This window comes from Ruminococcus sp. D54t1_190329_F1, from assembly GCF_015551645.1.
GTDB classification, from domain to species: Bacteria; Bacillota; Clostridia; order Lachnospirales; family Lachnospiraceae; genus Blautia_A; species Blautia_A faecis.
Window position 1 is genome coordinate 1 of record NZ_JADNDC010000028.1, and the last position, 57,671, is coordinate 57,671.

General features: G+C 43.7%; 54 protein-coding genes and 1 pseudogene (1 of these 55 running past the window's edge). 13 read left to right on the forward strand and 42 right to left on the reverse strand.

What is annotated here, in order from left to right:
- Positions 1-455: 455 nt before the first annotated feature.
- From I2D69_RS13345 to I2D69_RS13445, 20 genes are all read right to left on the reverse strand, one after another.
- On the reverse strand, positions 456-2,588 hold the full coding sequence (locus I2D69_RS13345) for a glycoside hydrolase family 13 protein (RefSeq protein ID WP_173770837.1): 2,133 nt from the start codon (positions 2,586-2,588) through the stop codon (positions 456-458).
- A 342-nt stretch (positions 2,589-2,930) separates the two neighbouring features.
- Positions 2,931-4,781: an ATP-dependent zinc metalloprotease FtsH gene (ftsH, locus tag I2D69_RS13350; protein WP_118581573.1), complete on the reverse strand. Its 1,851-nt coding sequence runs from the start codon at positions 4,779-4,781 to the stop codon at positions 2,931-2,933.
- Between the two features lie 16 nt (positions 4,782-4,797).
- Positions 4,798-5,325: a hypoxanthine phosphoribosyltransferase gene (gene hpt, locus I2D69_RS13355; protein ID WP_118581570.1), complete on the reverse strand. Its 528-nt coding sequence runs from the start codon at positions 5,323-5,325 to the stop codon at positions 4,798-4,800.
- Positions 5,318-6,853, reverse strand: a complete 1,536-nt coding sequence (tilS, locus tag I2D69_RS13360) for a tRNA lysidine(34) synthetase TilS (protein WP_118581567.1) — start codon at positions 6,851-6,853, stop codon at positions 5,318-5,320. The genes hpt and tilS overlap by 8 nt, the downstream gene beginning before the upstream one ends.
- A gap of 120 nt (positions 6,854-6,973) precedes the next feature.
- Entirely contained in the window at positions 6,974-8,461 is a 1,488-nt protein-coding gene (locus tag I2D69_RS13365; protein WP_118581564.1) for a SpoIIE family protein phosphatase, read from the reverse strand.
- 256 nt (positions 8,462-8,717) lie between these two features.
- Positions 8,718-9,032: a septum formation initiator family protein gene (locus I2D69_RS13370; RefSeq protein WP_226815895.1), complete on the reverse strand. Its 315-nt coding sequence runs from the start codon at positions 9,030-9,032 to the stop codon at positions 8,718-8,720.
- 460 nt (positions 9,033-9,492) lie between these two features.
- Positions 9,493-9,774, reverse strand: a complete 282-nt coding sequence (gene yabP / locus I2D69_RS13380) for a sporulation protein YabP (RefSeq protein ID WP_195380033.1) — start codon at positions 9,772-9,774, stop codon at positions 9,493-9,495.
- A gap of 101 nt (positions 9,775-9,875) precedes the next feature.
- The gene (locus I2D69_RS13385) at positions 9,876-10,115 is read right to left on the reverse strand and encodes an RNA-binding S4 domain-containing protein (protein WP_173773275.1); all 240 of its coding nucleotides are present in this window, start codon (positions 10,113-10,115) and stop codon (positions 9,876-9,878) included.
- A 72-nt stretch (positions 10,116-10,187) separates the two neighbouring features.
- Positions 10,188-10,463, reverse strand: coding sequence for an HU family DNA-binding protein (locus I2D69_RS13390; protein WP_117851504.1), 276 nt, complete (start codon positions 10,461-10,463; stop codon positions 10,188-10,190).
- Between the two features lie 71 nt (positions 10,464-10,534).
- Positions 10,535-11,518: a CotS family spore coat protein gene (locus I2D69_RS13395; protein WP_195380034.1), complete on the reverse strand. Its 984-nt coding sequence runs from the start codon at positions 11,516-11,518 to the stop codon at positions 10,535-10,537.
- Between the two features lie 78 nt (positions 11,519-11,596).
- The gene (locus I2D69_RS13400) at positions 11,597-12,937 is read right to left on the reverse strand and encodes a CCA tRNA nucleotidyltransferase (RefSeq protein WP_148463165.1); all 1,341 of its coding nucleotides are present in this window, start codon (positions 12,935-12,937) and stop codon (positions 11,597-11,599) included.
- 134 nt (positions 12,938-13,071) lie between these two features.
- The gene (gene proS, locus I2D69_RS13405) at positions 13,072-14,511 is read right to left on the reverse strand and encodes a proline--tRNA ligase (protein ID WP_118581543.1); all 1,440 of its coding nucleotides are present in this window, start codon (positions 14,509-14,511) and stop codon (positions 13,072-13,074) included.
- Positions 14,512-15,017: 506 nt separating this feature from the next.
- On the reverse strand, positions 15,018-17,171 hold the full coding sequence (locus I2D69_RS20220; protein WP_173735891.1) for an LTA synthase family protein: 2,154 nt from the start codon (positions 17,169-17,171) through the stop codon (positions 15,018-15,020).
- Positions 17,172-17,187: 16 nt separating this feature from the next.
- Positions 17,188-17,673, reverse strand: coding sequence for a dCMP deaminase family protein (locus I2D69_RS13415; RefSeq protein WP_274603089.1), 486 nt, complete (start codon positions 17,671-17,673; stop codon positions 17,188-17,190).
- An 82-nt stretch (positions 17,674-17,755) separates the two neighbouring features.
- Positions 17,756-18,190, reverse strand: a complete 435-nt coding sequence (gene rpiB / locus I2D69_RS13420) for a ribose 5-phosphate isomerase B (RefSeq protein WP_173735893.1) — start codon at positions 18,188-18,190, stop codon at positions 17,756-17,758.
- Entirely contained in the window at positions 18,187-19,230 is a 1,044-nt protein-coding gene (locus I2D69_RS13425) for an L-threonylcarbamoyladenylate synthase (protein WP_347088245.1), read from the reverse strand. The genes rpiB and I2D69_RS13425 overlap by 4 nt, the downstream gene beginning before the upstream one ends.
- An 84-nt stretch (positions 19,231-19,314) precedes the next feature.
- Entirely contained in the window at positions 19,315-21,588 is a 2,274-nt protein-coding gene (locus I2D69_RS13430) for a DUF2298 domain-containing protein (protein ID WP_195380035.1), read from the reverse strand.
- Positions 21,572-23,554 carry a hypothetical protein gene (locus tag I2D69_RS13435; RefSeq protein WP_195380036.1) on the reverse strand — a complete coding sequence of 661 codons (1,983 nt, stop codon included), beginning with the start codon at positions 23,552-23,554 and terminating at the stop codon, positions 21,572-21,574. The genes I2D69_RS13430 and I2D69_RS13435 overlap by 17 nt, the downstream gene beginning before the upstream one ends.
- Before the next feature lie 109 nt (positions 23,555-23,663).
- The gene (locus I2D69_RS13440; protein ID WP_227198942.1) at positions 23,664-24,350 is read right to left on the reverse strand and encodes an N-acetylmuramoyl-L-alanine amidase; all 687 of its coding nucleotides are present in this window, start codon (positions 24,348-24,350) and stop codon (positions 23,664-23,666) included.
- Positions 24,351-24,541: 191 nt separating this feature from the next.
- Complete coding sequence (locus I2D69_RS13445; RefSeq protein ID WP_195380037.1) at positions 24,542-26,200, reverse strand: glycosyl hydrolase family 18 protein; 1,659 nt, start codon at positions 26,198-26,200, stop codon at positions 24,542-24,544.
- 227 nt (positions 26,201-26,427) lie between these two features.
- On the opposite strand from I2D69_RS13445, the gene I2D69_RS13450 reads away from it, so the two are divergent.
- Both I2D69_RS13450 and I2D69_RS13455 read left to right on the forward strand, forming a co-directional pair.
- Positions 26,428-26,565: a hypothetical protein gene (locus I2D69_RS13450; RefSeq protein WP_195380038.1), complete on the forward strand. Its 138-nt coding sequence runs from the start codon at positions 26,428-26,430 to the stop codon at positions 26,563-26,565.
- Between the two features lie 910 nt (positions 26,566-27,475).
- Positions 27,476-28,255 carry an adaptor protein MecA gene (locus I2D69_RS13455; protein ID WP_195380039.1) on the forward strand — a complete coding sequence of 260 codons (780 nt, stop codon included), beginning with the start codon at positions 27,476-27,478 and terminating at the stop codon, positions 28,253-28,255.
- 193 nt (positions 28,256-28,448) lie between these two features.
- Here I2D69_RS13455 and I2D69_RS13460 read toward each other — a convergent pair whose 3' ends face one another.
- A complete protein-coding gene (locus I2D69_RS13460; RefSeq protein ID WP_195380040.1) occupies positions 28,449-28,652 on the reverse strand; it encodes a DUF1858 domain-containing protein in 204 nt (67 codons plus the stop codon).
- A gap of 297 nt (positions 28,653-28,949) precedes the next feature.
- Between I2D69_RS13460 and I2D69_RS13465 the strand changes: the two genes are divergently transcribed.
- Positions 28,950-29,120 carry a 4Fe-4S binding protein gene (locus I2D69_RS13465; protein WP_118583690.1) on the forward strand — a complete coding sequence of 57 codons (171 nt, stop codon included), beginning with the start codon at positions 28,950-28,952 and terminating at the stop codon, positions 29,118-29,120.
- A 69-nt stretch (positions 29,121-29,189) separates the two neighbouring features.
- Here I2D69_RS13465 and I2D69_RS13470 read toward each other — a convergent pair whose 3' ends face one another.
- The 5 genes and pseudogenes from I2D69_RS13470 to I2D69_RS21135 all read right to left on the reverse strand — a co-directional run.
- Complete coding sequence (locus tag I2D69_RS13470; RefSeq protein ID WP_173770160.1) at positions 29,190-29,744, reverse strand: helix-turn-helix domain-containing protein; 555 nt, start codon at positions 29,742-29,744, stop codon at positions 29,190-29,192.
- Between the two features lie 188 nt (positions 29,745-29,932).
- Positions 29,933-31,261: a replicative DNA helicase gene (gene dnaB / locus I2D69_RS13475; protein ID WP_118583698.1), complete on the reverse strand. Its 1,329-nt coding sequence runs from the start codon at positions 31,259-31,261 to the stop codon at positions 29,933-29,935.
- A 64-nt stretch (positions 31,262-31,325) separates the two neighbouring features.
- Positions 31,326-31,775 (reverse strand): 50S ribosomal protein L9, encoded by a 450-nt coding sequence (gene rplI, locus I2D69_RS13480; protein WP_195380041.1) that lies wholly within the window; start codon positions 31,773-31,775, stop codon positions 31,326-31,328.
- The gene (locus I2D69_RS13485) at positions 31,772-33,826 is read right to left on the reverse strand and encodes a DHH family phosphoesterase (protein ID WP_195380042.1); all 2,055 of its coding nucleotides are present in this window, start codon (positions 33,824-33,826) and stop codon (positions 31,772-31,774) included. The genes rplI and I2D69_RS13485 overlap by 4 nt, the downstream gene beginning before the upstream one ends.
- 10 nt (positions 33,827-33,836) lie before the next feature.
- A pseudogene (locus I2D69_RS21135) lies at positions 33,837-34,028 on the reverse strand (DUF6783 domain-containing protein); the annotation flags it as partial.
- On the opposite strand from I2D69_RS21135, the gene I2D69_RS21140 reads away from it, so the two are divergent.
- The gene (locus I2D69_RS21140; RefSeq protein ID WP_320055017.1) at positions 33,966-34,103 is read left to right on the forward strand and encodes a DUF6783 domain-containing protein; all 138 of its coding nucleotides are present in this window, start codon (positions 33,966-33,968) and stop codon (positions 34,101-34,103) included. The pseudogene I2D69_RS21135 and the gene I2D69_RS21140 sit on opposite strands and share 63 nt — an antisense overlap.
- Positions 34,104-34,144: 41 nt before the next feature.
- Here the strand turns inward: I2D69_RS21140 and rpsR are convergent, their stop codons facing one another.
- The 9 genes from rpsR to I2D69_RS13530 form a co-directional block, all read right to left on the reverse strand.
- Positions 34,145-34,411, reverse strand: coding sequence for a 30S ribosomal protein S18 (rpsR, locus tag I2D69_RS13490; protein WP_118583682.1), 267 nt, complete (start codon positions 34,409-34,411; stop codon positions 34,145-34,147).
- Positions 34,412-34,453: 42 nt separating this feature from the next.
- Positions 34,454-34,906: a single-stranded DNA-binding protein gene (locus tag I2D69_RS13495; protein WP_118583680.1), complete on the reverse strand. Its 453-nt coding sequence runs from the start codon at positions 34,904-34,906 to the stop codon at positions 34,454-34,456.
- A gap of 74 nt (positions 34,907-34,980) precedes the next feature.
- On the reverse strand, positions 34,981-35,268 hold the full coding sequence (gene rpsF, locus I2D69_RS13500; protein ID WP_195380043.1) for a 30S ribosomal protein S6: 288 nt from the start codon (positions 35,266-35,268) through the stop codon (positions 34,981-34,983).
- A 109-nt stretch (positions 35,269-35,377) separates the two neighbouring features.
- The gene (locus tag I2D69_RS13505; RefSeq protein WP_173715669.1) at positions 35,378-35,572 is read right to left on the reverse strand and encodes a DUF951 domain-containing protein; all 195 of its coding nucleotides are present in this window, start codon (positions 35,570-35,572) and stop codon (positions 35,378-35,380) included.
- Between the two features lie 56 nt (positions 35,573-35,628).
- Entirely contained in the window at positions 35,629-36,357 is a 729-nt protein-coding gene (locus I2D69_RS13510) for an NAD-dependent protein deacylase (protein WP_148463153.1), read from the reverse strand.
- Positions 36,358-36,495: 138 nt separating this feature from the next.
- The gene (gene srtB / locus I2D69_RS13515) at positions 36,496-37,362 is read right to left on the reverse strand and encodes a class B sortase (RefSeq protein ID WP_195380044.1); all 867 of its coding nucleotides are present in this window, start codon (positions 37,360-37,362) and stop codon (positions 36,496-36,498) included.
- 207 nt (positions 37,363-37,569) lie between these two features.
- On the reverse strand, positions 37,570-39,090 hold the full coding sequence (locus I2D69_RS13520; RefSeq protein WP_195380045.1) for an AAA family ATPase: 1,521 nt from the start codon (positions 39,088-39,090) through the stop codon (positions 37,570-37,572).
- Positions 39,087-40,286, reverse strand: coding sequence for a VWA-like domain-containing protein (locus I2D69_RS13525; RefSeq protein WP_243243825.1), 1,200 nt, complete (start codon positions 40,284-40,286; stop codon positions 39,087-39,089). Before I2D69_RS13525 ends, I2D69_RS13520 begins: the two co-directional genes overlap by 4 nt.
- Positions 40,287-40,482: 196 nt before the next feature.
- Positions 40,483-40,926 (reverse strand): hypothetical protein, encoded by a 444-nt coding sequence (locus I2D69_RS13530; protein WP_243243826.1) that lies wholly within the window; start codon positions 40,924-40,926, stop codon positions 40,483-40,485.
- A 141-nt stretch (positions 40,927-41,067) separates the two neighbouring features.
- Between I2D69_RS13530 and I2D69_RS13535 the strand changes: the two genes are divergently transcribed.
- Complete coding sequence (locus I2D69_RS13535; RefSeq protein ID WP_195380046.1) at positions 41,068-42,297, forward strand: 6-phosphofructokinase; 1,230 nt, start codon at positions 41,068-41,070, stop codon at positions 42,295-42,297.
- A 266-nt stretch (positions 42,298-42,563) separates the two neighbouring features.
- Here I2D69_RS13535 and I2D69_RS13540 read toward each other — a convergent pair whose 3' ends face one another.
- The 7 genes from I2D69_RS13540 to I2D69_RS13570 all read right to left on the reverse strand — a co-directional run bounded on the left by I2D69_RS13540 (position 42,564) and on the right by I2D69_RS13570 (position 49,306).
- Positions 42,564-43,952: a nucleobase:cation symporter-2 family protein gene (locus I2D69_RS13540; protein ID WP_195380047.1), complete on the reverse strand. Its 1,389-nt coding sequence runs from the start codon at positions 43,950-43,952 to the stop codon at positions 42,564-42,566.
- Between the two features lie 144 nt (positions 43,953-44,096).
- Positions 44,097-44,507: an ATP-binding protein gene (locus I2D69_RS13545; protein ID WP_195380048.1), complete on the reverse strand. Its 411-nt coding sequence runs from the start codon at positions 44,505-44,507 to the stop codon at positions 44,097-44,099.
- Positions 44,508-44,704: 197 nt separating this feature from the next.
- Positions 44,705-45,007, reverse strand: coding sequence for an STAS domain-containing protein (locus I2D69_RS13550; RefSeq protein ID WP_195380049.1), 303 nt, complete (start codon positions 45,005-45,007; stop codon positions 44,705-44,707).
- 155 nt (positions 45,008-45,162) lie between these two features.
- Positions 45,163-46,875, reverse strand: coding sequence for a S8 family peptidase (locus I2D69_RS13555; protein ID WP_195380050.1), 1,713 nt, complete (start codon positions 46,873-46,875; stop codon positions 45,163-45,165).
- Positions 46,876-46,924: 49 nt separating this feature from the next.
- Positions 46,925-47,683: a prolipoprotein diacylglyceryl transferase gene (locus I2D69_RS13560; protein WP_195380051.1), complete on the reverse strand. Its 759-nt coding sequence runs from the start codon at positions 47,681-47,683 to the stop codon at positions 46,925-46,927.
- A 16-nt stretch (positions 47,684-47,699) separates the two neighbouring features.
- Entirely contained in the window at positions 47,700-48,494 is a 795-nt protein-coding gene (locus I2D69_RS13565; protein ID WP_195380052.1) for an arginase family protein, read from the reverse strand.
- Positions 48,482-49,306: a DUF308 domain-containing protein gene (locus tag I2D69_RS13570; protein WP_195380053.1), complete on the reverse strand. Its 825-nt coding sequence runs from the start codon at positions 49,304-49,306 to the stop codon at positions 48,482-48,484. Before I2D69_RS13570 ends, I2D69_RS13565 begins: the two co-directional genes overlap by 13 nt.
- Before the next feature lie 231 nt (positions 49,307-49,537).
- Between I2D69_RS13570 and I2D69_RS13575 the strand changes: the two genes are divergently transcribed.
- The 8 genes from I2D69_RS13575 to I2D69_RS13610 form a co-directional block, all read left to right on the forward strand.
- Positions 49,538-50,320, forward strand: a complete 783-nt coding sequence (locus I2D69_RS13575; RefSeq protein ID WP_195380054.1) for a GDSL-type esterase/lipase family protein — start codon at positions 49,538-49,540, stop codon at positions 50,318-50,320.
- Entirely contained in the window at positions 50,317-50,895 is a 579-nt protein-coding gene (locus I2D69_RS13580) for a DUF4358 domain-containing protein (protein WP_227198947.1), read from the forward strand. Before I2D69_RS13575 ends, I2D69_RS13580 begins: the two co-directional genes overlap by 4 nt.
- A gap of 13 nt (positions 50,896-50,908) precedes the next feature.
- The gene (locus I2D69_RS13585; RefSeq protein WP_195380055.1) at positions 50,909-52,297 is read left to right on the forward strand and encodes an MBOAT family protein; all 1,389 of its coding nucleotides are present in this window, start codon (positions 50,909-50,911) and stop codon (positions 52,295-52,297) included.
- 49 nt (positions 52,298-52,346) lie between these two features.
- Entirely contained in the window at positions 52,347-53,597 is a 1,251-nt protein-coding gene (locus I2D69_RS13590) for a DHHW family protein (protein WP_195380056.1), read from the forward strand.
- Between the two features lie 371 nt (positions 53,598-53,968).
- Positions 53,969-55,063, forward strand: coding sequence for an ABC transporter ATP-binding protein (locus I2D69_RS13595; protein WP_195380057.1), 1,095 nt, complete (start codon positions 53,969-53,971; stop codon positions 55,061-55,063).
- A 12-nt stretch (positions 55,064-55,075) separates the two neighbouring features.
- Entirely contained in the window at positions 55,076-55,969 is an 894-nt protein-coding gene (locus tag I2D69_RS13600; RefSeq protein ID WP_195380058.1) for a sugar ABC transporter permease, read from the forward strand.
- 282 nt (positions 55,970-56,251) lie between these two features.
- Positions 56,252-57,130, forward strand: a complete 879-nt coding sequence (locus I2D69_RS13605) for a carbohydrate ABC transporter permease (protein ID WP_118583645.1) — start codon at positions 56,252-56,254, stop codon at positions 57,128-57,130.
- A protein-coding gene (locus I2D69_RS13610; RefSeq protein WP_195380059.1) for an extracellular solute-binding protein crosses the window boundary here: on the forward strand, positions 57,127-57,671 show its 5' end (the start). 1,105 nt of this gene lie beyond the right edge of the window; the window shows 545 of its 1,650 coding nt (coding positions 1-545); its start codon is at positions 57,127-57,129; its stop codon lies beyond the right edge, outside the window. Before I2D69_RS13605 ends, I2D69_RS13610 begins: the two co-directional genes overlap by 4 nt.

The following is a 57,671-nucleotide window of genomic DNA, read 5'->3' on the forward strand; positions in this document are numbered from 1 at the left end:
CTACTACTCCAGAGCATATTCGCTCTGGAATTTTTCTGTCATACGCCAAAGCGGTTCGAATCCTTCTCCATCCACTACTACTCCAGAGCATATTCGCTCTGGAATTTTTCTGTCATACGCCAAAGCGGTTCGAATCCTTCTCCATCCACTATACTCTAAACTCCCAGGTATTTTCGCCTGGGAGTTTTTTATCCCTCTTCTCTGTATCAGCAGCGCAGCGCCCTGATACCAAACGTTCTTTTTTCGCCTTGAATACTCAGCCGCGAGGAGGGGCCTATGGACTGGCGGCCATTGCGAGGATTCCAGGGATTTTCCATATACGCGCAGGAGGTGGAGCACTGTCTGAGGCCACCATGTGGCCGAGTTTGCTCCACCTCCTGCAAATAAGCGTATATGGAAAATCCCGGAACCGCAGCTCTGGCCGTCAGCCCATAGGTCCCTCCTCGCGGCGTCCCTTAATCTTCCACAAATATAGTCGGATTCTCACACTTATGATACAACACCATCGCCCCAAACGCTGGCATCGGCACCCTGATCACACCTGCCTTGGCTGTATATTCATATTCCTCCGTAGTATATCCATCACGGTAAGACAGCATGATCCGCTTCAACACAGAATCCTTCAGTCTGCTGATTCCCGTCTTCCAGACCTCAATCTCAACCTCCCGATCCTCATTCCGGTTATTCAGAATCACGATCATTCTTTCATCATGGGAAAATCTTCCGAAGCAAAGTCCCTGATAATCATTCCATAGGAACACAAGGGAACCATTACTTAAGAAATCATATTCCTTATGGATCTTAATCATATCTCTGTGGAACGCAATCATCATCTGATCCTCATGTCCCCATGGATAAGTTCTTCTGTTATCCGGATCTGTAAAGCCACAGACACCTGCCTCATCACCATAATAAACAGTTGGTGCTCCCGGCCAGGTCATCTGCACCACAACACCTTCACGCATCACTGCAGGATTGATGTTCTGGGAAGCAGCTTCCGCACCGGCATAGGAAATCCTTCCCACACGGCGGTTTGTTCTGGTGAGAAATCTGGAATGATCATGATTGGACAGCTCATTCATGGACGTATAAAGTGCAGACATATGAAGTGCCCTCATATGAGTCTTCATAGCCCCAATAAAGGCATCACTGTTTCCATAAAGGTCATCCCTGCACTCATCACTGTGCTTCTCCATGCCCGTCAGGAACCAGGTCAGAGGTTCCATAAAGGCATCGTAGTTCATAACCGTATCCCACTCATCCCCTTGCAGCCAGCTCTCCGGATTTCCGTAATGCTCTGCCAGAATGATCGCATTGGGATTTGCCTCCTTTACAGCTTTCCGGAAATCCTTCCAGAACTGATGGTTAAATTCGTTGCTGTGCCCAAGATCTGCCGCCACATCCAATCTCCATCCATCTACATTATAAGGCGCAGAAACCCACTTCTTACCAATCTCCAGAATCTTATCATACAGATCCCTGGAGGCTTCATAATTCAGCTTCGGCAAAGTATCATGAGTCCACCATCCATCATAGGTAGGATTGTACGGCCAGCGGTTCTCGTCATAGAAATTAAAGTAATACCTATATGGACTGTCTGCAGAAATATACGCTCCCTTTGGATATCCCTCCTGGTTCTCATAGATCCGCTCTCTGTCCATCCATTTGTTAAAAGATCCACAATGGTTAAACACACCATCCAGGATTACTTTCATGCCTCTCTTATGGATTTCCTCCACAAGCTTTGCAAACAGTTCATTACTTGCCTCCAGATTCCGCTTATCGGTCACACGCTTAATAAATTTCCGGGCATGGGCATTCTCGCGGTCCCCCTCATTCAGAAGGCCATCATCCATATCCTCCACGATCTTGCCGTAATGGGGATCCACATACTCATAATCCTGAATATCGTACTTGTGATTACTTGGAGAAACAAAAATCGGGTTCAGATAAATAACATCCACTCCCAGATCCTGCAGATAATCCAGTTTATCCATAATTCCCTGCAGGTCACCGCCATAAAACTCCCGCACCCCCATTACTGCCGGAACTTTTCCCCAGTCTCTTACCCTGGAAGCCATATCGCCAATATAAAAATATTCACGATCCTCCACATCATTCGTCGGATCCCCATTGCAGAAGCGATCCACAAAAATCTGGTACATAACAGCACCCTTCGCCCACTGGGGTGTATCATAATCCGGATAAATCTCAAACTCCAGACGCTCCTCCGGGTTCATGGAAACACCCTGATAATTATAATAACAGGTCACCCATCCGTATGTGATCTCAAAATGGTAGCGGACAATCTCCTCTCCCATAATAATAGAAGTCTCATAATAATCAAATCCATTGGATTTGGCCACACGCTCCATCTGTTGACGCTTGCCATCGTATACTAAATAAACCATATCTACGTTGTTCCGCTTGGTGCGGAAGCGGATACGGACCTTGTCTCCTGCTTTGGGATTTGACGGACAACGGTAATAATCAGAACCATCGCTGAACAGTGCCTCTGTATTCAAAACCGGTCTCATATTCAATATATATTGCATTTTTTTCATTACATCTGCATTATTACGATCCATAACATCCCTCTTTCAAAAAAATTACACCCTATATTTTAACTGAAAACATTTCTTCCCACAACTGTTAAAATTCGGCTTATTCTCCAAATTTCCGCCCAGCTTACCGACGTTTTCACCAAAGAACTCCCACCACATTTCAAACACGCTCTAAAATACCTTATTCATTTAACGTAAAAAAGACAGCCGGTAAAAGCTGTCTTTTTTGGAGAAGGTATTTCTTCTTATGGGGTGTAGCAAAAACTATATAATGTATTGGGGGGTTTTTACGATGTATATAGTACCATGTGTCCACCAAAAAGTGTGCACAAACTTCACAAAAATCACTATTGTTTTTTGTGCATGTTATATACTTTCATTTGATTCACCCGATTTTTCCATTGTAAAAAGTGCTTCAAATTCATCCCGATGAACTTTTTCCTTCTCGAGAAGGAGCTTGGCACAGCCATGAAGAACCTCCATATGCTCAGAAATAATCTTCTTCGCATTGTCATGACACTCCTCAATGATACTGTGAATCTCACTGTCAATTGCCTTGGCAACATCCTCGCTGTAACCGCGGGTGTGCGCCAGATCTCGTCCAATAAATACCTCATCGTCATCATCTCCATAGGAGATCAGTCCAATCTTATCGGACATACCATACTTGGTCACCATAGCTCTTGCTTCGCTGGTAGCCCGCTTGATATCGTTGGATGCACCAGTTGTAATATCGCCGAAAATCAGCTCCTCTGCCACACGTCCTCCAAGAAGTGTGGTAATATCCTGGAGCATTTTACCCTTAGTATTAAATATTTCGTCATTCTCTGGAAGAGGCATGGTATAGCCGGCTGCTCCCATTCCGGTAGGGATAATGGAAATGGTGTAAACAGGCTCCATATCCGGCAGCACATGGAACAAGATTGCATGGCCTGCCTCATGATAAGCGGTGATCCTTTTCTCCTTCTCGGAGATCACCTTGCTCTTTTTCTCTGCACCGATGCCAACCTTGATAAAGGCATTCTTAATATCTTTCTGGCGAATAAATACATGACCTTTTCTGGCTGCAGCAATAGCCGCCTCATTCATCAGGTTCTCAAGATCTGCACCTGTAAATCCAGCTGTAGTCTGAGCGATCTGTTTCAGGTCTACATCCTCGCCAAGAGGTTTATCCTTGGCATGAACATGGAGGATTTCTTCCCTTCCTTTAATATCCGGACGACCTACGCCAACCTTGCGGTCAAAACGTCCCGGACGAAGAATTGCAGGATCCAGAATATCCACACGGTTGGTAGCGGCCATTACGATAATGCCTTCATTTACCCCGAATCCATCCATCTCTACAAGAAGCTGGTTCAGAGTCTGTTCCCTTTCATCATGACCGCCTCCCATGCCGGTTCCACGCTGTCTTGCAACAGCATCGATCTCATCAATAAAGATGATACAAGGTGCGTGACGCTTGCCCTCTTCGAAAAGATCTCTTACACGGGAAGCACCTACACCAACAAACATTTCCACAAAATCAGAACCGGAAATGGAGAAAAACGGAACGCCCGCTTCCCCGGCAACAGCCTTGGCCAGAAGCGTCTTACCAGTTCCTGGAGGTCCTACAAGGATAACTCCTTTCGGGATTCTGGCCCCCACCTTGGTATACTTCTGGGGATCCTTCAGGAAATCTACAACCTCCTTCAGTTCTTCTTTCTCTTCCTCCAGGCCCGCTACGTTCTGGAAAGTCACTTTCTTATCATCCGGCATGGACATTCTCGCCCTGCTTTTGCCGAAATTCATCATCTTGGCATTGGTGCCACCACCCCCACCTGACATCTGACGGTTCATCATCAGCATGAGGAAGATGATAAGACCACAGGTAAGAAGTACCGGGAAAACAGAGTTCATAAATACACTCTGCTTCGGCACATCCTCAACAGCAGGATCAAGCCCGCTCTCTCGAAGAAGCTGCTCTGCCTCATTTACATCTGCCACATAAATACGCTTCTGTCCCTCGCCGCTTATATTCACGATCACAGAACCTGTTGGAACCTCACTGTTCTGATGGATCGTGGCACTGGTCACCTTTCCGTCTGTCACTGCCTGCTCCAGCTGTCCATAAGTATAATCACTCTGGACAGCTACCTGATTGTTCAGATACAGGTAACCTGCGATCAAAGCTACGATCAGGACAAGATACAAGCCAATTCTGCCTGACTGCTTATTCACTTGTATAATTCTCCTTTCATTCGAACTCTACCACTCCGATGTATGGCAGATTTCTGTATTTCTGGGCATAGTCAAGACCATAGCCCACAACAAACTCATCTGGAATATTGAAGCAGCAATAATCCACATCAACCCCTTTTACCACTCTGCGGTCCGGTTTGTCCAACAAGGTGCAAAGTCTCACGCTGTTTGGATTACGTCTCTTCAGAACGTCCAGCAGATAGCTTAAGGTTCTTCCGGAATCAATAATATCCTCCACAACAAGAACTTCTTTATCTTCAAGAGGCTGATCCAGATCCTTGACGATCTTTACAACTCCGCTTGATTTGGTGTCATCTCCATAACTGGAAACAGACATGAAATCAAGAGTTACCGGCACTGTGATTCTCTTGGCAAGCTCACACATGAAAAATACTCCGCCCTTAAGAACGCAGATCATGTGGATTTCTTTTCCCTTGTACTCTTCGCTGATCTGGGCTGCTACTTCGCAGATACGCTTCTCCACAGTCTCCTCATCCAGTAAAACTCTGATTTTTTCACTCATGATTATCTTTTCCTCCTTGGTATTGTATTTCCAATATTCTCCTGGTTCTGGGAGCTATTTTATAATTCTCATTTATTCTGCCTCCCACCACCCACAAAACCTCAGAGCCGGTACATAGAAGCAAGATGCTGTCTCTTTCCTCTGATGGGATCTTCTCATCTATAAAATAACGGTTCAGCTTCTTGCTGCTCCCTTTGTCATCTACAATGAGAAAATCTCCCGGCTGTCTGGTCCGGATGGACAGTTCCTGTTTTATTTTATCATAATCCAGCCATTTCGTATACTTTTTTTCTTCAATCTTCTGGCCTTCATTAGAAAATATTTTCAGATAAAAAACATTATCTGTAAAAAGTACCTGTTCACAAGCAGTTTCCAGCTCCTTTTTACTCAACTGGACACTTTTTTGCAGTGCATTCCTCTCCTGATTTTTTTCAGCTTTCACTGGATCGTACTCTTTTGGACTCAGATTTCTATCTGACATTCCCAGTAATTGTCTTTCTCCCAGTAAAATTCCTCCATAAGTTCGAAGCGCCGCCAGATCATAAGGCAGATTGATCCGTCGTCCCACCTGAAGCTTCAGAAGGCTCTCCACACTTTTTACATGAGCAGCTGTAAAATCCTTACGTTTCCCAGCCAGCTCTTCAAAAACCTGAAGCACTCCGTAAGAAGCTATGGCAGGCTCATCCCGCCAGAATGCTTCTGACAGGAAAATTCCCCGCTCCCTGTTTTCCCCATACTTTTTCACAAGGCGTTCTCCCTGACGGGACAAATACTCCTCTGCCTGACTAACAAGACTGGCCGTCTCCGCCATATGGCGGACAGCAGAAGCATTCACCTGTTCTTCCAGAATAGGCAATATCTGATGTCTGATCTTATTTCTTGTATAATCATCTGTAAGATTGGTACTGTCTGTTACATAGGGAATCTGTTCTTTTATTAAATAATTGACAATTTCCTGTTTATTTAAACACAAAATGGGCCGAATAATTTCATCCCGCACCGGCAAAATAGAAGCCAGACCTTTCAGCCCCGTTCCTCTGCAAAGATTGTGGAGCAAAGTTTCCGCCACATCATTTTCATTGTGGGCCAGAGCAATACGGATCCGTAATTTTCCTTCTCTGGCGGCAGAGACTCTTCCCCCACCCTGGAGGTCAGCCGTTTCTGATTTTCCAAAATAATCAGCTTCTGCCCTGGAAAACGCATCCTGTCTGACTTTTCTTCCTGTCTCTTCCAGTCCCATTTTCCATTTCTTTGCAAGCTCCGGTACCGGGTAATGATAGGATAAAAAAGGAATCGTCCATTTTTCGCAGGTCTCTCTTACTACTCTTTCATCCCGGTCAGCTTCCTCGCCGCGGATTCCATGATGCACATGTACCGCACACAGCGAAAAAGCTGCTTCAGCCTGATATCTTTTTAACATTTCCAGCATAGCCATGGAGTCTCCTCCTCCGGAAACTCCGGCAAGGACCACATCCCCATCCACTACCATGCCATGTTCTTTCATATATGCTTTCACTTTCTGATACATACTAGCTCTGCCTCTGATACGTTACTGATTCTTTCGTGAACCGTAACAATATTACTTCTTTCAAACATATTCATATGCTCATATGATTCCATATCTGTTTTTTACTCAAAAATAATCATTCTATTTCTTCCACATTCCAGCTACAAGAACCGTCATATCATCCCTGGCGCAGTAATCGCTGTATCCCAGCACCCGCTCCAGAATCCCCCGGCTCATCTCCTTGGGAGTCTCTTCATGGATATCCATAATGATTTCTTTCATGGTCTCCTCCTCCCGCATGGCAGGCAGCGCATCCAAGACGCCATCTGTCATCATGATCAGATAATCCCCGTGATACAGCTTCCTTGAAGATGTTTCAAAATCCACCTGCTGTATCAGCCCTGCCGCCAGACTCTCTGAAGAAATGGCCTCCACCCAGTGATCCCTTTTGATAAAAGTGGCGGAAGCCCCCGCTTTCAGGAAGTTACAGATTCCCGTATATAAATCCACTGCGCAGATGTCCACTGTTGAAAAAATTCCTTCCTGTCCCTTCATCACAAGAGCAGAGTTCACCATTTTCGCCGCCGTCTCCTGGGTAAAACCGGATTCCAGAAATTGTTCCAGAAGTTCTACCACTTCCTCGCTTTCCCGGCATGCCTCCACCCCGGAGCCCATTCCATCAGAAAGACACATTACAAAACGGCCTGCCTCTTCCTGTCTGCAAATATAATTGTCTCCGGAAACCTTCTCCATTTCCTTGGTCAGCTTTGCCACTCCGTAAAGTACCTGATAACTTACATCCTCCACAAAATGAACCGTATGGTATTCTCCATTTACAATTCTTCTTCCTCCTGCTGCCGCCATTGGAGTTCCGAATTCCTGAGACAAAAGCTGTGCCACCTCATTAACAGAAATGCACTGCCCGCTTCTGGCACGCATGGTAAGAAAAATCTCACGTCTTCCTTCCACCTTATCCATCACCCAGACCTGCTTCACCACAATATGACGCTTCCTGAGAATCTTCTGCAATTCCGTCATAAGCTGAGGATCCGCAATGGAAATGTCGTACAGGTCTTCTGCCACCATATCCATGATTCTGGACATCTCCTGGAGTTGCTGTGCCACGGCAAGGCGGCTTTCGATCATCCGGTTGTCCCATATCAGCTTCTGCCGCTCCCTCATATAAGAGTTACCAAGTGTCTCATAATACTGGGAAAAACGACTGCATACACTCATCCAGTCGCTTTTTGTCTCCTGTATTTTCTCCTGATTTCCCTCCTCCATGGAACGAATCATCCGCTCGCTTCCTCTGTACATTTCCTGCGACTGGGTGCCCCAGCAGATTTCCCGCTGATAACAGTGGCTGCATATCTCATCACAGGTCTCCCTTATAATTCCATCCACCTGGCCGTTGCTTAAATAGTCTTTTCGGTAGGGTAATCCATAAAAGCTGTCTGCAAGCTTCCGAAAAGAAGCAGCATACCGCTCCACCTTCTCCTTCTGGGGATTTTTCTCTTCGGCCGGCTGCTCTGCCTTAAGGAAACTTCTTCCCCTGAAAAAAACTTTTGCCATGTCCCGCAGCACCAGCAGCACACTGATCACGAGCATGGCAATTATCCATTCCTGCATATTCTCCCCTCCCCTTTACAGCCTTACAGTGCCAGAGCCTGTTTGAAAAAGCATTCCCGCAAGCTGCACGCCCCACTGTTCATGTAGTCTTTAACTGCTGCCCTTGTTTTTGCAAAGGAATGCTGCATTTACATCACCTTCGGCAGCACCTTATGCCTATTATAGGGGACAGGTATGAAAATATATGTCAAACAAAGACGACCATATTGAAAAATATATCGTCAGAAACTTCCAAACTTCGGTTTTTCCCTGAACCTTATTTCTCCTCCTGAAAAATAATCTCATTCTCCTTCACAAGACCCAGCTTCTCTCTGGCGGCCTGCTCTGCGTACTCATCCGTGAGCATATACTGCTTCAGATCTTCAATCTCCTGAGTGCGCGCCTGCTCTTCCTCAATCTGCTGGCTTAATGCCTCTGCTCTGGTCTCATAGCCGGCAAGAGATTCCTTAAGGTCCCGGCTCTGTGCCATAAGCGTCAGAATCAGAATCAGAACGATCAGAGAAATACCGAACATCCCGAGATGATTATACCCTATTGTCTTTTTTCTTCGTTTTTTCCCTGATTTTCCCAAACTTCCTGCCTCTTCTCATCTGCAAACGATTTCTGGTACTATTTTTGTACTGATTTGCAGATTGCCTAACTAAAATTTTACAACGTTTACAAAAAAATAGCAACCAATTTATATATTTTTTTGAAGTTTTTTTTACGAATCTGACAGGAACCTCCAGGATTATATAACAAATTTTTTCAAATAAAGGTTTTATTGTCAGATATGTAAGAAATGCCCCTGATATAATTCCCAAAAACAGAAAACTACGCAGGATTCCCTGGTTGATCCGGTAAATTCCTGCAAATACCAGAAGTCCTGCGCACACCCAATAAAGAAGGTCCAAAATCCCTCCTGCTGCCGGACTGCAGAAAATGAGCCTTCTTATTTCCTGAAGCAGGCTGTAGCAAAGGATCAGCACCGCACCCCCTGCAAAAGCCCGAACGAAAAGCCAGATCTCATTGTAGATATATATGCTCATAGCTTAACGGAACAGCCTTGTAAATAATGGTTCTTCTTTTCGTGGGGAATCTTTAGACAAATAGACAAGAGAATCCACATGTCCGGCAAGAGTAGCTTCTCCTTTTTCCAGGTTTAGTCCTTTTACATGAAGCCCGCTGCCGCGAATCTGCAGCTTCCCGTCAGCAGTCTGAAGAAGGATTTCCTTTTCATCAAAAGAAATCACATCCTTCACACCTGTGACAGATGCTTCTTTCCTGTTATCCAGTATCAGCTTATGGGAAATGTTCACAACCTTTTCTTCCAAATCCCTCTCTCCCAAATATGTGGGTTCACAGATAATCTATGAATTTTTCTTTAAAATTAGAACCTGCTTAAGTAATACTGTTTCCTTCGTTCACAGAACTCTTAAACATACCTGTACAGATTCTCAACTTCTTCCTTCTTCACAGTCTCTTTCACATCCAGCACTTCCACCTTCACATTGCGGCTTCCAAACTGAATCTCAATAGTATCTCCTGTCTTCACCTGAACAGAAGCCTTGGCCGGCTTATCATTTACAAGCACTCTTCCTGCATCACATGCCTCATTTGCCACAGTTCTTCTCTTAATAAGGCGGGATACTTTCAAAAATTTATCTAATCTCATAATACTCTCCTATATCAGAGCGTGTTTAAAAAAGGAGGAACTATAAAGTTCCTCCTGTAAAAGCTTACGCGATTATGCGTTTACCATATCTTTTAAAGCTTTACCAGCTTTAAATTTCGGAGCCTTGGAAGCTTCGATCTTCATGGTCTCACCAGTCTGAGGATTTCTTCCCTCTCTGGCAGCTCTCTCGCTGACTTCAAATGTACCAAAGCCAACTAACTGAACTTTCTCACCTTTTTTCAGTTCTTCTGATACAACGTCGATGAATGATTTTAAAACAGCTTCAACGTCCTTCTTGGACAGATTGGTTTCTTTCGCCATAGCTGCTACTAATTCAGTCTTATTCATGGTGTTTCCTCCTCTAAAGATTCTTCTATCTATATATATACCTTTTGCCCTGTATTGTCAAGGTTTTTGCGCTAGAAAGGGGATTTTCCAAAGCATTTTTCAGGGAAATCCCCCCATATTTTCTTCTGGGCAATTACCTTTTCCAGCTTTTCTGTATTCTTGCCGGAAATCCATGCTTTGTTGTGAGAAAAGTAGTAATTTGCCAGTTTCCAGTATTTTTCCGGATATGTGAAACGGATTTGCAGGTTTTCCCATTCTTCAGAAGAAATAGGACGTATTTTGTCATATTGCTCCAGCATCCGCCTGGCCAGAAAAACATCCCAGTTATATTTTTCCAGAATTTTTCGCATAAAACAATACAAGTCGCTGATCTGCACATCAAAGCTGAAGTGACCAAAATTTGTTACAGCAGCCTGATTTTTACAAAGAAGAACATTGTGCTGGTTATATTCGCCATGACATAGAAGTCCCTCTTCGCCCGCCTTGTCCCTTAGTTTTTCATAGTCCGACTTTACAAGCATTTCCAGTGCTTTTTCCCCTTTTTCCAGAAACCACTGTACACTGCCCAGAAATTCCTTTTCAAATCTGGCACTGGCACCTTTCTGGCGGATAAATTTACGGATCTTGCGGATTTCCTGATTATGCCTTGCATACTCATCTGCAAGGGAACGCGCCATGTAGGCTTTCTCCACAGGCATATTCATAAATTTATGTACCCTTGCCAGAATCTGCACACTTCTTATAATATCTTCCCTGGACTTGGTGTCACACTCTCTGCCTTCATACCAGTTCTGAAGGGTATAGGGAATATTATCCTTATCTCTGGTAACCAAAGAGCCTTCCTGATTTTCAATAAAAGTATCAACCAGACAGCCTTCCTGGGAAAGTTTTTTTAACACTTCCTGCTGAAAAAGCAGTTTTTTTTCGGAGCCGTGAAACTCTCTGAGGAGCAGAATTCCCTGTTCTGTACGACATACCAATGCTCCCCGGGTCCTGGACGAAGATTTCACTTCAATTCCATACTGGGTCAGGGTGCTAAGACCATAATCATACAATAAAAATCCCCCCGTCACTCACATATGCCAAATGTCTTCAGATACCTTCTATCTTATGAGTGGGAGGGATATGTTATTCTAAAGAAGTTTTTTATCGGCTGCAAAAGCAAGGGAAAGAAGTGCTTCTTTCTTGTTCAGTTCCGGATTCTCCAGAACAGCATCCAAAAGCTCATGGAGCACACTTCCCATTTCTTTTCCAGGCTTCATTCCGGCTGCGATCAGGTCACTGCCAGTAATTGCAAGACCTTTCATGGAAACACATTCGCCTTTTTCCATAATTTCTTCCCAGGTCATTCGAACTCCGGCCTGACGGGCAGCTTTTTCTTCCCCACGGTAATCACTTTTCGCTTTGTTATCCGCATACTGGACTTCCATCCACATGGGAAACAGATCTTCCCCAACTACATTGATGGCTTTCCGCACCTCAGCAGGTGCCGGAGTCGGGCGCAGATCATGCCAGCGAATCAGCCGGCTCACTCTGGAAATGGTGTCATTGTCAAACTTCAGACGGCGCAAAATTTCCTTGGACATTTTTTCTCCCACAGAAGCATGTGTTTTGAAATGATCCCTGCCATTTTCGTCTGTTTTTCGTACAACAGGTTTGGCAATGTCGTGAAGGAGCATGGTCAGCCTTAGCACCTTATCCTCCCTCACATACAAAAGGCTGTGGAGAATATGTTCTCCCACATTATAGCAGTGGTGTGGAGTGTTCTGAGGTGTCTCCATACAGCGGTCAAATTCCGGCAGAAATTCCCTGGTAACTCCCGCTTCATAGGCAATCCGCAGATAATCTGGATGAGGGGACACCAGAAGTTTTACAAGCTCCACCTGGATCCGCTCTGCGCTTACATGTTTTAAATTTGGTGCAAGCACAGAAAGAGCTTTTCTGGTCTCTTCTTCCAGGGAAAAGCCAAGCTGCGCAGAAAAACGTACAGCACGCATAATGCGAAGAGCGTCTTCTGTAAAACGTTCCAGAGGATCACCAACACAGCGGATCACCTTGTTTTCCAGGTCTTTCTGCCCTTCAAAAAGGTCCACCAGCCCTTTCCTGGGATTGTAGGCCATGGCGTTGATGGTAAAGTCCCGACGCTTCAAATCTTCCTCCAGGCAGGCCGTAAAGGTTACTTCTTTCGGGTGACGGCCATCTTCATACTCGCCATCCACCCGGTAGGTGGTAACCTCGAATCCCTCTTTTTCAAGCAGCACTGTTACGGTTCCGTGAGCGATTCCTGTATCTACGGTTCTGTGAAACAGGGCTTTGACCTGCTCCGGCTTGGCTGAGGTTGTGATATCCCAGTCATTTGGAGTTCTTCCCAGAAGGGCATCGCGGACACAGCCGCCTACTGCATAGGCCTCATAACCAGCTTTTTCCAGAATATTTATAATTATTTCAACTTTTTGTGGAATTTCAAATACCATCTTTATCACCTGCCTCTGATTTAAAACAAAACTTCTCCTCATACACTTCTCTGCCTTGAAAAACAAAGCGGGGCAAAATAATTTTGCCCCTTTTTGACTACTGATTGCAAAATAAACAGCAATCCCTTTTGTTATTAATAAGCACGTCCCCAGTATACCATTTTCTTGGCAGGTTTTCCACAGCATACACAGACATCGCTTAAATGTTCCTGCTCAAACGGCATACATCTGGATGTTGCCTGAACGTCTTCTTTGATCTTATCTTCGCACTCACGGTTGCCGCACCACATAGCTTTTACAAAACCAGGTTTTGTGTTGATGGTCTCCTTGAATTCTTCGTAATTTGTTGCTACATAGGTGTGAGCATCTCTGTGGGCTCTTGCACGCTCCAGCATTTCCTTCTGCATGGTGTCCAGAACTTCCTGAACCTTAGCAGCAAGTTCTTCGAACTTCACAATATATTTCTCTCTGGTATCTCTTCGGCAGATAACAGCCTGTCCGCTCTCGATATCCTTCGGACCGCACTCGATTCTTACCGGAATACCACGCATTTCCTGCTCTGCGAATTTGAATCCCGGGCTCTTGTCTGTAACGTCTGCTTTTACACGGATTCCAGCTGCTTTCAAAATCTGTGTCAGCTCCTCTGCTTTCTCCAGAACGCCCTCTTTTCTCTGCTGGATCGGGATTACAACAGCCTGGACCGGAGCAATTCTTGGTGGAAGAACAAGTCCGCTGTTGTCTCCATGAACCATGATTAGAGCACCGATCATACGAGTTGTCATTCCCCAGGATGTCTGGTGTACATACTGAAGCTGGTTGTTTTTATCTGTGTACTGGATGCCGAATGCTCTTGCAAATCCATCACCAAAGTTATGGCTGGTTCCAGACTGAAGTGCTTTTCCATCATGCATCAGAGACTCGATTGTGTAAGTAGCCTCTGCACCTGCAAATTTCTCTTTCTCTGTCTTCTGACCTTTAATAACTGGGATTGCAAGTACTTCCTCGCAGAAGTCTGCATACAGGTTCAGCATCTGGATGGTACGTTCTTTTGCTTCCTCAGCTGTAGCGTGGGCAGTATGTCCTTCCTGCCATAAGAACTCACGGGAACGAAGGAACGGACGGGTTGTTTTCTCCCAGCGAACTACTGAGCACCACTGATTATATACTTTCGGAAGATCTCTGTGGGACTGGATCTCTTTCTGATAGAAATCACAGAACAGAGTCTCGGATGTAGGACGTACGCAAAGGCGCTCCTGAAGAGGATCAAGTCCGCCGTGTGTTACCCATGCAACTTCCGGTGCAAATCCCTCTACGTGATCCTTCTCTTTGTCCAGAAGGGATTCCGGAATGAACATTGGCATGTATACATTCTCTACGCCTGTCTCTTTGAATCTGCGGTCAAGCTCTTTCTGGATATTCTCCCAGATTGCATATCCTGCCGGTTTGATTGCCATACATCCCTTTACACTTGTATAGCCGCAAAGTTCCGCTTTTTTTACAACATCGGTATACCACTGTGCAAAATCCACATCCATGGATGTGATAGCTTCTACCATTTTCTTTTCTTTTGCCATGATTTTTCTCCTTTTTGATTTTCTAATATTTAAACGCCAGGGAAATCTGGTAAATTCCATGTATTATTTGAAAAACACATAAAAAAAGACCTTCCATCCCTGCAAAAGGGACCGAAAGGCTTCGGCGGTACCACCCTGATTAACACTGGAAATGACTGCTCCACTGCTCACTCAATTATCCTGATAACGTAGGACAGACGCCGCACTTCAATTGTGCGGAGCTCTGAGGCCGGTTCCATGACTTGCGCACAAAATCCTCACACCATTGCCTGTCGGCCTGGATTTCTCTCTGAGATTGCTCCTCATGTACTATTCTCTTCATTGCCACTTCATTTATTTAATTTGCTCGTTAAGTCTTGTTTATTTTATGCGAAATTTTCCCATATGTCAAGTGGCGAAACAGAAAATACCCAGACAAAAAACAGCCAGAGGTTACTGTTCACTCCGTTCACAGTAACAGCCAGAGTTACCATCCACCGCATCTGTTTTGTCCGGGTACTTTTTTATTACTTTAATGTAAACAAGCTCTCTATTACATCTTTTTTCTCAAACTGGTTGTTATATTCCAGGATATTGTAATCCGTCATCAGTTTTTTATAATCATCCGGAAGCGCATCATTTGCATACCAGTTTCCATCTTTGTCGCAAACAGCACCAACTCCGATGATTGGAAGCTGCTCTTTCAGATTCATAAGGAACTGGTTGTAGCCTGGCATTTCAAGACCAGCCAGCTGAAGCATATAGCTTCCCAGATAATTAGCACTGAAATCTTCCTCTACTGTCTCAGATGGATAATTTGTCCAGATCACATAGGGAGTTGTATAGGACTGCTGGCTTTCAACAAGTCCCAGGCTCTGCCTGTTGCCGCCTAAAAGTTTCGCCATAAATTCTTCTTCAATCTTAGGCCAGTGATCCCCAAACATAACAATCATGGTAGGCTCATCTACTTTTTCAAAGTACTCCAGCAATTCCTTAAATGCTGAATCAGACTCTCTTGCCAACGATAAATAAGTTTCAGCCAGAGGATACTCTGTATCATATCCAAGCTTTACAGTAGGTTCAAATCCAGCTCTGTCTTCTACTGTATAACCGCCATGATTCTGCATGGTTACACAGAATGTAAATAATTTTTCATCCGCATCCTTCTCTTCATAAAGGCTGATGATCTTTTCAAATGTTGCTTTGTCACTTACATAATTTCGAAGAAGCTCTCTGTGTTCCTCTCCCCAGTTCTCCAGGCTGATAAATTCATCAAATCCCATGCATGGATAAACAGAGGCCCGGTTCCAGTTATGAGCCTTGTTGGGATGCATGGCAATTGTGTAATATCCCTGGGATTTCAGGATATCTGCCAGACCATACTCCGGATCCCGCACATAAAGCTGATAAGGAACACTTCCGGATGGCAAAAAGCTCATACTGTTTCCTGTAAGAGCCTCATATTCAGAGCGTGCAGTTCCGGCTCCGAATGTAGGTACATGAAGCTGTCCATGTTTTACATTTTTGTTAAGGCTTCTTATGTATGGCAAAATTTCTACATTTGACTTTATTTTCCCTACACTTTCAAAATCTGTAAGACTTTCATTCATAATCAGGATAATATTTTTCGGTGTTACTGTTTCAGAAGTATCTGCAGCTGTATTATCAACACTTTCTTCAGACTCACTCTTGTCTGTCTCTGAAACAATATTTTCCCCATCTTCAATTTCCTGTGCCAGTTCTACGGTTTTTCCAACAGAATAGCCTTCTGGCTGCTCGATATAAAAATACCTGATTTCCTTAACAAGAGAGGAAATGTAGCCCTGTTCTTTATAAATACGGTTAATCTGCCATAAAGTAACAGCGTCAAGCTTCTGGAGGATAGGTCTTATGGTAAAACATAATGTAATCACGATCACAGCCAGTACACCAAACCGGGCAGCTGTATTCTTTCTGCTCTTTTTTCCAAGCTCCAGTTTCTGGAATTTCAGTACAAACTCATCAAATACCAGGGCATAGATCAGTGGAATTCCAAGCATCAGTTTGATTTTGAAGCTATATTCTCCAACAACTTCTGCTGCCGTTCCCATTCCTACAATGTCAAGAAGCTGGAATGGTTCTCCACGAAATTCCATTACATAATAGTTTACCATTGCAAGGATTATAAAAAGGTAACACAACGCAGAAGAAGCAATATTGATTTTCCTAAATAAGATAATAAGTATTATAAAAAATATTGCATAAATAATAAGATTCAGTCTCAAATAAGGCTGCTCCATCAGTAGCGACATCTTGACCAGGCCTTTAAATGTTGACACTGCTTTATTCTTATATCCTGACACCCAGGTGACCATCTGGACAAGCATAAATACAATTCCAGGAGTTGCCAGCAGCAATATGACATCTGCTATTCTCAAAAAAGTGGTATTTTTTATTGCACTGCAGATTTTCTCTCCCCAGAACAGAAGAACAAGAAACAAGATATTTCCTGTAACAATTAGTAATATTTTAATGATTGTTCCTTTATATATACGATTTCCTTCGTTAATAAAAGTATATACCAACAATCCATCTATAAGCAGAAGCAAAGCAATGTTCAGAATGATTCCCAGTATCTTTTTCCATCTGTCATTCTTCGCTCTGCCCATATTCAAATCTGTATTTTCTTTCGTATTTTCCACAACAAACCTCTTTAACTTACACCGTCAGCAAAATCTCGCGTCCGGTTCTCTTGTATTGATAATAGCGTACACCGGCGGAGTCCAGCATTCTCTTGGAAGCAAGGACTGACGGAGTGCTTGCATATTTGTCACAATCATAGACCAGAGTCTTGATTCCTGCCTGGATGATTGCCTTGGCACACTCATTGCAGGGAAAAAGAGTTACATACATTTTCGCTCCCTCAAGGCTTCCTCCACGGTAATTCAAAATCGCATTGAGCTCGCTATGGGTCACATACAGATATTTGGTATCCAGAGGCTCTCCCTCTCTTGCCCAGGGAAATTCATCATCGGAACAGCCTTTTGGGAAACCATTATATCCCATGGAAAGAATTTTATTATCATCGCTGACAATACACGCTCCTACCTGTGAATTGGGATCCTTGGAGCGCATGCCGGAAAGCATGGCAACTCCCATGAAATATTCGTCCCAGGTAAGGTAACCTTCTCTTTTGTGGTTCAGATCTGATGCAGCACTTACAGGCGCGATCTGTATATTCCCGGTGTTTTTCTGATTTGTGTTCTCCATAGAAGAGCTCTCCTTCCTATTCCGTCTCGATCTGAGCAATTCGGCGGATATGTCTCTCATCTCCTGAAAATGGTGTATTCAGGAAAGTATCCACAATCTTAACTGCAAGTCCAGGTCCAACTACACGTCCTCCAAGCGCAAGGATGTTTGCGTCATTGTGAAGTCTGGTTGCTTCAGCAGTAAAGCAGTCTGTACATACTGCTGCACGAATTCCCTTAATTTTGTTTGCAGTGATAGAAATACCAATACCTGTTCCGCATACAAGGATTCCAAGCTCACACTCTCCGTCCAGAATCCCATGTGCAACTTTCTTTGCATAGATCGGATAGTCTGTGGATTCTGTGCTGTAGCAGCCGTAATCCTTATACTCAATCTTCTTTTCCTCCAGATATTTGATAATCTCCTGTTTCAGTTCAAATCCGCCATGATCACTACCTAATGCTATTCTCATTGTTCTTCTCTCCTTATATTGATTATTTTGTGACCGGCTGCTTTTAGAAGCCGGTTCATAATTGCCTGTCCCATTTTTGGGGTATAAAAAGCTTCGGAATAAATTTTGCTTACCTGGCACTGATCGAATTCACGCAGCACCTCATAAAGGTTATGAGCAATGGTTTCCTCTGCCTCTCTGCTTCCAATACACTTCACAGTTCCACAGGGATATCTGGAAATAGTCTCTTCTGTGGCAATAATCCCCGCCTGAAGTCCATTTGCCTGATCTTCCTTTACAAACTGATTAATGGCATTTATTACTTCTTCTGTGGGGCCCTCCACAATTGCAAGATCTGCTTTCGGTGCATAATGCCGATATTTCATTCCCGGCGCCTTGGGATGAACTTTACTATCAGGCTTTATAAGACCTTTGTCCATTCTCACATCACCAAGAACCTCCTGGAGCATTTCCAGTGAAATATAACCGGGTCTTAAAACCACCGGCACGTCCTCGGTAAAATCTACAATCGTTGACTCCAAGCCAATTCCCACAGGACCTCCATCAATGATCATCTCAATGGCATCCCCTAAGTCCTCCTCAACATGCTGTGCTGTAGTCGGGCTTGGCCGTCCGGAAGTATTTGCACTTGGCGCTGCCACGTATCCCCCAGCCTGCAAAATAAGCTCCGCTGCAATGGGATCACTTGGAAAACGCACAGCTACACTGTTGAGACCACCAGTTGTCTCCAATGGAACCAGGTCTGATTTCTCAAAAATCATAGTCAGGGGACCAGGCCAGAATTTCTCTGCCAGTATCTTCGCCTTCTCCGGTACTTCCTTTACAATTGGAACCAGCGCATTTAAATCTGCAATATGAACGATCAACGGGTTATCCGAAGGACGTCCCTTGGCTGCATATATCTTCTTCGAAGCCATAGGATCCAGTGCATTTCCTCCAAGACCGTAAACAGTTTCTGTAGGGAATGCCACCAGTCCTCCCTGTTTCAATATCTCTCCGCCTCTGGCAAGTGCCGCATGATCGATAGCATCTGCCGTCATGGCTACAATTTCTGCTTTCATTTTAGTCCAGCTTTCTATTATTTTTTCAGCATTCTTTAATATAACACCTGTTTAAAAACCTTGTCAATCCACCTTAACAATATAAGTGCCGGAATCTTCATCCATAAATACAATTTCTCCAAGTGACTGAAGAAGTGCATTATTCAGGCTGTCCTCATATTTCTCTCTTTCTTTAGAGCCCACAAAGATATAGGAAACACCATATTCCGTAAGAAGAGCTCTTACCTGGGTCTCATCCTGTGAAGTATAAATACTCATAATATCTGCCTGTTTCCGGTTCAGATCATCTGTATCATTCCTCCAGAGCCATTCGTGTACATACCAGCCAAGAATTGTTGGAAGACCTGTAGCTGCAGAAACACGCTCATAACCGCTGTAGCTGTCACCGTTTGCCTCCAGCACTACCGGAGCCCCTTTAATATTCTCCTTTAGCCATTGGATTGCAGACACATCCTCTGAAAAATCCGTATCCAGATAGCCCAGAGCATAAAGCCCCTGATAGCCTGACGGATTCAAAACCTTTCCAAACCAGGAATCCACACTTTTTCCAAAATATCCTACCGTCCAGATCAGGAAAAACAGACAGATTCCGGAAATGATCTTAAATACTTTCTGTCTGCTAACAGCCAGAAGTCTGTAAATTCCATATCCCATAGTCAGTGCAAACATAATATATGTCTGATAAGTAAGCTTGAACATAGTGTTTGCCCTGGCATTTCCATTTTCATAAATATCACGCACGTAAACAAATTCCGGGATTACCACCAGACCAATAGCGCAAAGTCCCATAATAATGGCAAAAAGATCTGCCGTGCGGATAGCTTTCATAAGACGGTACAGGCTCTTGTGCTCCATCCCCCGCAGCTTTTCCCAGAGAATAGAAATTACAAATGTAATGGTAAGAACTGCCGGAAGTCCCCAGAGAACCAGCAGCTGGTAGAAATAGGAATGGTACTTGGCAATTCCTATTCCATCCACCATAGTGTCAAACTGTAAGGTAAATGGCAGGATCACAAGATAGGCAAGCAGATAGATTTCTGCCATTTGTGCAAAAGTTACAACAATGATTTTCTTTATTTTTCCCTGGAAACGGATAATATTGGCAAAAAGCACCGTTCCAAGAGTTACTACATAATAAATTACAAAATCCCAGAAATTTGTCCACTGAAACATTCCGAGAAGCGCACTGATTACCAGAAGATGAGGCATAAGAAGCTGCTCTTTCCAGAATTTTCCATCTTTCATGGAAGTCTCAACCGGTACTGTTTTCTTGCGCACACCCCTTAGCCATACATAAAGAAGTGCTATTACAAGAAGTACAAACATAATATTTACCACATGAGCATGAAGATCTCCCAGTACAAAAGAATAGCAGGGAAATTCATGTATCGTCCGGTCTTCCTCACGATATGGATTATATCCTATATAGCGGGTAGCATCCGGAAACCAGTAACTGCTCACTTCCTTACCTGTCAGCTTCTCAATCAGGGGAATGATCTGCGCATAAATTACGTAATGCATATTTCCTGCAATGGAAACAGCTGTACCAGCTGTAAATCCAGCTGCAAAAGGAAGTCCTTTTATTACTTTTTCGCTTTTTTGCAGTCCCTTCATACGGTCTGACATCATCTGGTAAACAAGGGAAAATGGCATTGCAAAAGCCAGTCCGGCTACAAAGGTACGCATAAGATTGTAAGTCAGTTCCACCTTTGTATGGGAAAGCTTGGTAAGAAAAACAGCAAAATACTGACCGCCATAATAATAATTAATATGTCCTTCTGAATACCACAGATCTCTTGCCGGAAGTGTGGTGCTTCTCATCATAGCTTCCATAAAACCATAATCCATGAACTTCTCGGTTCCATATGCAGCAGGGCGGAATCCTGCCAGATATGTCCACATAAGAAATGCAAGGAAAAACAATAATTCTTCCCAGTAAATCAGAGAAATCCTGTCAACTGGAAAACATTCTGTCTTTTCTTTTGATTCCTTTCGAAGAAGGAAAAAACAGATAACTGCGCATAGGATTGTTACAGCAGCACAAGTCAGGGCATTAAAAGGGATTAGTCTGATAGCTGTCAGAAACCAGGTAAGAAAACCTGTTGCAGCAATCGCCAGTACCTTAGAAAAAATCCATCCTTTGTCCTCAAAACGCCAGAACAGTCTTCCTGTAACAGGCATCGCAGCAAATCCCATCACTCCCGCCAGAAGCCACCATGTCCAGAAAGTCCACACATCACCTTTCAGTAAAAATGCAGATAGGCCAAGCAGCACCACCGCCAGCAGAAGTTTAATTATTGTTTGTGTACTGATTTTTTTCTTATTCTTTTGTTCCATAAATTCTTATTCTCCCGTCATCTGACTGATACACCAGAGGATATGTATCCGCAATCACATCTTCGCGGCATTCCTTCTCCTCAAATTTCATACCTTCCTCAAAAAGGATATATGTAATTTGTTCTTCCTCAACTGTTTCCTTTAGTACCTGTGCGCTGGCTGTTGTATAGATCTCTACCGCCCTGGCAGCCCTGTAATAAGTATCATAGCCTGCGGACCATGCATAATAAGGCCATCCCAGATACATCATAACCCCTGACATAGTGACTTCATTTATACTGTATTCCGGTGTCAAAATCAGATCGTCTTTTTTCAGATTTTCTGCAAGCCAGCTGGTCAGTCCACTGTTCAGGTTCACAGAAACCCGATGTCCTGAATCATTATCTTTTAGGATTACTGCAAAATCATAAATTCCTGTTATGGTCAGACTAAGTGCCAGAATCAAACTCAAAATTTTCCCAACAGCACCTTTCCAATGGAACAATCTGCTTACAGCTCCACCCCAGAAAACAGCAAGGAATGCATAAGATATTATAATATATTTATGATTCACGTTTATATCTGGTGTAAGAGACGCCACAAATGCAAATATTGTTGGGAAAAGTATACTCACTGCAACTGCTCTTTCCATTCTTTTCAAAAAAAACAGCAGTACTAAAACGCCAAGGAAAACAATGCCGCTTATTTCAAATAAATATACAGCTATGCCCGGAAGTGATTTCTTTTCTGCCAGAAATCCAAAATATACAGAAGGTGATACAACACTTCCCCATACAAACATTTTAGATTGAATTTCCGAGAACACAACTGTCACGATTGCCAGAATCAGATAGTCAAGTTTTCCATCAGAAAAAAAGGCAAATCCCATAAGAATCAGAAGACATGCAATTACAGCAGCTCCATTCCAAAATGAACACAGACCCAATAGCATTCCGGCAAAAAGAGCTGTATCAGGTTTCTTAAACATCCATGCTTTTTTTGTAAGAAATCTGTTCTTCAGCCACAATATTCCCTTATCTTTCTCTGCACAGCTTTCTTCCACCCAGTCCAGGAAAATCCATAATACCAGCGCAGCCATCAAAAGACCAAATCCCAAGTGCCGCTGATTCAAATATACATTAAAATTCCAAAGTCCCCAGTTCTCATTGGGGGTATATCCAATAAAAGCAGTATTCCCGGCCAGAGTCTCCCACAAATCACCAGCCTGTAAATGTTCATATGCAAATCTGAAAAAAGCAGTTCCACTTCGAAATACAACAAACAAAACAGAAAGCACTCCGGCACTCATACTGCCAAAGAACCTTTTCGCCATAGAATACAGCATGATAAAGAAGCACCAGAGTGACAGACTGCTTACGGCATTGTACGCTATATCAATTCTCATTCCAAGATATTCCAGGTTTCCTGTCAGAAACTGAAACATAAAATGGTATTTTACATCTTCACCACCAAAATGAGGATACTGCGTGGGGAAATTATTTCCCAGCGAAAATGATCTCATCATCGCTGTGTGAGGGGCATAATCTCCAAATACAGTAAATCCAGAATACAAATATCCGTCACTAACATGAAAGACAAATACCATGATCCAGGTAATTCCCGCCAGTAAAATCAATAAGAACACGATTTCTTTCGCTGGAGGAACCTCGCCGGAAAGTCTTTTAATAAATTTCCCAAAAGAACCTTTGCTTCTATAACAGCACAAGAGCAAAAATATCCCCACAGCTGCCATCACCATCAGATTTGCTCCAAAGAGGGGTTTCCCTGCTTCAGAGTACACGCTCAGCAGCCATGCTGCTATATAGACAGCCCAGGTCATAAGTAGCACACCACTTCCAAATGACGCTGCAAAAGTCACCCACAAGGGCGTGATTCCTTTTTCTCTCATTCTTTGTTCCGGCAAAAAATTACGGATAATTTCCCTTCCCAATAATGCTGCCAGAATCAGATAAACACATCCTAACATGGTATTTTCCCTCGCTTATTTTTTCCAGTCCAGTATAGCAGAATCCACAGCTTCTGAAAAGTGTATAGTTTTTGATAAACTGAAATGTTTTTTCATTAACAGAGAATTCTCATTGTTTATTATTTTTTATGTACTCTTCCACACCGTCAGCCACTGCTGCCGCTACTTTTTCCTGATAATCATCCTGTAACAGTTTCCCGGCTTCTTCCGGGTTCGTAAGGAACCCACACTCCACAATATTCAATATCCCCGGGCTTCGTTTCAAAAGATAATAAGTAGTATTTCCTTTCGCCTGCCTTGGTCGCTCCACCTCAAGATAATCATTCATCTTCTCCTGAATTATTTCCGCCAGTTCTTCTCCCTTAACAGAGTCCCGATAATAGAAAACCTGAGGGCCTTTCACCCCAGGATCTTCGTAACTATTCTGATGGATACTTACTGTAAGTACAGGCTTTACTTCCTGAATAAGAAAAATCCTTTTTTGCATATCCTGTACTTTCTTATTATTAGAGTCTTCATCATATAATCCCACGTCTGTTTCCCTGGTCATAACCACCTGAAAATCTTTCTTTTCCAGTGCACTTTTCACTTTCAGGCCAATGGCAAGATTTACATCCTTCTCCTTCAGACCTTCTAGCCCGATCATACCTGGATCCATTCCTCCATGACCACAATCCACCACAATTATCTGCTTCTGATTCATCTCTACCGACACTGCAGCCGCCTCGCGGGAAAGATAATAAAAGCATATCAGCAAAAGGCACCCCATAATCAGCTCCACTATATGCTTTTTCAATATAAAACACCCCCTGGCATATAATATATAATGTTATCGTTAAACTTTCGTCTTTTGTCGCTGTTCACGACCTTCACATTATTTATATGTCTCAGAGAGTGTTTTTATCATTCGTGTATTAGAGCGTTTTTGAAAAAGGCGTAACTGTTCAGTAACCCCACAGCGATATGCTTCTCAAAATAGTACCTGCTTTAATTAGACACAGACAGATTATCTGTGATCACCTGCCAGATACTGCTGTTCTCAAATCCCAGTTTCCATGCTGCCACACCGGCAAGATTATATTTCTGTACCAGCTGTACCTTCGCTGCAATAGACTGAGAATCTTCAATCCAGATCTGGTAAGTGCATCCATCCTTCTCAAAGCTGCCATAATTCTGACTTACATCACTGTCCCAATATACCTGGGCATTATTTGTATTTACTACTTCCTGGGCAGTATCCATACCAATTGCCTCACTGGATAAGCTGCCAGCTTCTGTTTTCCATAATCTTGTGTAAAATGGAACTGCATTGATCACACGCTGCGCCGGAACTTCAGCGATAGTATCCTGAATTCCCTTCTCTACCCATGGAAGAGACGCTACTGAGCCCGCTTCCTCTGATCCAACGTAGTGCTCGTCATATCCCATAATAATTACATAATCTACTACCTTGCCCTGTTCAGCCCTGTCATAATGACTGGTGAAATCCTCTGGAACCGGATTGTCTACGGAAAGAACAAGATTGTTCTTATGGCATTCTATAGAAAGCTCCCGGAGGAACTCCAGGAAATGAACGCCCACGTCCTCACTAAGCTGCTCGAAATCCACATTAATTCCATCAATTCCAGCTCCAACAGCTGCATTCACCAGCTGTGAAACCAGATTCTGTCTGGAACTTGTTCTGGACAATACCTCATAAGTACTGATGTCCTGCGTAAAATTGTCCACAAGTCCCCATACCTTCAGCCCTTTTTCATGGGCAAGAGATACATAATCAGCTGTAGCATTGTTGATAATATTACCATTGTTGTCAGTTACATAGAACCAGGTTGGTGAAATAACATTCACTCCGGTCATATTCTGAATAGCCTCTGAAAGTCCTGCATTGGCATCTGTGGACATTACCTGATGCCATACCAGATTCACCGGCTGGTCCATGGTAAGATAAGTATAAGATTCCCCAACTGCTTCTCTGTCCATATTCAGATTCTGAACATCACTTACACTGCTCTTCTCTATATATCCGATATAACCGTCCCATGTGGCTACCTGATCCCAGTTCTCCAATTCTTCCATAAGGATCAGATTATCTCCTTTGTTTACCCTGGACAGTACTTCTGATTTGATTCCTCCACGGTAGCGAACATATGTATCCTTAGTTGCTGTGACAACTGATACGTCTGAAAAATCCTTCTGAATCGCTATACGGTTTGGCTGCTGGTACACATAAGTATCCAGATCTGTATATCTCTTTATAAAATCAAGGTTCAGATAAGCGGTTCCGTCCTTCAGCCATACATCACCGCCTGCCTCAGCGGAAGCCGGTGTATAAATCAGCTCCGACGGAGTAGCGTACAGAATCTGCTGACCTTCTTCATCCCAGTAATATCTCTGGTTCAGATAACTATCCACCACATCTACCGGAAGATATGGCTGTTCGCCAGACATAACTGCTTTCTGCTCCAGAATCTGGGTACCTACTATAATTACGGCTTCTGAATCGTCTGTCTGTCCATAATATTCAGTCAAATCCATCTGTTTCCTGGTAGGAATGCGGCGCATGATCAGGGTTGTAACAATTCCGATCAGGGTAACTGCTGCGATCAGCATGCATACCACTACTACAGGATTAATTCTTCTCTTCATAAAATATTTATCCTCTCAGTGAACGTCTAATTGATATCTGCTGCGGACTTTTCCACAGTCGGTTATCATTATAACATATTTTTTTCAGGATTGTATTACATAATTCGACTTTTTACAATTTGTTTACATTATTGAATGTTGGTATCTAGTACATCGAAAATTAAGTATCTGCTATATTGACGTAGGATGATTTTCTCATATGCAAGGCGGAGGAAGGAGGCGTAGCGGTGGCTACGGCGACTGACGACAACGCAGCAGATGAAAAATCAGACAAGTCAATATGGCAGTTACTTAATATTCGATGTACTAGAATCATTCCTGCAATCAGCAGCACCGGAAATTTCTTCCTGCCAAAGCATGAGTAGGGGGAAACTGCTGGTCTTGAAGAAATTCCGGTATGTACTGAATATTCATGGCTTACAACTGCTGATCATCGATTACAAAATCGAAATCCACACGGGCTATATGCCCATTCTCGTCCTCTGTATAATCCCGCATATATCCTCCGCCATCTGCAATCTGACAGGCTTTTGCAATGGCTCTGGCATCACTGGGCAGCCCTTCCAGATAAAGAGCAATTCCCAGTTCTTCATACTGATTCAGCTCACCCTCCAGCGATCTGCAGGATTCTTCCTTTCCTGATCGTGATATACGCTTCGTGTCCTAACCTCCTTTCCTCCTTTATGGATTCAGAAAACACCTGAATCATTTTGCAGAAAAAAGAGACGGAATGTGAGCTCATTTCATCTTCAGGGAATGCAAACACCGCCCCAGCTGATACGCTGCATGATAAATCGACGCTGTTTTTAGAAAAAATAGATGTTAATGTTAATATTTAATACGAATCTGTGTTATCTCTGTTCTCAATTGCTTGTGAGTCACAGATCCATTTCTTTTTTCTTGTTCCCCATTATACGGATTCATTTTCCATTATGCAATAGATTTTTACCAGTTTATTCTTTTTTTCCATTCTGTTTCGAAAAATTTAATAAGTTGCAACTGAAATTACCTGTTTTTTTCCTATTGCACTTTTGAAACATATATTATACAATGAGGAATCAAGATAGCTGATTGTTACTGTTCACTGGTAGTGTTCCGCGAGGTGTTTTTGTGAATATAGTTCACAGAAAACCTGGGAAACCCGGCGCAAAATCATGCGAATGTATGATTTCTGTGCATCGCGAAGCGTGTTGCTGTTCGCGAAGTGAACATTAACAACTGATTATGGTAATCTTTTAATAATAAACACTATTTCCAAGAACAGGATGTGATCATATGAAAATAGAAAAAATCAGTGACAATCAAATCCGCTGCACTCTTACAAAGGAAGATCTGGACAGCCACCAGATCCGTATCAGCGAGCTTGCCTACGGCACAGATAAAGCCAAGAAGCTTTTCCGTGAAATGATGCAGCAGGCTCAGATTGAATTTGGCTTTGAAGCTGATAACATCCCGCTGATGATCGAGGCAATTCCCGTGAACGGTGAAAGTGTCATTCTGATTGTTACCAAGGTAGAGGATCCCGAAGAACTTGACACTCGTTTCTCCAAATTTTCACCATATAAGAAGACCAAGCAGGATACCCTTCATTTCGATGGTGCTGATAATATCATCGATATCTTCCAGAAATTATATGAGGAGACACAGAAAGCAGCCTCTCAAGGAGCTTCTTCCAGTAACAAGGAGGCCAAAGAATCTGGAGCTTCCAGTACTTCCAGAAATAAGGAAGCTTCTGAATCTGTTTCCAATACCCGGAAGGTTTCTGTAAACCTGATACGGCTTTATACTTTCCATACTCTGGATGATGTCATTGCTGCCGCACATGGACTGGATGGATTCTATAAAGGAGTTAATACCCTTTACAAGGATGAGAATTCCCTTTACCAGCTAATTGTACATCAAACCTCCTGCACAGCAGAAGAATTCAATAAAGTATGCAATATTCTTTCTGAATACGGCAGCGGACGCGCTTTTACTGCTGCCGGAGAGGCTCATTTAAAGGAACATGGTGAGCTTATTTCCCGCAAAGCCTTGCAGCAGCTTGCAAAAATCTGAAATAAAAGGAATCCTGCCTGCAGGATTCTCCGCCTGACAATTCCAAAATGCCTGCACGCTGCGCAGACATTTTAAGCAGGCTAAAACCGTATTAAAAAAGACTGGCAAATCGCCAGTCCTTTTTATTATAAGTTCGTATATACTCTGTCGGGGTTACCTTCTCAACCGGAACAGCCCGTCAAGAACCTATATACTAACGGCCTGCAAGATAATCGTTCAGCTGCTGCATTAAAACGTCAGCATCAATTCCGTGTACCATAGCAGCCTCCTCCAGAGATTCCATCTGCGCGGATGGGCATCCTACACATCCCATACCGGATGCCATAAGAATACCAGCCATATTAGGATCTAACTGAAGAAGCTGACCAATCAGCATATCTTTTGTCACCTGTGCCATGATCTGTTTCCTCCTTTTTTATATCGAGTTACTGTTCATGCCTGACCAGCAACTGCTTCTCTCGTAAAAAATTCCCTGCCATTACATCAAATCCGGCAGTAACTCTCCACGTTTCACTATTATAATACCAAATACACATTTGCGCAACCGTCACAATTCTAAAATTTTGTTTATAATTTTGTACTTGATATCCTTTGACATATATATTAGAATAGACTCATATCCCAGAAAGGGTTTCTGTTCACTCTGTGACCAGTAATCATAAGGGAACTAAAGAGATTAAAGGAGGATATAACAATGGCATATGTAATTTCTGACGAGTGCGTAAGCTGTGGAACATGCGAGAGCGAGTGCCCAGCAGGTGCTATTTCTCAGGGAGATGATCATTACGTAATCGATGCAGATTCCTGCATGGACTGCGGAACTTGTGCTGATGCCTGTCCTACAGGCGCTATCAGCGAGGGTTGATTTTTCCCACATAAGTGATGATAGCATGAAGGGGAGCTTCCTATGGAGCTCCCCTTTTTCAAACACATTCTACACTCCGTTTTTCTTTTTTCCCTTCTTCTCCGAAGATGCAGCCGCTTCTCTTCTTGCCATCTGCTGTCTCCTGATGGCTGCATCCAGAGTGCGCCACCTGTCTTCTCCTTCTTTTTGGGCATGAAGCTCCTGAGTAATCAGACGTTCTAATATTTCCTGAAACTCCAAAATCTTTTTATCTGGCTCCGCTTTAAAATTCTGAACATTCTCCAGCAGTTCTTCCCGAAGCGTATCTCTTGTTTCCTTCTCTTCTTTTTCTATACTCTCAGATTCCAGTAAATGTATTTTATCCTTTTCTTCCGGCACGATTACTTCCATTCCTTCTTTTTTTGTAAGCTTTGGAAGAAGATCATGTATCGCCCGAAGCTGCAAGCCTCTGTTCTTTAGTTCTTTAATGTTTAAAAACAGTTGAATATCATCCTGGGTGTAGCAGCGATGCCCCAGCTCATTTCTGCGAATAGGAAGGGAAAGTTCATCCTCCCAGTAACGAAGGACATAAGATTTCACCCCTGTCAGCTTCACAGTCTCAGCCACGGTATAGCATTTTTCCATACTACCCCTCCTCATGAAATTGTTGCTGTCCACAAAACAAATCGGTCTGGTTGCCAGACAGCATCCGTATGGACAATAGCATAATTCACTGTTTTTATTATAACAAAAGGTCTTTCAAATGCAAGAAAAAAAGGTCGACATAACATGCCGGCCTTTTCGAAGAAATACCATAATCAATCAGCATTTCCTTATTTTTTCATATTTACAAACTGTGTATACTGAGGCAGCCATACCAGCTCAACGGTACCAATAGGACCGTTTCTCTGTTTCGCTATAATGATCTCAGCAATTCCCTTTTTCTCCGTATCCTTATGATAATAATCATCACGGTAGATAAACATTACCATATCAGCATCCTGCTCAATAGCTCCCGACTCTCGCAGGTCAGAAAGCATAGGTCTGTGATCCGGGCGCTGCTCTACAGCTCGACTGAGCTGTGAAAGTGCAATGACCGGAACGCTGATCTCACGGGCAAGTGCTTTCAGGGAACGTGAAATATCGGAAATTTCCTGCTGTCTGGAATCAGAATGTCCGCTTCCACTCATCAGCTGAAGATAATCAATCATAATAATTCCAAGATTGTGCTCTAATTTGTATTTTCGGCACTTGGAACGCAGCTCGGAAATGGAAATACCGGGGGTATCATCAATAATAAGATTAGAGCGTCCGATAATATCTGCACCCTCCACCAGCTTGGTCCAATCCTCGTCTTTCAGATTACCAGTTCTCATATTCTGGGAATCCACATGAGATTCCATGGCAAGGAGACGGTTTACAAGCTGCTCCTTGGACATCTCCAGACTGAATATCGCTACCGTAACGTCCTTACGAAATGCCATATACTGGGCAATATTAAGAACGAAAGCAGTTTTTCCCATAGACGGACGGGCTGCGATCAGCACCAGGTCTGAAGCATGCATTCCGGAGGTCTTGTAATCCAGATCCACGAAACCGGTAGGAATACCAGTTACCGTTCCCTTCATCTTGGAAGCTTTCTCAATATTGTTCACCGCATTCAAAACCACCTGCTGGATAGGCACGAACTCATCACTGGAGCGTCTCTGAAGAACATTAAACAATTTCTTCTCCGCTTCCTCCAGGATCATTTGTGTGCCTTCTTTCTCCATATAGCAGGCATTTTCCACTTCCTCATTCACTTTGATCAGTCTTCGAAGGACAGCCTTTTCGCTGACAATATTGGCATAATACTTTACGTTGGCAGAAGTGGGAACTGCAGAAATCAGATCTCTTACATATTCCATACTGCTGATATCTGGTGGAAGTTCCTTCTCTTTCAGACGGTTCTGAAGAGTGATCAGATCCACCGGCTTTCCTTCATTACATAACTCCACCATGGCATCAAAAATAATACCATACTGGCTCTGGTAAAAGTCATCACTTGTAAGAATCTCTGATGCTACCAGAATGGCATCACGGTCCAGGATCATGGAACCAATAACGGACTGTTCCGCTTCAATGCTGTGAGGAAGTATCCTCTTGATCAATGCTTCTTCCATTTCGTAAAAAACATCCTCTCCTGCAGCTTTATGCATTACTGTTTACACTTCTTCACAGTAGCCCTTATGCCTCTTCCTTTACCCATACTTTCAGGCTTCCGGTTACCTTAGGATGAAGCTTAACCGGTACATTTGTTACGCCAAGATTGCGGATCGGGTTTGGAAGTACCAGTTTCTTTTTCTCTATATCAAGATTCAGCTGTTTCTTGGCAGCTTCTGAAATTTCTTTTGTGGAAACAGAGCCAAATGTTCTTCCGCCCTCTCCCACTTTAAGAGTAAGAATAACCTCTTTATCTTCAAGATTCTTGGCAAAAGCTCTGGCAGCTTCTAAATTCTCCTGGGCAACTTTCTCTTCATTTGCCTTCTGAAGCTTCAGATCATTTAAGTTCTTTGGAGTTGCCTCAAGTCCAAGCTTCTTCGGCAGGATCATGTTTCTTGCATATCCGTCACTGACGTTTACAATCTCTCCCCTTTTTCCAAGGGCTTTTACATCTTCCAGTAAAATTACTTTCATTCTTTGAATTCTCCTTCCTGGTATAACTGATCTATAATATCTTTGATCATTTTCTCTGTCTCATCTTCTGTAGCCTTCACCTGGGCTCCGGCAATGTTCAGATGACCTCCGCCGCCCATTCTCTCCATCATAACCTGCACATTGACCTCATCAATGGCACGGGCACTTACATACACCTCATTATTATATGGAGTAAGAACAAAAGAAGCCTTCACACCTGCAATATTCAGAAGCTCATTTGCGGCCTGGGCACCTACTACTGTAGGACTTTCCAGCCCCTCGCTGGGGCATCTTCCTATTGCAAAACAATTTCTGTAAATCTGGGCAGTGCGGACAACTTCCGCTCTTGCCTTATATGCATCAATGTTATCCCGAAGCATTTTGCGGACTCTTGTAATATCTGCGCCATTTCTCCGAAGATAAGCAGCTGCTTCGAAAGTGCGCACGCCGGAGCGTGTAGTAAAATTATTGGTGTCAATTACCATACCTGCATACAGACAATCCGCTTCCAGGCTGCGAAGACGCAGATCCTCGTCAAAATACTGAAGGATCTCAGCAACCATCTCACATGTGGAGGATGCATATGGCTCCACATAGGAAAGTACTGCGTTCTGTATCACTTCACTGCCTCTTCTGTGATGATCCAGCACCACGATTGTCCTGGTCAGATAAAGAAGATCCTGACACTCTGTATAACTTGGTTTGTTTGTATCCACCACAACCACAACTGTATTATTATCCACAAGATCCTTTGCCTGGGCACAATCTACAAACATGGAAGGCTCATAATCCGGATTATTGATATAACCTGCCATCAACGGACGGATGGATGTGGTCGGATCATTTACTACAATATGGACCGGTTTGCCAAGGGTCTTTCCTGCACGATAAATACCGATTGCAGCCCCAAGGGCATCTACATCTGTGATCTTATGTCCCATAACCACAACACGATCCTTGGTGCTCATAAACTCTTTCAGAGCCTGTGCCTTCACTCTGGCCTTTACGCGGGTATTTTTCTCCACCTGCTGGGATTTTCCGCCAAAATAGGCGATGGAATCTCCATTCTTAATTACTACCTGGTCACCACCGCGTCCAAGAGCCATCTCAATGGCAATACGGCAATATTCATAATTCTGCAGATAGTTTGCGCCGTTCAGACCAATACCGATACTTAGGGTAACTGCCATTTCATTACCAATATTGACCGTCTTAACTTCATCCAGAATATGAAAACGCTGTTCTTTCAATGCTTCCAGGGAACTCTGACGCATGATCAGGAAGTATTTATCCCGTTCCAGCTTGCGTACAAGTCCGTCAAAATTGGAAAAATACTTGGTGATTTTCCTGTCGATCAGTGCGATCAGAAGGGATCTTCTGACTTCTTCCACACCTTCCAGAGCTTCTTCATAATTATCCAGATATGCCAGGGCAACTACCAGCTTATCATCCTCATTCTTCTGAATATATTCCTGAAGCTCTGTCTCATCATAAAAAAACATTGCCACAAGATTAATGTCTGCATCCACATTTTCCAGAATACGGGCTTCATTTACCACATCTTTCATAGTAACCAGCTGCATGGAAACACGATAGATCCTGTCTCCAAAGTTGGTGCTCATCTCTGTGATCTCCTGTTTCTCAGGTACAGGCAGTTTATCCGGTGTGATTTCCGGAAAAATAGTGGTAATGTGCTTGTTATACAGCTGTTCTTTCCCGGTAAGCTCTGCAAACACCTTGTTAGACCAGATCATTCTTCCATTGGTGTCCATAATGGCATAGGGAAGAGCCAGATCATCCAGAAGACGCTTCTCAAGAGATTCATACTGATTGGCAAACGCGATCAGATCATTGAGAATCAGCGGCCTGTGAAAGCGGGTAAGCAGAAGTGCTGCCACAATATATACCACAATTCCAAGTGTAGCAAGAATTCCTGCTTTCACACTTATCATAAAAATAAGAATATCCAGCCATATAAGAAGAATGGTCAGATACAGTGGCCACCTCATGAACTGCTTCATGGATCCCTTGAATTTCAGTTTTTTATTCATAAGTTTATCCTCACTTACAAATCTTCAGGTACCTTTTACATAGTGACAGGCAAAATACGCCTTTGCCAGATAGTATAACAGATTTCTGAGGATTTTTCCATAGAAGATTAGAGCGTGTTTGAAAAAGGCTTTCTGTAAGATGTGCGTCACAATTTGTGGGAGATTTTGCCCGGATGAGGGCGCCGTAGTGGGCTACGGCAACCGAATTCGGGTGAAATATACCGCAAAGTGGGGCATGCAGATTGCGGAAATGATTTTTCAAACACGCTCTAGATAGAAAAACCGCCATCCTTCCGGATGGCGGTAAACACTTCCAAATTAGTCCTGGATGTATGGCATCATAGCAAGATGACGTGCTCTCTTAACAGCAACGGTCAGAGCTCTCTGATGTTTCGCGCAGTTTCCTGTGATTCTTCTAGGAAGGATTTTTCCTCTCTCGGAAACATATTTTCTTAATTTTGCTACATCCTTGTAATCGATCTCGTTATTCTCTTTACCACAGAATACGCAAACTTTTTTTCTTCTGCGGCCGCCTCTTCTCTTCATTGGAGAATCTGGTCTTTCGCTTCTATTATTGTAAGCCATGTTGGTTTTCCTCCTGTTTTATTCAGTTCTAAGAGCTAAGCTCTAGTTAAATGGCAATTCCTCGTCAATGCCATCCGGAATGTTCATAAAGCCCTCTGCAGCGGTTCCCGGATTCGGCATGGATGCCTCCGGTGCACTTGTGCGCGGATGGGAAGCAGCATAACTATCGCTGGAAGCCTTGCTCTCAGCAAACTCCTGATCTTCCACAACAACCTCCGTAGTGTAAACCTTCTGTCCATCACGGTTGGTATAGCTTCCGGTCTGAATACGACCTGTAACGGCAATCTTCAGTCCCTGACGGAAATACTTCTCAGCAAACTCTGCCGTACGTCCAAAAGAAACACACTGAATGAAATCAGCACTTGCTTCTCCGTCGCGACGGAATCTTCTGTCTACCGCTAATGTGTATCTGGCAATTGCCAGTGCATTCTCTCCTGCGGAATATCTTACCTCAGGATCTCTTGTTAAGCGTCCCATTAAAATTACTTTGTTCATTCTTCTTACCTCTCTTAATATACTAAGTGAACGGGCTCTTAATGGTGCTTTCTAAATCCGATTATGCAAAAAGATTATGCGTCTTTTCTGACAACTAAGTATCTTAATACGTTGTCCATAATACGTACATGTCTTTCTACTTCTGCCGGACACTGTGCGTCTGCCTCAAACTGAATAAAGTAGTAGAAGCCTTCATGCATTTTCTGAATCTCGTAAGCTAATTTCTTCTTACCCCATTCTTCAACGTCTGTGATAACGCCATTGTAACGAGTGATGTATCCTTTAGCTTTCTCAACTACTGCATCACGTACTTCGTCTTCAATTTTTGCGCTAACAACTAATGCTAACTCGTACTTGTTCATGCTTGTCTTACCTCCTTATGGTCTGTTGGCCCTTTGCCTGTCAAAGAGCAAGGATATTTTATATATCACGATTTTTGATTCTAACATACTTTTTTCAGGCTGTAAAGCATTATTTTTCCTTTTTTTGAAGATTTTTTGTATTTTTCTCCACCATCTTCCGCGGTACCATGATCTGGTGTCCACAGCCCATACATTTCAGGCGAAAATCTGCACCTACTCTTAAGATTTCCCATTCTTTGCTGCCACATGGATGACCCTTCTTCAATGTAACAATATCTCCAACTTCATAAACAACTGCTGCCATATATAAACTCCTTATTTACCTGCTTCATTTTTGCTTTAGAACCTTTTTCAAGCATACTATTTTTTTACTTTTATCTGAGAAAATACCTGTCCGATAGGCTCCTTGATCAAAAGATCTGCATACCGGTCTCTTGGCGTCGGGGACTTGTTGATCACTACCAGATGTTCTCCGGAAAAGTAATCGATCAATCCTGCCGCGGGATAAACTGCCAGGGACGTCCCTCCTATAATAAGAACCTGCGCCTGGGAAATAGCACGCACAGACTCATTGATGGTGCGGTCATTCAGTCCTTCTTCATAAAGAACCACATCCGGCTTGATAATTCCGCCGCAGGAACACCTTGGAACCCCTTCCGCTGCTTTCATATATTTAAAGTCATAGGATTTTCCACATTTCATACAGTAATTCCGGTATACACTTCCGTGAAGCTCCAGTACATGTTTACTACCTGCCATCTGATGCAGATTATCAATATTCTGGGTGATAACTGCTTTCAGCTTTCCAGCTTCTTCCAGCTCTGCCAGCTTCAGATGAGCTGCATTCGGCTTCGCTGTATCGCATAGCATCTTGTCCTGATAAAAACGATAAAATTCCTCCGGATGACCCATGAAAAAGGTATGACTTAAAATAGTTTCCGGCGGATAATCATACTTCTGATTATAAAGTCCGTCCTGGCTTCGAAAATCCGGGATCCCGCTCTCCGTAGAAACTCCTGCTCCTCCGAAAAATACAATATTATCGTACTGGTCGATCAGCTCCTGAAGCCTTTCCACTTCCTTACTCATGTCCATTCCTCCAATCATTATACGGTACACCTTTTACAGTAATATGCTTTCTGATACCTCTCTCAAAGTCCCTCTGCAGCTCTGCAGAAATTTCCCGGCCATTTACGGGTTTGCATGCTTTTTCACGAAGATCCGGTTCTAATTATCACCTGTCTGCTTCGTGCTGTCAGATTTCTTCACTACATCCAAAGTATCCACTCTTTTTCCCTGAACCACATAACGAGTAGACTCATTACCGGTACATGTGGAAAGGGTAACGATCTTGTCGTCTACGCCCAGCTCACCTGGTGTAGTCTTAACATCAGAATAGGAGACTATTTTATTCATATAATCTACAAACTCTTGTCCAGGTCCCTTAAACAGTGTATATGTATCACTGTTTACCGCTGTGGTGTACGCAGAAATAATCTCATACCGGTAAATCTTCTCCGGGGTAAAGATCCAGAAATATTTGCTCTTATTGTAAGCAGAATCATCCTTACTGAAATTCTTCAGCTGTCCAAACATAGTCCCGTTCTTCATATTGTGACCGTATACCAGCGTATTGCAGTCACTGAAATCTGCCTTATTCTCATAATCAATGAAAATAGTTCCGGCAAAATTATAATTCTTCTCATAAGTCATATGAAGATACTGGTCATTGTCAGTTCCCTTTACCACCGGATAGCTGACACCATCAAGTGCCTCCACATAGATCCAGCCGATTACATCTGTATTAATGCTTCGAAGAGAATCAAAATCAATATCCAGCGGGGCCTTCAGAGTCGGTCCGTCTGGTCCTGCTGTTTCCTCACTGTCACTGGTACTGTCCTGATCCGGATCACGCTCTGTCACCGCCATCTGGGCAATCGCATTATACTCATCTGAGCCTTTCTTATACTCTGTATAAATGTGATAAAGATTATATGCCGCGTAGCAAAATATACAGATTGCAGCAATCAGTACAATTGTGAGAAATATATCTCCTGCTTTTTTCTTCTTTTTGGGTTTCTTATCTTCGCTCATGGCAACCTCCTTCTACCAATATTATTCACACAATCTGAAGTTTCGCATATATCAAACTTTTAAAATCTCTCTATATTATATAGGCTATAAAATTTTCCTGCAATCTCTGTCTCAGGATTGCGGCGCGAGATCATGCAAAGCATGATTTCGTGCTCAGATTATTATACACGCCATACCTTCAGCATCAGTAATTCCTACATTCTTCACTTATTCTTCCAGCAAATCCCTGCACTCTTTCCTCAACTCATTTTCTTTTTTGCTGTAAAGCAAAAGTTCACAATGTTTAAAATAAGAAGAACAGCCATACTGAGAGATGAAAATACTGCATCTGTCATCTCCTGTCAGACCGGTTTCAAACAACAGCAATTCCTGTCCTTCCCCAAAGCATTCCTCCAGAAAAGAAAAGGCATGTTCCAGCATCTTCTTCGTTTCCTCAAGTTTCTCGTTTCGTAATCTGCAAACATTTCCAAACCGTTCGACGATTTGTTCTATTCCTTCTGTCACGCCGGAAATATGCAGCTCTTTCAATTGGAGAAAATACTCTTCCAGAATTCTGATCTGTTCCTCTTCCCTTGCAGCTTCTTCTGCTGTCAGAAGCTCTGAACAGATTTTCGCATCCAGCGCTTTTCTTCTGGAAGCAATAAACTGTTCCATAGCTTCTACGCTGTTCTTTTCCTGCAAAAAAATCTTCAGAAATTTAAGATTTTCGTATAGTTTTTCTGTCTTTTCATCTGTTTTCTGAAAGACTGAAATTCTTTCTGTCACAGCTTCAAGAAGCATTTCAGTTACAGTAAAGCGTTCTTCAAAAGATGCTTTTTTTCCCATATCGCAACAAGTCTTCAGCTGCCCGGAAGTTACATTTCCATCAAGAATTTCCTGTATCTGATAATCAGATTTATACTTCTCATACAGTCTGTAATAACCGGCAAAATCTCTTGCAATTTCCTCTTTTTGAAGGAATTCTCCAATCAGTTCCTCTCCAATTTCCACCTGCAGTTCCTCATAGCTTTTCAGGATTTCGGAAAGATCCTCCCAACCTCTGGCAGTCACAAAAAACTTGCCATCTACTGTATTTTCCACCATATAAAAATTCTCTTTTTTAAGGGAAAGATAGGACAAAATTGCGCCATGTATGCCCTTTTCCCCTGCATATTCCAGCCATACATCTGTATCTGCCTGTATAGAAATCTTTCTTACACGATCCAGCGTAACAATGTCAAATTCCCGGACAGATTTGTTGTATGCAGGCGGATTGCCAGCAGCTACAATAATCCATCCCTGCGGTACCTTATGGGTTCCAAAGGTCTTGTTCTGCAAAAACTGCAGCATAGCCGGGGCCAACGTCTCTGACACGCAATTGATCTCATCTATAAAAAGGATTCCCTCCTTTTTTCCCGTTTGTTCCATGTACTCATACACAGAAGCAATAATTTCACTCATGGTGTATTCTGTTATATCAATTTCCATACCGCCGTAATTCCTGGTCACAATTTTTGGAAGTCCCACTGCGCTCTGACGAGTATGATGCGTGATGGTGTAAGCCACAAGGCCCACTCTGCATTCGGCTGCAACCTGCTCCATAACAGCAGTTTTCCCGATTCCCGGAGGACCAATCAGAAGGATTGGGCGCTGCCGTACCAAAGGATAGGTATAAGCTCCATTCCCGTCCTTTTTCAGATAAGCAGCAAGGGTATGGATAATCTCATTTTTTGCGTCTTTGATATTCATATTTTTATCCTTTCGCCGATAACCAGTTTATAAGCCCAGTCCGGCACAAGTCTCATATTTTCCGTCTTTTTCACAAATACAAAAGCCGTTTCATAATCCGGTTTCTGTCTCGGATAAATCCCATCTCCGTCAGTAAAATAGATCAAAGCCTTCAAATTCCGCAATTCCCGCTTCTCCTGTTCCTTTCTGATCAGTTCAAAAACAGGCCTGAAATCGGTTCCACCCCGTCCCTGTATGGTTATCTTCTGCATATATTCTTTCCATTCTTCCTCTGAATGGATCACCTGGTACCACTGAATACAACAGTCACATTGGACAATATATACTTTCATTTTCTTAAAAAAATTCTCCCGGGTGCTGAGGATCTGGTAGGTCTCTCCAAGGAATCTCCGGACCAGCTCCTTGGAACAGGAACCAGAGGTATCAATGGCGATCACCAATTCCTCCAGACGATTCACTTCTTTGTATTCCAACGGCTCGATCAGCGGCAAATTTCCATACTGCTCCATTCCAAAATTATAAAAAATATAATCAAAGCTATCCTCGTCCAATTGGATTTCTTCCCTGGGAAAAGCAAATTTTCGGAGAAATTTCCGATAATCATATCGACTTTTGTACAGTTCCTCCAATTCCTCTTCTTTACTTCCAGGACTTGCTCCAATCCGATGCTTCTGCCTCTCCCTTCCAAGGGTGGTATATGTAAGAATCTTTTCCCATCTGCTCCGCTTTTGTTCCCTTTTCCATGGATTTACACTCCATAGGGAATGATCATCAAAGGAAAAAAGAGATTCCAGCTCTTCAATATTAAAAGGGAGTTTTTCCTGTTTCAGAAGCTGATAAAGTACCTGGGCAGAGCAATTTCTGCCTTTAAAAAATTCAAAAATCTGTTTTCTTTTTTGCAGTTCTTCTGACGAATATTGCCATAAATTTTCCGGAATATTCTTCCAGATCAGAAGCTCCACAGCTAGATCACAGGCCACATTCCATAATCTTTCTTCCATCTTTTTGTCAGAAAAAGGATGCTGATAAAGACAGTGAAACAACATGTGCAGGCAGCCTCTTTTCAGCCTTTCTGGCTTCTCTGCCCACGTATAGATCAGGAATACAGGGTCTGCTATTATCCTCTCGCCATCAGTTCCAATTCCATGGATCCAGGACTGCGAAGAGTTCTCATTTTCCATGCTGTTCGGAAACATTTTTGTCTCCACGACCGCCGAAAGGGCTGCTGATGCATAAGAAAAAAATGGAAATCTTGCACAGATTTCACTCCTGCAGGTATGCAGGATTTTCATTCCCATTTCCTGGTATTGCCTTTTTTTCTTTATGAAACTGCCTGTATTTTCAGACATTTTTCTTTCTTTATTATCCTGCATAGTTTCGCTTTCTTTCCTGCTAAAGGTCAAATTTTTTCTCTTTATATCCGTATTTCTGATCCTTTAACCTCATCAGCCACACCAGGCTCTCCAGCTTTCGCTCTCTTCTGGCAGTACAGATAAAATTCTCCAGTTCTTCTGCTCCAAACCAGCCAAAACTCTCCAAGAGCTCCATTTTTCCCACGTTCTCTTCCCAGATCAAAGCTTCCATAGCAGGACGGATTCTTCGCTTCAGATACTGGCCATAGGCAGTTTTTTTCTCTTCTTCGCACTCATTTGTTAAAAAAAATCCTTCCAAAGCGCAGGCAAGCCGAATCCGCTCCTGTCCTGTTGTCTGGAATTTTTCATACCGCATATCACGCTCTTCTTCCATATATAATCCCAGCTTTCTTGCAGTTTCCCTGCTTCTTATTATAATCCATCCTGCCTTTTCCCACAATCGTATTTTTCTCATTTGCCACATACGCTCTCTCCTGTTATAATAAAAATACCAAAGCGTGTTTTTGAAAAATCATTCCAGCAAGATGCGCGTCACAATTTGCGGTATATTTTGCAGCAAACCTTTTTCAAACAGGCGCTAAGAACAACAGGAGGTTTCATTAAAATGGAAAAAAAGAACTTGATCGTCGGACAATCCGGCGGACCTACTGCAGTTATCAACAGCAGCCTTTATGGTGTAGTTTCTGAGGGCATAAAACAGGAAGAAATCGGACATGTTTACGGCATGATAAACGGTATTGAAGGATTTCTGAAGGGCACCATCCTTGACTTTGAAGAAGCACTTCCCGGGGAAAAGCTGAAATATCTTACCTACACCCCAGGCGCTTACCTGGGTTCCTGCCGCTATAAGCTTCCGGAATCTCTGGAAGATCCGGTATACCCAGAGCTTTTCCGCAAATTTGAGGAGATGAATATCGGCTGGTTTTTCTACATCGGCGGCAACGATTCCATGGATACTGTGAGCAAGCTTTCCCGCTACGCAGCCATGATTGGCAGTGACATCCGCATTATCGGAGAGCCGAAGACCATTGACAATGATCTTGTGCATACTGACCACACTCCTGGCTTCGGCAGTGCTGCCAGATATGTGGCTTCCACAGTTCGTGAAATCACCCTGGATGCCAATGTTTATGAGAAAAAATCCGTGACCATCGTAGAAATCATGGGACGTCATGCCGGATGGCTCACAGCAGCCAGCGCTCTCGCCCGCAAATATACCGGCGATAACCCGCTTCTTATTTATCTTCCTGAAACAGCCTTCGATACAGAAGAATTTTTGAAAAAAACAGAAGCCTGCTTCGAAAAAAACTGTAATGTTGTTGTCTGCGTTTCCGAAGGCATTCATGATAATAAGGGAACTTTTATCTGCGAATATGACAATTCTGTAGGCACCGATACTTTTGGTCATAAAATGCTGGCAGGCTGCGGCAAATATCTGGAAAACCTGGTGCGAAGCCGACTTGGCGTGAAAGCCCGCTCCATTGAACTGAATGTAAGCCAGCGCTGCAGTGCCTCCATGCTCTCTGACACGGATCGCCAGGAGGCCATTACAGCCGGTATTTTCGGCGTTCAGGCTGCGCTGAAAGGCGAAACTGGGAAAATGGTATCTTTCATCCGTCAGGAGACCTCTAAGGGCGTTTACCAGATGAGATGTGGACTTGAGGATGTCAATGAAATCTGTAATGAGGAGAAAACCGTTCCCCTTTCCTGGATCAGCCAGGACGGTTCTGACGTGACAGAGGATTTCATCCATTATGCACGTCCGCTGATTCAGGGAAATGTAGAACTGCCTATGGGCGAAGACGGACTTCCTGTCTGCGTATACAGAAAATAGCGTTACCAGTGAACAGTAACAAAATAACCCCGCCGTTCTGAGTTCAGACCCTGCAGAGAATCTCCCTATACGGTATCATGATTTAAACAGGGCGAAACATATTCTACATGTTTTTCTTGTGGCTCACGAAAAAGAAAAGAACTCCTTTCTCTATAAGATCAGTTAGCACCCAGGCTCAAAATACCTGATCTTACAGAACAAAGGAGTTCTTACTTTTTTCTTTATTTTTCACACACAATCAGCAAAAATCCATAATTTCTTCTGCCTTATTCCTGATCATTTCCAAACATCTTATGATCGTCTTCCAGTTTCTCCTGAACCTGGCTGTCATAAATTTTCTCTTCTTTCTCCTCATCCCTTGACTTGGGCAGGATCAGGTTCAGACAGACTGCTATGATCGTCGCCAGCACAACCGGAGATTTTCCGAAAATGGTAGTCACCCATGCAGGAAGTGTGGCAAGTGCTGCATTTGCCTGGGAAACGCCCACACCAAGTGCCGCAGCCAGACCTACGATAGAGGAATTACGGTAATCCATCTCTGCAGAAGCCACCAGCTTCATACCTGTCATAGCAATAGATGCAAATACGGAAACTGTGGCACCACCCAATACGCACTGGGGAATCGTGGTCAGAAGTGCTGAAAATTTCGGCACAAATCCGGCAATTCCAAGGAACGCAGCTGCCAGTCCCAGAACCCAGCGGTTGATAACCTTGGTCGTGGTAACAATACCAACGTTCTGGCTGTATGTTGCAGTTGGAAGTCCTCCGAACAGGGCTCCAAGAATATTGGTAATACCATAAGCTACAATACCACCCTGAAGCTCTGAATCCTTGGGAGTCCGGTTCATAGCACCGATGGTAGTTGCAGAGTAGTCACCAATTGCCTGAATCGAGTTAATTGCAAAAAGCAGTCCGATGGCTACACATGCAGAAATCTCAAAATGCACTCCGAAGTGCAACGGCTGTGGTACCTGGAACACACTTGCCTTACCCACGCTTGAAAGATCCACCATCCCGAATGGAATGGATACCACATAGCCGGCCAGCATACCAATCAGAATAGAAGAAAGCTTCCAGATTCCTTTTCCAAAGTGGTTCAGGACTGTTACTACTGCAAGGGTAAAGAAAGCCACCAGCCAGTTCTGCCAGGAGCCATAATCCGGATTAGAGGTTCCACCAGCCATATAGTTGATCGCAGTGGGATACAGGGAAAGTCCGATGGTAAATACCACTGTTCCTGTGATCAGAGGCGGGAAAAATACCCTAATCTTTTTTACCATAATTCCCATGATAACGGCAACAACACCACCTACAATCTGGGCTCCCAAAATGGTATCAATTCCGTACCCGTCCGCAATGGCCTGCATACTTGGTACGTATGCGAAGCTGACACCCATAATGATGGGAAGTCCTGAACCAATCCTGTACTTCTTCCCAATGGGAAAAAGCTGGAGCAAAGTAGACAGCGCAGCAACTACCAGAGCTGCCTGAATAAGAATGACCTGATCCTTATTCTCAAGCCCTGCTGCGCCTGCCACAATAATGGCAGGGGTGACACATCCCACGATCATTGCAACAACATGCTGCAACGCAAGAGGAAGGGCTTCCTGTATCCGCGGGATACCATCCGTTTCAAAAATACTGCCTCTCTTCATAATATTTTCCTGCTTTCTTTTGTTTTATACAGTATACCAAATAAGGCGTACAAAAACAATTAGGTTGGCTTAAAATATTTGTATTTAATATTCACAAAAAAGTCAGTCTATTTTTGTAAACATTTATCTTTTTTGTTTTTAATCTTATACCAGTTCTTTTTTCATGGTTAAAATATTCTGTCCGTCAGCGTATTCATAAGAAAGCTCATCCATGGTTTTCTTTACCAGAAAAATTCCAAGCCCTCCAATTTCTCTGTCTTCAATATCCAGTGTAATGTCCGGATCTTTGTTTTCCAGTGGATTATAAGGAATTCCCTGGTCTATGAAAGTCAATGTGATTTTCGGCGGATTATCTTCCATTTCAATTTGTATTGTGGCATTTCCACTGCCCTTCCCATAAGCATAATAAGCAATGTTTCCAAATATCTCATCTATGGCAACATCCAGCTGCATCTGAACCTTCAACGGACAATCCTTTTCTTCCAGCACTTCATTTACAAATTCCGTAACTTTATCTACATTCTCTGTCTTTGCTTCCACTGTAATACTTTTCAAATTTCACAGCTCCTTTCCCATACGCCACCAAGGCTTCTGTTTCCATCCCGCCTGATAACCATACCTTTTTTTCTGAACTATGTAAAAAAGAATCCTGTATGAACCACAGAATTCCTTTATTTACATGCACGCTGAACCGGTTCCTCACATGGTAAGTTCTCTGACCACCTGAAAACCTGTCAGACCTGCAACGCGTGTTACTCTATTGTTAAAATATCCGTAAACCCTGTAATCTCAAAGACTTCCTTTACAACTTCTCCCACATGGATCAGTTTCATACTTCCTTTTTTATTCATAACCTTCTGCAATTTCAAAAGCACACGCAGGCCAGCAGATGAAATGTACTCCAGATCTGCAAAGTCAAGCACCAGTTCCTGTGTATCTACCAATTCCTTCTCTGCAAAAACATCCAATTCAGGAGCTGTGGTTGTGTCCAGTCTTCCTGACAGCATTACAGTATCTTTTGTTCCTTCATTTTTCTTTTCAATCTTCAGGCTCATATTCTTCTCCTTTTAAATCGGATTATTTTCACAGCTTTTCTCTTATGTCTATCAATTACTCTGATAAAACATTCTTCGTAAGGTTTTCACCGTATTTTATGGGTTTATTATACAAAGAATCAATATTTTGTGTCAAGTTTTATCAAGGCTTTTTATCACGCCAATAACTCAAATGTATGATAAAGATCCATTCTCCCGAATCCCCAGTCCCGATTGGGATACTGCATCCGTTCTTCACGCTCCGCACCTCGTGTAATATAATTTTTCACGCTCGAGCCGGTAAAATAGGGTTGATTCCCACGTATCACCGCCCATTCGAACAAAAGTGCAGCCGCACCGGCAGTCTGAGCAGCAGAAAGGCTGGTGCCGGAGGCATTTCCGTAAAGACCGTTTAACAGGGGTACCCGGATCTGGACACCTGGGGCTGCTACCTGTGGAACTACATTTCCATCTGGCATAAAGCCTCTGCTTGCCTGGACATACAGGCTGTTGTCACGATACTGGTAAGCAGTCACGGTAATACTCTCCAGTGAATCTCCAGGTGCCGTCACTGTATTATAAGGCGATGGTTCCAGAAAATAGGTTTCCTCCGAAATCAGCCCCTGAACCGGCAGCCACATATGAAATCCTACATTCTGCCCATCTCTTCCTCTAACAAAAATACGCCAGATTCCAGGTACCGGCTGGATAAATTGAAAATATACCAGCGTGTATCCGGTCTGCCGCTCAATAGAAACATAATTTACCTTCACCCTTGTTTCCACAAAGACAAAAGATAATTCCTGCGTCACCTCCCCCAGTGAAGCGCTGATATCCAGAATTTCCCCTGTAGGAGACTGCAAAGAAAGATTATAAATTTCCGGCGGTTCGCCCCAGAATTCCATGGTAAAACCAGGCTCCTTGTTTCCTACGCGAAGCTCCACCGACGCCTGGTTTTCTCTGTCTGTAAGACGGCCTGCGTAATGATGTCTTGCCGCTCCCTCATTTCCAGCTGCAATGGAAACTGAGATCAGCGAATACTGGGAAATATAATCCACATAAAGACTCAGTGGATTTTTCCCGATATGTGCTCCCTGGCTGCTGCCAATTCCAAGGCACAGGGAAAGAGGCATTCTTCTGTCATTCGCAATGCGCACTGCAAAATCCATTCCCATCATAATATCATTTTCCTGAAAAAGCTCCGCTTCTGCAGGGAAAAGATAGAACTCCCGGAGATATTTTTTTGCAGGCTTCACTTTCACAATGATCAGCATAGCTTCTGGTGCGGCTCCAGAAAAATTCTCCTCAGGAAAATAATTTCCAGCCGCAATAGCAGCCATTCTGGTTCCATGGCCATCCGTATCCACAGAGGGCACAATTTCCAGAGGATTTCCGGAAGCCAGTGCCTGATCAATATCCTTTTTCCAGAAGATACGACCATAAGGCACTTCCTTCCCATCTCCCTGTAAGGTCTGATCCCAGATACAGAGGATTCTGCTGCCCATTTCGTTCTGAAAAACCGGATTCCGATAGTCAATTCCGGAATCCACAACCGCAACAGCTGTTCCGCTTCCTTTCAGCTGAAGGTAGGGATGTTCCTGAAGCCGGGTAATTCCGGAAGCACTAAGGCTTCCAAGATCCATATGCGTATAACATTTTGGAATAAAACTGTAGGAATACGTATTGATATTCAACGTTCCAATTTCTGTCAAGGGTGCATAGACCACCCCGTAAATCCCGTTTATTTTCTGAAAACTAAAACCTGGGACATCGCCCAGGTCTTCCTGAAAATCGCCCATATATTTTACAATAAAATCCGCATACATCTCGTCCTGTGCCGGTGAAACTGACTCCTGCATACCCCAATTGCCCGCGTCTTTCTTTTCCATAACTGCCCCTTAAAGCTTTTTCATTTAAGAGTATGCTTTATTTTTCATTTCAATGACTTGAAGTGTGTTTTCTCTGTACCAACATCACAATTCCTGCCAAAAATGTAAAGACCGAAATAAACTGCGACGTAGAAAGCACTCCCACACTTCCTCTTGCCAGATCCCCGCGGAAAAACTCCAGCACAAATCTTCCTGCACTATAAAAAATCAGATATGCCGCCGCTGTCTCTCCATCTTTTTTCTGGCCTCTCAAAATCAGGAGCAGCAAACCATAATGAAGAAAGTCAAGAATACTGGAATAAATCTGCGTAGGAACCAGCGCCACCCCATTTGGTGCAAAAGCAGACGTATGAAACGTAATGGAAAAAGCACCGGACGTTTCTTTTCCGTAACAGCATCCTGCCAGCAGGCACCCAATTCTTCCAAATCCCTGTGCAAGCGCTACAGAAGGCATTAACGTATCAAAAAACTTCAGAAAATCCAGTTTTTTCACCCTGCAATATACATACGCCGTGAAAATTCCACCAACAATTCCACCAAATACCACAAAGCCATCGGTCAGAGTAGCACTCAGGAACCCCGGATTTTCCAGGATACTTTTCCATTCTGTAATCCAATACAGGATCTTGGCGCCCAGGAATCCTCCCACTACACACCATACCACCAGATAAAAAACGTGTTCATAGGGCAGTTTCCGCTTTTTTGCCCTGTATTCTCCGGTAAAATAAGCTGCCAGAATTCCAATGGCGATCATCAGTCCGTACCCATAGATCGTAAATGGACCAATCCGCAGAAGTTCATTTTTCATAAATTATTCTCTCCACTCAAAACCATTTTTTCCAGAACCTTAAAAGTTCCTTGTTTGCATGATCATTTTTAGGACTTTCCATACTCTTATCCGAATCACATTCCCCGCAGATATCCACCTGCAGGATTTTTCCATTCTCTTTTTCAAAATGAGAGCACAATGCCAGAAGTACTTTCAGCATCTCTTCTAAAGTCATATCCCCCTGGCTCCAGGTAGTGGCAGCTTCCTCCGGGCAGAGCACATCCTTATCAATAGAGACATACAGCGGTATATTTGCAGGAATTTCCAAGCTTCTGATCAATTCTTCCTCAGAACCTTTTTTCTCAGCCATATGCGACCTTGCCTCAGCCAGCCTCTCCCTAGACAAAAAATGTACCCTGCCCTTAAAGGGTTCTTCCACCTGCCCGTACGCTTCCTCATCCGGCCCGATCAGCCAGACCTCCTGAAGCTTTTCCACCTCTTCCAGTGCACTTGCGATCCACCCCCCGCAGGACAAAAGCCCTCCGAAAGCAGGAAGCTGCATGTCTGTATGATTGTCAAAAACCAGCAGGTTAAAGGGCTCTTTCACCCGCCCAGCCCCGATTCTGCTCATATAATGATAATTTCCGGAATCCATAAAATAAATTCCGGAAACCGGATATTTTTCCATTCGTTCCAGAATCTGCGCCTGGGCATCTCCATCGCAGTAACAGTTGGTTCCTGAAATATCACTCAGGTCTATCCAGGAAATCTGCTCTCCCTCATAGAACTGCTCATTCTGGTAAATTCCAGAAAAATCCATGATCACAATGTTCCGCTTCAATCCTTCCATTCCTCCAGAATTTCCTCTTCTTCCTGCTTCTGATCCGCCTGCTTTTCCTGATCTGTCTGATCTGTCTGCTCTTCCTGATTTGCCTGTTTTTCCTGATTTGCCAGTTCTTCCTGAGCACCTGTATTTTCAGCACCAGATTCGACTGTCTCAGTGTCAACCTTCTTCGCAGGTTCAAAAACTGAATCCGGTGTTTCAGCATCTTTTACAGCCATATCAGCATCTGTCACTTTATTCTCTTTCTTTCCATCACCAGCTGATCCATCCTGAATCTCTTTTTTCAGCCCGTGTTTCAGAATCAGATAAAAAATAATATCCAACACTCCGTTCGCCACAAAAATACATCCTGAAATCTGCACGATCATCCTGATTTCAGAAAATGGATTTACAAGAATCAGCACTCCAAGCCCTATAAAAATCAGACTTTCAACCAGAAATGCCTTCCAAACACCCTGCCCGCGCTTCTTCAATTTCATACTGCCGCGCATCATCCAGATGCTGTCCACCAGAATAAAAGCTCCCAGCATAAGAGTCAGCAGTTTCACAACCACAGTTGGATTCATAAACAAAAAAATACCGATCACCAACACGATCACACCGGAAAAAAGATCCAATATGGTAGAATTATCCTTTTCCAGAATAAAGATCAGAATGTGATAAACACCGGCCCCGATCAGAACCAGCCCAAATACCACCTTGCACAGAACATTCACCGTTTCTACAGGCATCAATGCCAGACACAGTCCAAAAAGAATATAAAATACAGATGTTGGAATCTGTCCTCTTAAAATTTTGCTTTTCTTCTCTTCCATCATTTAACCTCCTGTTATCCTCCGGTTCTTTTTGGACAGTATAAACCTTTTCGTGAAATTCGTCCACAAAAAGCCGGAAAAAGAGTGTAATTTCCTATATAAAAAATCCATTTTTATACTTGAAGTTTTTCCCCGTGGTATTATAATGAATGTCGAAGGAAAATGAATTATGTCGTAACTGTTCAAACAGGGAACAGTTCCATTATATCTAATTTTTTATCGGAGAATTAAATTTTGAAAAATATTAAAAACAATAAAACCATTCTTGCCGTTATCCCAGCTGTCGTGGTGCTGGCTGCAGGGGTAGCTTTTTTTTGCTCTCGTTCAGGCAATACTGACAAACAATGTCAGGAAACAGTTGAACGTCTTCAGAAGCTTGAAACAGCCGATATCTCCAGTATAGAGGATGCGATCCGTGCACTTTCCGAGAAAGAAAAGCCCACCGGATCGGACTCAGAGGAGGGTGTTCTTGGCGATATTCTCACAGATGTACAAATTAAACAGGCATTTCAGGGAACTGTTATTGTAGGGGACTCTATTACAGAATCAATTGCAGAATATGGTTTTCTTGACACCAGTATTGTAGTTGCTAAGCTTGGACTTCGTATTGACGCTGCAGATGACCAGATCAATACCGCCATCAGTCTGAATCCAAGCATATTTTTCCTGTCTTTTGGAGCAAATGACCTGGAAATTTACAATGGTGATTCCTCTGCTTTTATTGACGCCTACCGTGTGAAAGTGAAACAGATCCAGAACGCTCTTCCGGATACTGCCATTTACATCAACAGCATTCTTCCCATCCAGCAAAGCGCCATCGACCAAAGTCCTGCTCTTGCTTATTATGACAGCTTTAATCAGGCACTCAGGGACTTTTGTGACGAAATGGGATGCACTTTTATAGACGATACATTCCTTGTAGACGAAAGCATGTATGAGCCGGATGGTGAGCATATGGTTTACAATTACTACCCCAAATGGCTTACTTATATGGCAGAAAGGGCAGGTCTTGTATGAAGCTGAATACCAAACCAAATATCCTCTCAGATTTTTCCGGCAAACTGAACGGCAATCTGAAGAAAAATAAAAATCAGGGAACCAGCATCCTTTCTGATTTCAAGCTTACCGGTTCCCTTATCATAAAATCCGTCATGGTAATTTTTCTGGTTGCCTATCTGGGATGCCTCTATGTGTCCGACTACGCAGCAGACGTATCCATGGACAAAATATCTGCTGCCCTTGAACAGGTTTCCGGCGTTACGGACCTTAGTGAGCCAGGGGTTTCCGGCCTTCGCCGTTTTTATCAGATTGATGAGAATGACATAGACAGCTACTTTTTCCGTAAAGCAGCCTCCCCAATGTCTGTAGACGAAGTTCTGGTAGTTAAGGCTAATTCTTCTTCTGAAGCAAGCGCCTATTTAGAAGCAGCTCAGGCTCATCTTGAAAGTCAGAAGAACATTTTCGAAGGCTATGGAACTGATCAGATGGCACTTCTCGGAGAAGCTTCTGTAGAAAAGCGCGGTGCCTATGTCTGGTATTTCTGCGGTAAAAACGCCCAGGAACTTCGCCAGGCTTTATTATCCATGATATAGGAGAATTGACGTTATGGTATTTAACAGTGTAATTTTCATATTTTGTTTTCTTCCCATATTTCTGCTGATCTACTATTTCGTGCCGGCCAGGGCCCGTAATCCGGTACTATTCGCAGGAAGCCTTTTCTTTTATGCATGGGGAGATCCTACCTATCTGGTTCTTATGCTGTTTTCCAGCTTTTTCAATTATTACATGGGCAAAGAGCTTGGGAAAATAACCGATGAAGATCCATCCCGCAAGCGAAACCTTATTTTCGCAGTAGTGATCAACCTTCTGATCCTGGGATTTTTCAAATACTGGGGATTTTTTCTTGATGCCATCAGCGGTGTCACAGGACTGAAGCTTACTTATCCGCAGCTTGCATTGCCCATCGGACTTTCTTTTTATACCTTTAAGAATCTGTCCTACATCCTGGACATCTATATGGGAAAAACAGAACCCTGTAAAGGATTTTTTCCATATGCCGTATACAGCACCATGTTTCCGCACATGACTGCCGGACCCATTGTCCGGTATACTGACATTTCGGAATCCATCAGCCGCCGCAGTATAAACACAACGCGCCTCGGTGCAGGTGCAGAGCTATTTATCAAGGGTCTTTCCAAGAAGGTTCTCCTTGCAGACAATCTTTCTGCTCTGTACACCACCCTTCAGGCTTCCGGTACTACCTCCTTTGTGGGAACCTGGCTTGCCATTGGCGCATATACACTGGAGCTGTATTTCGATTTCAGCGGATATTCCGATATGGCCATCGGTCTTGGACAAATGTTGGGCTTTAATTTCAACAAGAACTTTGATTATCCTTACATCTCCACCAGCGTCTCTGAATTCTGGCGCCGCTGGCATATTTCTCTTGGAAGCTGGTTCCGTGATTACATCTATATCCCACTGGGAGGCAACCGTGTTTCCACAGGCCGACACATCCGCAACATCCTTGTGGTATGGGCACTCACCGGTCTCTGGCATGGTGCCAGCTGGAACTTTGTGTTCTGGGGTATTTACTACGGTCTCCTTCTTCTGGCAGAAAAATTCCTTCTTGGACGTTTTCTTGAGAAGGCACCTGTCTGGCTTCGCAATTTATATACCATGTTTGCCGTGATCATCGGCTGGGTATTTTTCAGCCAGACCACACCTGCAGCCATAGGAAAAATGCTGGGAGCCATGTTTGGATTTGGAGCTTCCTGCTTCACAGACCGTGCCTCCCTGTATGCACTGAAATCCGGACTGATCCTGATGATCATTTCCGTGATCAGCTGCCGTCCGGGGCTTTACCAGTATTTCAAGCGCCTTGCAAGACGCAATACTTACCTTGCCGCAGTGATAAACGCAATCCTGTTTTTCCTCTGTATTGCGTATATGATCTACAGTTCCTACACACCATTTATGTATCAGCAGTTCTAGAGCGTGTCTGAAAAAGCCCAGAACTGATACCGTATTAATTGGAGGACCCATGAAAAAGAAACCAAACGGATACCGCTATTTTTATCACCTGACCGGATGCCTTTTTGGAATCTTCATCCTGGCAGTACTGATAATCAATTTTTTAGTTCCGGACCGGGGCTTTTCCCAGAAGGAAAACCGTGTGCTGGCCTCCCGTCCGGCTATCAGCGTTTCACAGCTCACATCCGGCAAATTTGCTGACGGTTATGAAACCTATGTAAATGACCAGTTTTTTCTTCGTGACTGGTGGATCACACTGCGCGCCACAGCCCAGCGTATCCTTGGAAATACTGAGGAAAACGGTGTTTTTCTTGGCAAAAGCGGCTACCTGATGGAGGATTTTACAGCACCCTCCCAGGAACGTCTGAACCGTACCGTAAACGCTATGACAGATTTTGCAGCAAGGCATTCTGATCTTCCCCAGTATGCGCTGATCGCGCCAAATGCCGTGAATATCCTTTCAGATAAGCTCCCTGCCCTGGCTGCTGCCACTGACCAGAATCCTTATCTGGACGCAACTGCCGCTGCTCTTGAAAAGGCAGGTGTCACTTTCGTGGATGTGCGTGACACCCTTTCCCAGCACAAGGATGACGGAATTTATTACCACACAGACCACCACTGGACTACTCAGGGAGCTTACTTCGCTTATATGCAGCTTGCAAAGGTACTTGGAATTGATTCTTCTTCCATCTCCTACGACAAGCTCCCGGTTTCCATGAGCTTCCAGGGAACCCTTTCCGCAAAAAGCGGTTTCCGTGCTTCTGAGAAAGAAGAAATGGATGTCTTTCTTCCAAGAGATGACTCGGTTCCTTCCTCTGTTGTAAATTATGTAGACGAACAGAAAAAAACAGCCAGCTTTTACGATACCAGCAAGCTGGAAACCAGAGACAAATACGCCATGTTCTTTAACGGAAACCATGGCAAGGTTGTGATCACCACCCCTACAGAGGAAAACCGTACCTTACTTGTGATCAAAGACTCCTACGCAAACAGCCTGATACCTTTCCTGGCGCCTTACTACCGCAAGATTGTTATGGTAGACCCTCGTTATTTCTATGACGATCTGGAAGAACTGATGCAGGTAGAGGAAATTCAGGAAGTACTTTATCTGTATAATGCAAATACATTCTATTCAGATACTTCCCTGGAGCTTGCACTTATGCCTCAGAGCAGTACAGATTCCACACCTGACAGCATTGAAACGGATAACACAGATACTGCTTCTTCTGACAACGCTTCTGCTGACAATCCAGAAGCTTAAAGCGTATCTGAAAAAGGCTTTCTGCAAGATGTGCGTCACAATTTGTGGGAATGATTTTTCAGACATACTTTAGTCTTATTTCCTTCTGCCAGACAGGCAGGAGGAATTTTTTTCCAAATTTCATTGTACAACTCATGCAAATTCGCTATAATTACTTTATTAAGCAGCTATTTTCTGCAAAGTGTTTTTTGGAACGCAGTTCGCAGAAATCCCAATAAAACAGAATCCTGCAAGCAGGATTCTCCGCCTGCGGCTGGTCGCCTCCAGCGACATCCAGCGCGTGTTTGAAAAAGGCTTTCCGCTGCAGTGCGAAGCGGGTAACTGTGAAGGTACTGGACAGTTACCTTTATTAAACATTTAGGAGCGAAATTATGAAAATAGTATTAGAACATCTCACAAAGCAGTTTCCGCCCCGTGGAAGAAAGGCTCAGGAGCCGGTCACAGCTGTAAGCGATTTCAATTTCGAAATTCCTGACGGTCAGCTGATCGGGCTTCTCGGTCCCTCCGGCTGCGGGAAAAGTACTACCCTGAATATGATCTGCGGCCTGGAGAAACCAACCAGCGGCAGAATTCTTTTCGGCGATGATGATGTGACTTCATTTCCCCCAGAGCGGCGCGGCGTTGGTATGGTATTTCAGAATTATGCACTTTACCCCCACCTCACAGTGAAGCAGAACATCCTCTTTCCTCTTCAGAATCTGAAAGGAAAGGACAAGCTTTCCAGATCCCAGATGGATGAGCGGGCTCAGAATGCAGCCCGTCTGGTGCAGATCACAGAGCTTATGGACCGACGTCCTTCCGAGCTCTCCGGCGGTCAGCAGCAGCGCGTAGCCATTGCCCGTGCACTTGTAAAAATGCCCCGCGTACTGCTTCTCGACGAACCGCTCTCCAACCTGGATGCCAGACTCCGCCTCCAGACCCGGGAAGAGATCCGCAAGATCCAGCGGGCTACAAAGATCACAACTATCTTTGTCACCCATGACCAGGAGGAGGCCATGAGCATTTCCGACATGATCGTAGTCATGAAGGATGGTGTGGTACAACAGATCGGGAAGCCCCAGAACGTTTACGACAGCCCTGTAAATCTGTTTGTTGCCAAATTCCTTGGTACCCCTCCCATCAATGTATTTGAGGGGCAGATCCGTGGCGGAAGCCTTTACATCGGTGAAAATGCGGTTCTTCTCACACCTGGGATCTCCGACCAGCCGGTTTCTGTGGGAATCCGTCCGGAGGGATTTATCCCCGATGAGAAGGGAGCGCTCTGCTGCCAGCTTGGAGGCATGGAAGTAATGGGACGTGACATCTCTGTTGTCTCCACCCATGCATCCTCCGTAAATCCTGTGATCCGCTCCATCATCAGCTCTGACACCCAGATCCGGCTTGATGCAAAAACCGTCCGTTTTTCTATCAAGCCAAACAAGATCTTCCTGTTCCGGCATGATACTGGTGAACGGATCAACCTTTAAAGGGAGGCTCCTATGAACAAACGAAACTTCAAAGGCTGGCTGTACCTTCTGCCGGCTATGCTTTTTCTGGGTATTTTCATGGTCTACCCTCTTATCGATGTTTTTATCTATTCCTTTGAAGAGGGCTATAATTCCGCTTCCCAGACTTACTATGGGACAGGTATGTACAACTATTCCTACGTCCTTCATGACCCATATTTTCTCCAGGCGATCCGGAATACCTTTATCCTGGTTGTGATCACAGTGCCCCTTTCCACTTTGCTGGCACTTCTGATTTCCGTTGCCTTAAGTTCTGTGAAGGCTCTGAAAAAACTTTTCCAGACCATTTACTTTCTGCCATATGTAACCAACACACTGGCCGTTGGACTGGTATTCATGATTCTTTTCAAAAAAACCGCTTATTCCGACGGACTGATAAACCTGGTGCTGAAGCTGTTTGGACAGGGACCTGTAGATTTTATTGACGGACCATACTGGGCGAAGATGCTGGTATTATGTATTTATACCATCTGGATCGTTATGCCATTTAAGGTACTGATCCTTACCAGTGCCCTGGCTTCTGTAAACCCGAATTATTACAATGCAGCCCGGGTAGACGGTACCTCCAGATTCCGTATTTTTATCCGGATCACCCTGCCGATGATCTCTCCCACTGTTTTCTATCTGATCATCACTGGTTTTATCGGTGCATTCAAGGCTTACAGCGATGCAGTTGCCCTTTTTGGCACAGACTTAAACGCAGCCGGCATGAACACCATCGTAGGCTATGTTTACGACATGCTTTACGGAAATGGCGGCGGCTACCCGTCCTATGCCTCAGCAGCAGCGATCCTGCTGTTTGTTATTGTTTTGACAATCACCTGCATAAACCTGCTTGTAAGCAAAAAACATGTATACTACTCGTAACGGTGAAGGTTCACCCTCTTTATCTGAAAGGTATTTTCGGGCAAAATCTCTCACAAATTGTGACGTACATTTTACAGAAAGCCTTTTTCAAACACGCTCTAGTACATCGTTTCGTAAATAACTACACCAATCGCGTAGGATGTGGATTCGAGTGTGCAGGCATAAAAACGCAGGCGTAGCGGGCTACGCCGAGACTTTTATGCCTGTGCAATCGGATTCACAGACAAGTGAGTGGTATAGTTATTTCGAAAACGATGTACTAGTCTTCATAAAGGAGAAAACATGGAAAAAGATACCACTCAGTTTACAAAATCGGAGCATACTGCCGCCAGACGGCATTCCCTGGGAAACATCCTTGTCTACCTGCTGCTTACCATCTGGGCTCTGGTCGTACTGTTTCCTTTTTACTGGATGCTTCTTACCTCTGTAAAAAGCTACAGTTCCTACAACGCAGAGCACATTCCCACCTTCTTTACACTGACGCCCACCCTGCAGAATTATGCAGATGCCTTTACAGCAGTGCCCCTGGGAAAATATCTGCTGAACACACTGATTTTCACAGTTGCCACCACTGCTATTATGATGGTTGTGATCACACTGTCCGCCTTTGCTTTCGCAAGGCTTGAATTCAGAGGGAAAAATCTGGCTTTCACTTTATTCCTTTCCCTGATGATGATTCCAAACGAACTTGTGATCATTACCAATTTTGTGACCATCACCAACCTGGATATGCGGAACACCTTCCTTGGACTGATCCTGCCATCTGTCACCTCTGTATTTTATATTTATCTTCTGAAAGAGAATTTCGAACAGGTACCGGATGAGCTTTACCGTGCAGCCAAAGTGGACGGAACCTCAGATCTGAAATACCTTTGCAAGGTGATGATTCCCATCTGTAAGCCTACCATGGTCACCATTGCTATCCTGAAGGTGATCGAATGCTGGAATTCCTACATTTGGCCAAGACTGATCACCGATGACCAGAACTACTATCTGGTTTCCAACGGAATCCAGGAGATTCGCGAAAACGGTTTCGGTCGTGAAAATGTCCCTGCTATGATGGCGGCGGTAGTTGTGATTTCCCTGCCCCTGATCATTTTGTTCCTGCTTTTCAGAAACAAGATTATGTCAGGAGTTTCAAGAGGAGGTACAAAAGGATGAGACTATTCAGACAAAAACATCCTGGAGCGTTCTACAAAAAGCCTTTCCTGCTTTTTTCCCTGGCTGCCCTTTCTTCTGTGACTCTGCTTACAGGCTGTCATGGCGCGAAGGACCAAAGTGCCTTTACCATTCCCGGGGAATTTGACACCTCCAGAGATTACGAGATCACTTTCTGGGCCAAAAATGACACAAACAAAACCCAGACCGAAATCTATAAAAAGGCAATATCCGATTTTGAAGCCCTGTACCCCAATATCACCGTAGATCTTCGGCTTTACACGGACTACGGCAAAATCTACAACGATGTAATCACCAACATCGCCACAGGCACCACTCCGAACGTATGTATCACCTACCCGGACCATATTGCCACCTACCTTACGGGAAACGATACCGTTGTCCCTCTGGACGATCTGATGGCAGATTCCAGCTACGGATTTGGCGGTGATAAGCTTGAATTCGCCTCAGTGAAAAAAGATGAGATCATTCCCCGTTTTTTACAGGAGTGTTCTTTTTCCGGTCACTATTATGCACTGCCTTT

Coding starts and splice junctions, on each gene's coding strand:
- I2D69_RS13605 (WP_118583645.1), top strand. CDS start 56,252: ATGGAAAAAGATACCACTCAGTTTACAAAATCGGAGCATACTGCCGCC.
- I2D69_RS13520 (WP_195380045.1), bottom strand. CDS start 39,090: ATGAATATCAAAGACGCAAAAAATGAGATTATCCATACCCTTGCTGCT.
- I2D69_RS13460 (WP_195380040.1), bottom strand. CDS start 28,652: ATGGCACAGGTGACAAAAGATATGCTGATTGGTCAGCTTCTTCAGTTA.
- I2D69_RS13570 (WP_195380053.1), bottom strand. CDS start 49,306: ATGATGGAAGAGAAGAAAAGCAAAATTTTAAGAGGACAGATTCCAACA.
- srtB (WP_195380044.1), bottom strand. CDS start 37,362: ATGAGCGAAGATAAGAAACCCAAAAAGAAGAAAAAAGCAGGAGATATA.
- I2D69_RS13565 (WP_195380052.1), bottom strand. CDS start 48,494: ATGGAAGGATTGAAGCGGAACATTGTGATCATGGATTTTTCTGGAATT.
- I2D69_RS13400 (WP_148463165.1), bottom strand. CDS start 12,937: ATGGTATTTGAAATTCCACAAAAAGTTGAAATAATTATAAATATTCTG.
- I2D69_RS13540 (WP_195380047.1), bottom strand. CDS start 43,952: ATGAAGAGAGGCAGTATTTTTGAAACGGATGGTATCCCGCGGATACAG.
- rpiB (WP_173735893.1), bottom strand. CDS start 18,190: ATGAGAATAGCATTAGGTAGTGATCATGGCGGATTTGAACTGAAACAG.
- I2D69_RS13455 (WP_195380039.1), top strand. CDS start 27,476: ATGAAAATAGAAAAAATCAGTGACAATCAAATCCGCTGCACTCTTACA.
- I2D69_RS13385 (WP_173773275.1), bottom strand. CDS start 10,115: ATGAGATTAGATAAATTTTTGAAAGTATCCCGCCTTATTAAGAGAAGA.
- I2D69_RS13505 (WP_173715669.1), bottom strand. CDS start 35,572: ATGGCAGCAGTTGTTTATGAAGTTGGAGATATTGTTACATTGAAGAAG.
- I2D69_RS13555 (WP_195380050.1), bottom strand. CDS start 46,875: ATGGAAAAGAAAGACGCGGGCAATTGGGGTATGCAGGAGTCAGTTTCA.
- I2D69_RS13390 (WP_117851504.1), bottom strand. CDS start 10,463: ATGAATAAGACTGAATTAGTAGCAGCTATGGCGAAAGAAACCAATCTG.
- I2D69_RS13435 (WP_195380036.1), bottom strand. CDS start 23,554: ATGTTAGGATGTGTTTATCTGATTCTGGCAGCATTATTGGGAAGGGAA.
- tilS (WP_118581567.1), bottom strand. CDS start 6,853: ATGTATCAGAAAGTGAAAGCATATATGAAAGAACATGGCATGGTAGTG.
- I2D69_RS13510 (WP_148463153.1), bottom strand. CDS start 36,357: ATGAGTAAGGAAGTGGAAAGGCTTCAGGAGCTGATCGACCAGTACGAT.
- dnaB (WP_118583698.1), bottom strand. CDS start 31,261: ATGGAAGAAGCATTGATCAAGAGGATACTTCCTCACAGCATTGAAGCG.
- I2D69_RS13465 (WP_118583690.1), top strand. CDS start 28,950: ATGGCATATGTAATTTCTGACGAGTGCGTAAGCTGTGGAACATGCGAG.
- rpsR (WP_118583682.1), bottom strand. CDS start 34,411: ATGGCTTACAATAATAGAAGCGAAAGACCAGATTCTCCAATGAAGAGA.
- I2D69_RS13550 (WP_195380049.1), bottom strand. CDS start 45,007: ATGAGCCTGAAGATTGAAAAGAAAAATGAAGGAACAAAAGATACTGTA.
- I2D69_RS13495 (WP_118583680.1), bottom strand. CDS start 34,906: ATGAACAAAGTAATTTTAATGGGACGCTTAACAAGAGATCCTGAGGTA.
- I2D69_RS13425 (WP_347088245.1), bottom strand. CDS start 19,230: ATGACGGCAGATGCTATCGATCATGCGGCACTTGCCAGAGGCGGAGAG.
- I2D69_RS13445 (WP_195380037.1), bottom strand. CDS start 26,200: ATGAAGAGAAGAATTAATCCTGTAGTAGTGGTATGCATGCTGATCGCA.
- I2D69_RS13430 (WP_195380035.1), bottom strand. CDS start 21,588: ATGGAACAAAAGAATAAGAAAAAAATCAGTACACAAACAATAATTAAA.
- I2D69_RS13585 (WP_195380055.1), top strand. CDS start 50,909: ATGGTATTTAACAGTGTAATTTTCATATTTTGTTTTCTTCCCATATTT.
- I2D69_RS13365 (WP_118581564.1), bottom strand. CDS start 8,461: ATGCAGGAATGGATAATTGCCATGCTCGTGATCAGTGTGCTGCTGGTG.
- I2D69_RS13530 (WP_243243826.1), bottom strand. CDS start 40,926: ATGTGGCAAATGAGAAAAATACGATTGTGGGAAAAGGCAGGATGGATT.
- hpt (WP_118581570.1), bottom strand. CDS start 5,325: ATGAGTGAAAAAATCAGAGTTTTACTGGATGAGGAGACTGTGGAGAAG.
- I2D69_RS13525 (WP_243243825.1), bottom strand. CDS start 40,286: ATGTTTCCGAACAGCATGGAAAATGAGAACTCTTCGCAGTCCTGGATC.
- rpsF (WP_195380043.1), bottom strand. CDS start 35,268: ATGAACAAGTACGAGTTAGCATTAGTTGTTAGCGCAAAAATTGAAGAC.
- I2D69_RS13345 (WP_173770837.1), bottom strand. CDS start 2,588: ATGGATCGTAATAATGCAGATGTAATGAAAAAAATGCAATATATATTG.
- I2D69_RS13535 (WP_195380046.1), top strand. CDS start 41,068: ATGGAAAAAAAGAACTTGATCGTCGGACAATCCGGCGGACCTACTGCA.
- I2D69_RS13600 (WP_195380058.1), top strand. CDS start 55,076: ATGAACAAACGAAACTTCAAAGGCTGGCTGTACCTTCTGCCGGCTATG.
- I2D69_RS13470 (WP_173770160.1), bottom strand. CDS start 29,744: ATGGAAAAATGCTATACCGTGGCTGAGACTGTGAAGCTGACAGGGGTG.
- I2D69_RS13560 (WP_195380051.1), bottom strand. CDS start 47,683: ATGAAAAATGAACTTCTGCGGATTGGTCCATTTACGATCTATGGGTAC.
- proS (WP_118581543.1), bottom strand. CDS start 14,511: ATGGCAAAAGAAAAGAAAATGGTAGAAGCTATCACATCCATGGATGTG.
- I2D69_RS13485 (WP_195380042.1), bottom strand. CDS start 33,826: ATGAATAAAAAACTGAAATTCAAGGGATCCATGAAGCAGTTCATGAGG.
- I2D69_RS13595 (WP_195380057.1), top strand. CDS start 53,969: ATGAAAATAGTATTAGAACATCTCACAAAGCAGTTTCCGCCCCGTGGA.
- I2D69_RS13580 (WP_227198947.1), top strand. CDS start 50,317: ATGAAGCTGAATACCAAACCAAATATCCTCTCAGATTTTTCCGGCAAA.
- rplI (WP_195380041.1), bottom strand. CDS start 31,775: ATGAAAGTAATTTTACTGGAAGATGTAAAAGCCCTTGGAAAAAGGGGA.
- I2D69_RS21140 (WP_320055017.1), top strand. CDS start 33,966: ATGTGCGTCACAATTTGTGGGAGATTTTGCCCGGATGAGGGCGCCGTA.
- I2D69_RS13590 (WP_195380056.1), top strand. CDS start 52,347: ATGAAAAAGAAACCAAACGGATACCGCTATTTTTATCACCTGACCGGA.